The 45,619-nt window shown below is 43.9% G+C and carries 29 protein-coding genes and 1 CRISPR repeat array; of the genes, 17 read left to right on the top strand and 12 right to left on the bottom strand.

All coding sequences use genetic code 11. The annotated features are described in order from the left end of the window. Nucleotides 1–168 precede the first annotated feature (168 nt). Nucleotides 169–441: a type II toxin-antitoxin system YafQ family toxin gene (locus HJG39_RS16900; protein WP_268411059.1), complete on the bottom strand. Its 273-nt coding sequence runs from the start codon at nt 439–441 to the stop codon at nt 169–171. Next, nucleotides 441–713, bottom strand: coding sequence for a type II toxin-antitoxin system RelB/DinJ family antitoxin (locus HJG39_RS16895; RefSeq protein ID WP_268411055.1), 273 nt, complete (start codon nt 711–713; stop codon nt 441–443). The genes HJG39_RS16900 and HJG39_RS16895 overlap by 1 nt, the downstream gene beginning before the upstream one ends. A gap of 350 nt (nt 714–1,063) precedes the next feature. Between HJG39_RS16895 and HJG39_RS16890 the strand changes: the two genes are divergently transcribed. Continuing rightward, the gene (locus tag HJG39_RS16890; protein ID WP_268411053.1) at nt 1,064–1,786 is read left to right on the top strand and encodes a sterol desaturase family protein; all 723 of its coding nucleotides are present in this window, start codon (nt 1,064–1,066) and stop codon (nt 1,784–1,786) included. A 214-nt stretch (nt 1,787–2,000) separates the two neighbouring features. On the opposite strand, the gene HJG39_RS16885 is transcribed toward HJG39_RS16890, so the two are convergent. Then, nucleotides 2,001–2,144, bottom strand: a complete 144-nt coding sequence (locus HJG39_RS16885) for a hypothetical protein (RefSeq protein ID WP_268411049.1) — start codon at nt 2,142–2,144, stop codon at nt 2,001–2,003. 205 nt (nt 2,145–2,349) lie between these two features. On the opposite strand from HJG39_RS16885, the gene HJG39_RS16880 reads away from it, so the two are divergent. The 4 genes from HJG39_RS16880 to HJG39_RS16865 all read left to right on the top strand — a co-directional run bounded on the left by HJG39_RS16880 (nt 2,350) and on the right by HJG39_RS16865 (nt 4,728). Further along, nucleotides 2,350–2,745 carry a GNAT family N-acetyltransferase gene (locus HJG39_RS16880; protein ID WP_268411046.1) on the top strand — a complete coding sequence of 132 codons (396 nt, stop codon included), beginning with the start codon at nt 2,350–2,352 and terminating at the stop codon, nt 2,743–2,745. Nucleotides 2,746–2,889: 144 nt separating this feature from the next. Then, nucleotides 2,890–3,528, top strand: a complete 639-nt coding sequence (locus tag HJG39_RS16875; protein WP_268411045.1) for a LysE family translocator — start codon at nt 2,890–2,892, stop codon at nt 3,526–3,528. Between the two features lie 109 nt (nt 3,529–3,637). Continuing rightward, the gene (locus HJG39_RS16870) at nt 3,638–4,087 is read left to right on the top strand and encodes a GNAT family N-acetyltransferase (protein ID WP_268411044.1); all 450 of its coding nucleotides are present in this window, start codon (nt 3,638–3,640) and stop codon (nt 4,085–4,087) included. A gap of 395 nt (nt 4,088–4,482) precedes the next feature. Next, nucleotides 4,483–4,728 carry a hypothetical protein gene (locus HJG39_RS16865; protein ID WP_268411041.1) on the top strand — a complete coding sequence of 82 codons (246 nt, stop codon included), beginning with the start codon at nt 4,483–4,485 and terminating at the stop codon, nt 4,726–4,728. Between the two features lie 93 nt (nt 4,729–4,821). On the opposite strand, the gene HJG39_RS16860 is transcribed toward HJG39_RS16865, so the two are convergent. Next, nucleotides 4,822–5,709 (bottom strand): LysR family transcriptional regulator, encoded by an 888-nt coding sequence (locus tag HJG39_RS16860; RefSeq protein ID WP_268411039.1) that lies wholly within the window; start codon nt 5,707–5,709, stop codon nt 4,822–4,824. A gap of 177 nt (nt 5,710–5,886) precedes the next feature. On the opposite strand from HJG39_RS16860, the gene HJG39_RS16855 reads away from it, so the two are divergent. Beyond that, nucleotides 5,887–7,014: an L-dopachrome tautomerase-related protein gene (locus HJG39_RS16855; protein ID WP_268411037.1), complete on the top strand. Its 1,128-nt coding sequence runs from the start codon at nt 5,887–5,889 to the stop codon at nt 7,012–7,014. Nucleotides 7,015–7,063: 49 nt separating this feature from the next. Here HJG39_RS16855 and HJG39_RS16850 read toward each other — a convergent pair whose 3' ends face one another. Next, complete coding sequence (locus tag HJG39_RS16850; protein ID WP_268411034.1) at nt 7,064–8,011, bottom strand: GlxA family transcriptional regulator; 948 nt, start codon at nt 8,009–8,011, stop codon at nt 7,064–7,066. A gap of 105 nt (nt 8,012–8,116) precedes the next feature. On the opposite strand from HJG39_RS16850, the gene HJG39_RS16845 reads away from it, so the two are divergent. The 3 genes from HJG39_RS16845 to HJG39_RS16835 all read left to right on the top strand — a co-directional run bounded on the left by HJG39_RS16845 (nt 8,117) and on the right by HJG39_RS16835 (nt 13,614). Continuing rightward, the gene (locus HJG39_RS16845; RefSeq protein ID WP_268411031.1) at nt 8,117–8,506 is read left to right on the top strand and encodes a rhodanese-like domain-containing protein; all 390 of its coding nucleotides are present in this window, start codon (nt 8,117–8,119) and stop codon (nt 8,504–8,506) included. Nucleotides 8,507–8,645: 139 nt separating this feature from the next. Continuing rightward, a complete protein-coding gene (locus tag HJG39_RS16840) occupies nt 8,646–9,356 on the top strand; it encodes an ion transporter (RefSeq protein ID WP_268411030.1) in 711 nt (236 codons plus the stop codon). Between the two features lie 316 nt (nt 9,357–9,672). Further along, the gene (locus tag HJG39_RS16835; RefSeq protein WP_268411027.1) at nt 9,673–13,614 is read left to right on the top strand and encodes a glycosyl hydrolase; all 3,942 of its coding nucleotides are present in this window, start codon (nt 9,673–9,675) and stop codon (nt 13,612–13,614) included. A gap of 128 nt (nt 13,615–13,742) precedes the next feature. Here HJG39_RS16835 and HJG39_RS16830 read toward each other — a convergent pair whose 3' ends face one another. From HJG39_RS16830 to HJG39_RS16820, 3 genes are all read right to left on the bottom strand, one after another. Then, a complete protein-coding gene (locus HJG39_RS16830) occupies nt 13,743–14,189 on the bottom strand; it encodes a DUF6436 domain-containing protein (RefSeq protein WP_268411024.1) in 447 nt (148 codons plus the stop codon). A 64-nt stretch (nt 14,190–14,253) separates the two neighbouring features. Further along, on the bottom strand, nt 14,254–15,735 hold the full coding sequence (locus HJG39_RS16825; RefSeq protein ID WP_268411022.1) for a methyl-accepting chemotaxis protein: 1,482 nt from the start codon (nt 15,733–15,735) through the stop codon (nt 14,254–14,256). A 139-nt stretch (nt 15,736–15,874) separates the two neighbouring features. Beyond that, nucleotides 15,875–16,801, bottom strand: coding sequence for a carbon-nitrogen hydrolase family protein (locus HJG39_RS16820; RefSeq protein WP_268411019.1), 927 nt, complete (start codon nt 16,799–16,801; stop codon nt 15,875–15,877). 379 nt (nt 16,802–17,180) lie between these two features. Here HJG39_RS16820 and HJG39_RS16815 point away from each other — a divergent pair, with 379 nt between their 5' ends. From HJG39_RS16815 to HJG39_RS16800, 4 genes are all read left to right on the top strand, one after another. Beyond that, nucleotides 17,181–18,635: an NAD-dependent succinate-semialdehyde dehydrogenase gene (locus tag HJG39_RS16815; RefSeq protein ID WP_268411016.1), complete on the top strand. Its 1,455-nt coding sequence runs from the start codon at nt 17,181–17,183 to the stop codon at nt 18,633–18,635. Between the two features lie 29 nt (nt 18,636–18,664). After that, entirely contained in the window at nt 18,665–19,615 is a 951-nt protein-coding gene (locus HJG39_RS16810; RefSeq protein WP_268411013.1) for an ABC transporter substrate-binding protein, read from the top strand. Nucleotides 19,616–19,771: 156 nt separating this feature from the next. Next, a complete protein-coding gene (locus HJG39_RS16805) occupies nt 19,772–21,997 on the top strand; it encodes a hybrid sensor histidine kinase/response regulator (RefSeq protein ID WP_268411010.1) in 2,226 nt (741 codons plus the stop codon). Between the two features lie 64 nt (nt 21,998–22,061). Beyond that, nucleotides 22,062–24,605, top strand: a complete 2,544-nt coding sequence (locus tag HJG39_RS16800) for a PilZ domain-containing protein (RefSeq protein WP_268411007.1) — start codon at nt 22,062–22,064, stop codon at nt 24,603–24,605. 232 nt (nt 24,606–24,837) lie between these two features. Here the strand turns inward: HJG39_RS16800 and HJG39_RS16795 are convergent, their stop codons facing one another. From HJG39_RS16795 to HJG39_RS16785, 3 genes are all read right to left on the bottom strand, one after another. After that, nucleotides 24,838–28,161 carry a PKD domain-containing protein gene (locus tag HJG39_RS16795; protein WP_268411003.1) on the bottom strand — a complete coding sequence of 1,108 codons (3,324 nt, stop codon included), beginning with the start codon at nt 28,159–28,161 and terminating at the stop codon, nt 24,838–24,840. A gap of 396 nt (nt 28,162–28,557) precedes the next feature. Beyond that, nucleotides 28,558–29,691, bottom strand: coding sequence for an OmpA family protein (locus HJG39_RS16790; protein WP_268411000.1), 1,134 nt, complete (start codon nt 29,689–29,691; stop codon nt 28,558–28,560). Between the two features lie 299 nt (nt 29,692–29,990). Then, nucleotides 29,991–31,823 carry a M2 family metallopeptidase gene (locus tag HJG39_RS16785; protein ID WP_268410997.1) on the bottom strand — a complete coding sequence of 611 codons (1,833 nt, stop codon included), beginning with the start codon at nt 31,821–31,823 and terminating at the stop codon, nt 29,991–29,993. Nucleotides 31,824–32,067: 244 nt separating this feature from the next. Between HJG39_RS16785 and HJG39_RS16780 the strand changes: the two genes are divergently transcribed. Then, complete coding sequence (locus tag HJG39_RS16780; protein WP_268410995.1) at nt 32,068–32,811, top strand: TetR/AcrR family transcriptional regulator; 744 nt, start codon at nt 32,068–32,070, stop codon at nt 32,809–32,811. 12 nt (nt 32,812–32,823) lie between these two features. Here the strand turns inward: HJG39_RS16780 and HJG39_RS16775 are convergent, their stop codons facing one another. Then, nucleotides 32,824–33,090: a GrxA family glutaredoxin gene (locus tag HJG39_RS16775; RefSeq protein ID WP_268410992.1), complete on the bottom strand. Its 267-nt coding sequence runs from the start codon at nt 33,088–33,090 to the stop codon at nt 32,824–32,826. Between the two features lie 239 nt (nt 33,091–33,329). Here HJG39_RS16775 and nagZ point away from each other — a divergent pair, with 239 nt between their 5' ends. From nagZ to HJG39_RS16760, 3 genes are all read left to right on the top strand, one after another. After that, nucleotides 33,330–34,355 (top strand): beta-N-acetylhexosaminidase, encoded by a 1,026-nt coding sequence (nagZ, locus tag HJG39_RS16770; RefSeq protein WP_268410989.1) that lies wholly within the window; start codon nt 33,330–33,332, stop codon nt 34,353–34,355. Then, nucleotides 34,345–35,778: an SLC13 family permease gene (locus HJG39_RS16765; protein WP_268410988.1), complete on the top strand. Its 1,434-nt coding sequence runs from the start codon at nt 34,345–34,347 to the stop codon at nt 35,776–35,778. The genes nagZ and HJG39_RS16765 overlap by 11 nt, the downstream gene beginning before the upstream one ends. Before the next feature lie 652 nt (nt 35,779–36,430). After that, nucleotides 36,431–43,582: a non-ribosomal peptide synthetase gene (locus HJG39_RS16760; protein ID WP_268410985.1), complete on the top strand. Its 7,152-nt coding sequence runs from the start codon at nt 36,431–36,433 to the stop codon at nt 43,580–43,582. A 280-nt stretch (nt 43,583–43,862) separates the two neighbouring features. Further along, nucleotides 43,863–45,454: direct repeats of the CRISPR family, unit length 31 nt; unit sequence GTCGCTCCTTCACGGGAGCGTGGATTGAAAC. Nucleotides 45,455–45,619 lie beyond the last annotated feature (165 nt).

Raw genomic sequence — 45,619 nt, 5'->3', positions numbered from 1 at the left:
AAGCTTAAGTTGCTGCTTAAGCCTGGGTCTCACTTTACCGAAATCGGATGTTTAGGTGGGATTAATTATCCATACAAGTTACTTAAAAGGACGCAAAACGCTTGGCTTGTGCTCCTTCGTAGCTAATTTTAGCCAAGCATTTATACGTCCATTAGTAAGGCGTTAATGCTAGCGGAAAAGTTCGCTATGAGTTCCAATTCTGGCGAGTTTTAATGAATTCGTATCAGCTCTATAAATCAGCACTAAATCTGGTTTTACGTGGCAGTCACGATAGCCTTGCCAGTTTCCCGATAAGGCATGGTCAACATACTTTTCAGACAGGATTTCACCAAGCTGTAACTGCTTAATCACATGCCCAACTTCGATTACGTCAGGTATTGGCAGCTTTGCAATCTTCTTAAAATCCTTTTTAAACTGTGTTGCATATTCAAGAGTTAGCACTATTTTAAGCTACCAATATCTAGGTCGTTAAAAAGCTCTTCAACAGTTGCAGCTTTACTTCCTTTTCCTTCCTCAAGCTCGTCAATTGCACTTGCTGTCAAAGTATTTGGTGTTTTCGCTTTAAGTTCAAAAGGTATTCCACCATAATTAATCACGGCTTTTGCAAATAGCTTCAAGGCTTGCGAGGTGCTTAGGCCCATGTCTTCACAAACATTCGTAAACGCTAACTTTGTGTCATGGTCTATGCGCGTACTGAGCATTTCAGTTTTCATAAGTCATACCTTTGCATAACAATGTAATACATAGTAAAACAGACTGTATCAAAGTGCATATAACAGGTCAATGCAGCCGACCGCTGACGCGCTGTTTCGTTCAGCGTTATGTGACTAGGAAATTGAATGCACTGGCGCGGCTCCGTGATGTTCTTCACAATACGCGACCTCATGAAATGCTTTGTGCGTATCCAGTCCGATAAAAAACATGCTATGTTTATTCATGCTAACCTCCAAATGATTTAGTCCTAAGCAAACTAATTATGGCAATGGCTTTCAGCTAACCCACGAAAGTGCGGCGGCTAGCATTTCACTGGGAGTCATTGTGTCTATATCAAAAGGAACTTTGAATGTTACTCATAATTTTAGCGATCTTTGCCTTCTGCTTTATTTTGGAGCGTATCTTTGCCGGATGGGAATTGCCAAAGGTTAAAACGTGGCCTGTTCGTGTACTGATAATTAACGGTGTACAACTTGGAGTCGTTCTATTAGCTGGTGTTACTTGGGAAGTTTGGCTCTCGTCTTGGTCAGTCTTTAGGTTGTCAGACTATATATCGCCGGTAATTGGTGGCTGTATCGCTTACTTTATCGCAACGTTCGTCTTTTACTGGTGGCACCGGTGGCGCCATGAATACGATTTTTTATGGGTTGGTTTCCATCAGATACATCACAGTCCCCAAAGATTGGAGGTAATAACTTCATTTTATAAACACCCTGGTGAAATGATAGTTAATTCAATAATAGGTAGTCTCCTCGTTTATACGTTACTAGGCTTGTCCCTTGAAGCGGGAGCGATTTATACTTTTTGCACTGCAATTGGTGAATTTTTCTATCACACAAATGTAAAAACACCACGATGGGTTGGATATATTTTCCAGCGGCCGGAGATGCATAGAATTCATCACCAGTTTAATCGGCATAAAAATAATTACGGGGACATTGTGTGGTGGGACATGCTTTTTGGGACCTATGAAAATCCAAAAGATTGGGAACATACCTGCGGTTTTATGCCAGAAAAAGAAGAGCGCCTACTAGACATGCTGGCTTATAAAGATGTTCATAAAAAGATATAACAAATTTGTCTGGTTGATGTACGAACCCACGCAGCTTTTGCGTATTGCGATGTTCTCCACTTTACCACAAAATCCACCGGCTTGGTTTTGCTCCGTTTTACAATGTGGTGACAAAATTATGCCCATTGGTAAGGCGTTGATGTGACTCCCTTTGTCAACCCTGAACGAGTGTTTCCCTGACACTCTTTCAGCCCATAATCAGCTTTCAATTTATTCAAAGCAAATGAGCTAACGCACCGGATGAGGCAGTAATGTCGTCGGTTTTCATGCTGGTATGAGTTCGTTTTTCGGTTTCTACCCCGTTTCCACGAACGGTTTTATAAAGGCTTAAATAATCCAATAGGTAGAGTTTTTTCAAGAATGAAACAATTACCCCTATTCTTACTAAAGAAGGCCCAATAACTTTATCTATGCCAAAAGCTACTATTACAAACCAGATAGAAATCCATGCTACAGTAATGGCTGTAAAGAAGCTGAAAGTGAATCACATAAAAAGTCAAGTAAGAGGGGCATCGTAAGCTGCGTCCCATATTTGAAGCGTTAGCAGTTTTTGGAGATTGAGTTTGTATCAAGTAGTTGAAAAAATAGTTTCTGTTGATGATTTCCTTCGATTAAGAGAAGTTTCAGGTTTAACTCCTCGCCCTCATGATGCGGCCAAACGAGCATTACCCAATAGCCTTTTTGGTGTTCAAATTGTCATTGATAACCATACTGTAGGTATGGGACGTGTCGTCGGTGATGGTGCACTAAATTTCGAAATTGTAGATGTTGCTGTAGAGCCAACCTATCAAGGAAGAGGATTTGGCCGAATGATAATGCAGAGTATTATGGATTACCTTGATCGTGAAGCTCCAAAGGGAGCATATATAACTTTAATGGCTGATGTACCAGAGTTATACGAAAAATTTGGGTTTGAATTAAGCAGACCTGAAAGCGAAGGTATGTATATAGTCAAATAAACTGCTGCTACAAGTCAATTATGTTATGGACGAAAAACGCTTGGCTTGCGCTCCTTTGTCGCTAATTTTAGCCACGCTTTTATACGCTCATTAGTCAGGTGTTAACCGTAAGTTGCACACTAATTATTATCGAAGGAGAATTAAGTGGATATAAATAACATCATAACTTTTATAGCGGTAGCGACGTTGTTGGTTATTTCACCAGGCCCTAACGGTTTTCTTATCGCTAAAACAGTCCCATTGTCTGGTCAAAAATCGGGCTTTGCGAATATTTGGGGGGTCGTTGCTGCATTTTACGTGCATGGCACATTGTCCATCTTTGGCATCTCTGTGCTTTTGGTTCAATCTGCTCAAGCTTTCTTTGTTTTTAAAATGCTAGGTGCAGCTTATTTAATCTGGATTGGCATGAAAGCACTTATTGGTGCCTTCAAAGTTACCAATACAGAATTACCCGATTCAGTTCCGAAAAATATTAAACCTGTTTCAATGCGAGCCGCTTTTTCGCAGGGGTTTTTAACAAATGTACTCAATCCCAAAGTATCGATGTTCTATTTGGCCGCGTTTCCACAATTTATCTCCGTGAATGAGAGCGCTATAAATGCATATGCGTTGGTTACAGTACATTCTATGGTGAACTTTATTTGGTTTTCCATGATGGTATTTATGTTGTCGCGTATCAAAAATGCTACAAACAACGTGCGCTTTAAAAGGTGGTTAAATTACACAACTGGTATTGTGTTTATCGGGTTTGGTTCTAAATTAGCGTTAATGAAGAATGGATAAAGGGTAAATTAAGTTTTCTAGCGTGGCGGTACCTCAAAGATTATGCCGATACGTAACTGCCGCTTAGCTTAGCGTAAGGCATCCACTGCATCATCAAAGGAAGTCGTCGTTGAAAATTAACTTACGAGATATCACTAAAGATAACTGGGTCGATATGATTGACCTTGAAATAACAAAAGAACAAGAAAAGTTTGTTGCTCTCCCTGCCGAAGCCATCGCGGCGTCTAAGTTTTATGATTATTATGTTAACCGAGGCGTTTATCTTGGTGACAAACCAATCGGCTTTATTCAATATTATCCCAATTATGACGATGGAAAACCTAATGAAATATTCATCGACCAATTGTTGATTGATACAAGCTTGCAAGGTAAGGGATATGGCTCTGAAGCAGTGAAACTTGTGCTTGAAGAAATCAAGCAATTGGATGGCTTTAACTCAGTGTCTATCTGTTACGTTGAAGGGCATGACATCATGAAAAAGTTCTTTGAAAAATTCAGTTTTCAAGTTGTCGAGCAAGATGAATTCGATGAAACAATCATGGAGTTGCACTATGCCTAAGTGCAATCTTCAAACGGAAAAATACAGTTGGCCATTTTTTACGGCTGTTAATACATAGGGATAGAATAGGAAAGCTTCGCGTGAGCAACGCCTCGTTCGTTAATCAGAGTTGATATATCTTCCCGAATAAACAGGCTTCCGAGCCAATAATGTACCGTAGCGATTTAGTAAACATTGGACACTAAACTATTCCCTTTCTCGCTTTATGCGGTTTTATCTTGCTATGCTCGTGCTCACCATGAATAATTAAGTCCGTTTGGTTATATCAAGGCCAACGATTTTAATTAAGGACATATGGGTCTCCACAATTTTGAAAATTCGCACTTCGCTCTGGCACATTGATGTTGAGTTAAGTGGGGAGTCCATATCATTCGTTAAATGATAGGAAAGAAATTATGAAACTAAGAAAGATTCATCGTTTAGTTGCAATAACCCTCTCACCCTTTCTGCTTTTACTGGCCATTACAGGTTGTCTCTTATTTTTCCGTAAACTTGGCATCTATGAAAAAGAGATAAAAGAGATCTTGGTTGGCGTTCATACATGGGAGATTGTAATGCCGTATATTGGGTTAATTCTCGGCGCCGGCTTTTTATTCATTGTAGTTAGCGGCATTATATTATTCTTCAATCCTAGAGCATAAAAACATAGCTTAACAAGCTACCAAATGTTGTCGGCTTAAAGCGTGCTGAAGCTTCGCTGCTGGGGTACTCAGTGCGCTAAATGGATATTTATTTTATTTCTGGAATAAGATTACTTCTTTGCAAAAACGATAAAACAAATCGGCTTTTTGCGATGGTAATCGGCTATTCGGGCGAATGCACCACAGCGGTGATTCGTTATCAACTAAGCGATTAGGGAGAATTTCAACTAACTCGCCCTTTTGAATACAGGCGTGAACCGCTAATTGTGATCGCATACCAATTCCCAACCCTTGCTTGATGGCGGCCGATAAGCATTCGGCATTCGATAACAACATACTTTGACTGTGATTTAAGGTGACGCGTTGGTGTTGTTCATCTAAACAGTGCCATTGTTTTAGCCAAGGCAAGCAAACGCTGCGATGATGTTTGAGTTCATCAATGGTTTGTGGCTCGCCAAATTCGGCTAAATAGGCGGGAGAAGCGCACAATATACGTTTATCGTCGATGATTTTTCTGGCAAGCAACCGCGAGTCCGGTAACTTACCCACTCGAATCGCCAAATCGATGCCTTCATCGGAAATATCGCGTTGGTGGCCGGTGGCAATAAATTCGAGTTGGAGCTTGGGATGCTGCGCTTGAAATGAAGCTAAGTTTGGCAGGATAAATAAGTTAAGGACCCAAGGTGGAATGGTGATGCGTAACTTGCCTTGTAAGCTATGAGGATGAGGGGAGAGTGAATCATTAAGATCGGTGATAGCGTCTAAAATTGGTAGGAGCTTTTCATAAAAGGTTTGCCCTTCTGGTGTTAAACGGACGCCTTTGTTGCTTCTGAAAAACAATGAAGTACCGGTAATTTTTTCAAGCTTAGTAATACGATGACTTAAGGTCGCAGTGGGGATGTCTAGTTGTTTGGCTGCCGCAATGATGCCACCTGTTTCGATAACTGCAACGAAACTGGTTAAATCGTTAACATGATACATGTTTATTCATTTCCTCCTGTTTGTGTTTCAGGTTTAACTCACTCAGCAAAGAGTTAAGAATTTTGAAACAGATTTTATTCGTATTCGAAAAAATGAAATGTCGTGTATGAGTTTATTTGATTGTTTAGTCAGTTGGCAAAATCTATTCTCTGTTTTTTGTAAATGAAGTCGATCATCATGAAATCAATACGTTTGATACTAGTCGCGTTGTTGGCGTGTTCTTCACTAAGTTGTTCTTTGCTAAGTAATACAGCCCAAGCCGCGTTAACCAAGGTAGCTGAGTTGCCCGCACACACGCCACCGGGCAATATAGCCATTGCTCCCAATGGACGCATTTTCTTAAGTGTTCATGGCTTTTATGGGCCCAAAACCAAAATTGTTGAATTGTTGCCCGATGGTAAAACCGTGGCCTATCCAAATGCTGAATGGGCAAGTGCGCCTGTGTTGTCTGAAGAAGGAGTCCTCACACAAGAAGGCTTAAATGGTGTGCTTGGCCTAAATGTGGATCACAATGGTATCCTTTGGATGCTAGATGGCGCATCTACTGAGCCTGCGCCGGGAATTAACGCGCGTTTAGTGGCGTGGAATACGCAAAAAGAAGCGCTGCACCGTGTTATTTACTTAGGTTTTCCCATTACCCGCAAAGAAAGTTTTGTAAACGATTTAGCTATCGATACCAAACATGATGCCATTTACATTACCGATGTTGCTTCACCTGATACCGCTGCGCTTATTGTGGTCGATCTAAAAACAGGGTTAGCGCGCAGAGTATTGCACGGTAGCCAATATACACGTCCTGAAAACATCGATATGAACATTAATCATCGCGTGATTACCTTAGGAGGTAAGCCGGCTCGCATTGGTGTGAACCCTATCAGCATCGATAATAAAAATGAGTGGGTGTATTTTGGTGCCATGAATGGTGAGTCTATCTATCGCGTCAAAACCACCGATTTGCTGAACACGTCTTTAAGTCAAAGTTCGCTGGAATCAAAAGTGCAGCGTTATGGCAATAAACCTATTTCCGATGGTATCACGGTCGATAATGCTGGGAATGTATATGTGACTTCCATTACCGATGGCAGCATTGGCGTGGTGAAACCCAGTGGTGAATATCAAACTTTGTACCAAGATGAGGGAATTAGCTGGCCAGACGGTTTTGCGGTAGGTCCTAACAACCAAATTTACTTTACGGTGAACGAGTTGCATTTATCGCCAGTATTAAACAATGGCAAAAATGCCACAAAAGGGAAGTTTGCCGTGTACAAATTCGATGCGTTGGCTCCAGCTAGCACAGGCCGTTAACGCTTATTTAACCTGTGCTCAGCTTTTTCAAATTCTTAAAGGCGTTAGTTTAACTCGCGCCTTTTTTGTGGAAGTTGTCACGATACGTTTTTGGCGAAATGCCGTAATGCTTTCGAAAATGGTGACGCATCACATCACCATGTTGAAACCCTGCGTGTTCAGCAATGTTATCAATGCTTAAGTCGGATGATTCTAAAAGGCTTTTGGCTGCGTCTAATTGTTGGTGACTGAGCCACGATTTGGGCGTGATGTTGAAATTGGCTTTGAATTTTCGGTCGAAATTACGGCGTGACATATTCGCTTTCTGCGCGATTTGGTCAATGTTAATGCCCTCATGCAAGTGCGCTTTCGCCCAATCTAAAGCAGAAGCAAATACGCTGTTAGGTTGAGCGACAGGGGTTTCTGCAAATTGCGATTGCGCGCCTTTGCGATGCGCTGAAAGCACCAATCTTCTGGCCACGCGGTTTGCGGTGTCGTGACTGTGATCTTGACGAATAATTTCAAGACTCAAGTCGATAGCCGCAGAGCTTCCGGCAGAGCAGCCAATAACGCCATCAAACACATAAAGCACATCTTCTCGATAAGTAATGTGAGCGAATTGCGCCTGAAACGTGTCGGCATATCGCCAGTGCGTGGTCGCTTCCCGTCCGTGCAATAACCCCAGTTTCGCCAGTAAAAACGCCCCAGAACAATAAGAAATAATACGCTTTTGTTGCTGAAAAAAATCGGTGATGGCGCTTCGGATATTGTCGGGGATGGAGCGGTTGTCGGTAAACCAGCTTGGCACGATCAGTAAATCAAATTCGCTAAGATCATCAATGGCATGCACGGTTAGGCTTGTACCTACATTGGTCGCAACCTGATCGTAACCAAATGCCACAAGCTGGCAGGAGTACCAATGTTCAAATTCTGGGCGAGGTAGGGCAAAAAGCTCCATCGCGCAAGCAGCTTCAAACAAACTCATATTCGGGTAAGCAAGCACAGCAATATTTGTCATATTGGCTAAAATTTAATGAATGTTGTCTTTTAAGCCAATTCTACAAAAAAACAAAACAATTCATACTGCAATCTACATCAATTATTTTCTTGATTGGAGATTTAAATGGGTTCAGTTGTTACTCGTATTCCTGCGGCTGAGAGCCAACGTGCACTTGCACATTTTCAAGCCTTGTTGGAGTTTGAAACCGATTGTTGGGATGTGCATTTTGCCTTAACAAATGGGCGTCAAGACTTTGTTTTAATAGATGTTCGTGCGCAATCCTGTTTTGAGGCGGGTCATATTGAAGGCGCTATCAATATTCCTCACAAAAATATTGATGAAGTTCGATTAGCAGACATCGAAAAATCCCAATTGATTGTGGTGTATTGCGCTGGACCTCATTGTAATGCAACAGAAAAAGCGGCCATACGCTTGGCAACATTGGGGCGTCCGGTGAAAAAAATGATTGGCGGCGTAACCGGCTGGCTCGATGAAGGCTTTACGTTAGTTTAAAGTGAGTTTCAGCATCATTGCTTAAATTGTACCTAAATTGTATCTAAATTGGGTAGGTAAAATCGGGCTATACTAAACTGAAATATAGCCCAATTATTGTAAGAATCTTAAGGTAAATAAATTGACGTTAAGACAAAAGGTGAGACACATCGTCGATGATGTGAATAATCCATTAGGTCGTGGTTTCTCTCTTATTATTCAACTGCTCATTTTAATTTCATTACTTGCATTTTCCCTAGACACATTGCCTGATCTTACCGACGCGCAACGCGACATTTTAATGTATATCGAAGTAGTGTCCGTAGTGGTATTTACCATTGAATATATCGCTCGAATATATGCAGTTGAACAACGTTTAAAATACATATTTAGCTTTTATGGCATCGTTGATTTATTGGCAATCCTGCCATTTTATTTAGCTTCGGGATTGGATTTAACATCTGCAAGGGCGTTGCGCTTTGTGCGTTTGTTTCGCATCCTCAAATTACTGCGTTATAACAAAGCGCTTGATCGTTTTCATCGCGCACTCAGCATCGCTAAAGAAGAAATCATATTGTTTGTTTTTATTGCCACCATCCTTTTGTATTTATCTTCGGTGGGTATTTATTACTTTGAGAATGAAGCTCAGCCCGAGCACTTTAAATCCATTTTTCATAGTTTATGGTGGTCTGTTACTACGTTAACAACCGTAGGATATGGCGACATGTATCCGATTACCGCAGGCGGTAAGCTATTTACTTTCATCGTGTTAATGATTGGCCTTGGTGTGGTTGCTATTCCTGCTGGTTTGATTGCGTCAGCGCTATCTAAAGTTCGAGATGAAGAGGATAAAGGTAGGCTTAATCGTTGAAGCAAAATAAAGAACGTTTCGATGTGCTGAACAACGCACCTTCTGATGAGGGATGAAAAGTGAGTCCATTTGTTTATTGTTAAAATAATGTAATTTATTTGTTGAGTTGTTACGCTTTTTGGGTATAACATTTCTCAAGGCTTATTTAGGCCTATTTTTTAATACTGAAATGAAAGCGCTTTCATATGTGCAGGTAGCACTGCGTTGGACCTCGTGAATCCAGCGAAACCAGAGGAATAGTCGCCATTTCAACGGTGGTTTCACGTTTGCCACCGATTGACGGCAAAATTAACATGAATTTAACGAGGAGCAGGATATGCTATTAAGAACAGCAACCCTCGCCACCACGATATTATGCAGTCAAATTGGTCATGCCGCTGTAATTGGTTATGGTCAAGGGTCGATTTCCGACACTATTAATCCCGCCAGCCATAAATGTGTGGTTGATCACGGGAACTGGATTTTTAACGCCGGCGTTGTACGGCCCGCTATTGCAGGTTGTAACGGCGGTGTCCCCGTGGGGCAAGCTGAAGCGATTGTCCCACAATTAGTTTCTCCCGCATCTGAACAAGTAACAGCCGCACACCGCTGGTGGGGGTCGATCGCTTATTTTGGGGAGATGAAAACCAACAACCCTGACGATGCAGGTCATATCACTTCGGACCCATTCACCTTACGAGTGACTGAAAAAGGCGTGCGTATGATGAGCATTCCGGGAGGCTTACAAGCTATAGACAGTATCAACGTTGGCTTGTTAACACCGGATCCTTTCGCGGAAGTATTTGACGGTATTGCTGTTGGCAATAGCGCGTTTAGTAATATGGAAGCGGCGATGAAAGATCACAGCGATGGTTCTGTGACGGTGCAATGGAGTCATCAAGGTCAAGCGGTAATGGAAGCCACCTTTGTGCATGGCTCGCCGTATGCTTACTTCACAACCCACCAAGGCAATTTAGTCATTCGTAGCAAAGCGGGTACTGAAGGCGGTGAAAAAGGTGTTTTCTATCAGCAAGATAACACGTTAGGTATGTGGACAGACGTTGCCGGTAATCGCGGTAGCTTTTTGATTGTGGGTGATGGCCCAACATCATTTTCTGGCGTCGATAGCCAAGCGGTTCAAGTTAACAATAGCAGTAACCGTTTAACCGTTGCTTTATTACCTATTGGCGATGAAACTCCGTCAGGGCAGATGATTCAAGACTTTAAGCAATATGCCTTGAATAAAGTTGATAAGGTTAACATCAACTACAGTGTAAACCGCGCTAACAACAACGTAACGGTAACGCATGAGTATGTGAATGCGGCGGGTCAGCCAGTGAATAGCTTGGTCGGAATGATGCCAATGCACTGGAAAAACTCGTCACAGCCGGTTAGCCAGTATCAAACCCGCAGTGCGCGTGGGATGATCAAATACGCGGCGACTAACGGGTTTAGTTACGACATTCCGTACCTTGGTGTGTTGCCATTCTTCCCGAAAGATTTAGGCGATGTTGATCCGGGCACGTTACAAAACTTGGTGAATGAGTTTATTGCCCTTGGTGAAGACAATTGGGATTCGGGTTATTCCGATACCTATTGGGCACCTAAAACGTATGCAAAAGTGGCTGAAGTTCAGGCCATTGCACGAGACTATGGTTTAACCGCACAAGCCGACCAATTGCTTAACTTCCTTAAAGCGGAACTCGCGGATTGGTTTACCGCCAATAACAACGGCACATTAGACGCGAGCAAATACTTCTATTACGACCAACAATGGAATACTTTGCTTGGCTTTGATGAGTCCTTTGGTGCACAGCAGCAGCTTAACGATCACCACTTCCATTATGGCTACTTCGTGCGTGTTGCCGCTGAAATCTGCCGCGTTGATGCCAATTGGTGTTCAGATTCTCAGTACGGTCCGATGGTGGAATTATTGATCCGCGATTATGCTGCCGGACGTGACGACCCCATGTTCCCGTACCTACGTCATTTCGACCCCGCTAACGGTTTCTCGTGGGCATCGGGTCATGCGAACTTCGTGCGTGGTAACAATAACGAATCGACTTCAGAAGCTGCAAACGCATACGGCGCAATGGTGCTTTACGGCATGATCACCAATAATCAAGACTTGGTTGATCGTGGTATGTACTTGCATGCATCTACCATGGAAAGTTTCTGGCAGTATTGGAACAACATCGACCGTCATTTAGGCCAACCGGCGGATCATGACAACTTCCCATCGAGCTTCACGCGTCCAACCACTTCTATTATTTGGGGCGATGGACACGTTTTCTCTACGTGGTTCAGTGGTGCATATGCACACATTTTAGGTATTCAAGGCTTGCCGCTTAATCCATTGGTTATGCATTTAGGTTTGTATCCTGATTACTTAAAAGATTATGTCGCGCTTGGCTTGAGTGAGTCATCTAATGGCAGACCTTCGGGGCTACCAGCCGATCAGTGGCGTGATATTTGGTGGAACATTTGGGCGTTGACCGATGCCGATGCCGCCATAGCCGATCACCAAAGCATGAACTTTAACTACACACCGGAAACTGGTGACAGTAAAGCGCATACGTATCATTGGATACACACCATGCGGGGCCTTGGTCATATCGCTAACGGAAAGGGTAACTTAACCGCAAACGACCCGATGGCGTTAATATTTAACAAAAACGGCGGGAAAACCTACATTGCTTATAACTACGGAAGCAGCGTAAAACGCGTTGAGTTTTCCGATGGCATGGCAATGAATGTTGCTCCGGGATCATTTGGTATTAAGCGCCCGGGAGATAACCCTGACTCGCCAAATTCGGATCAACAAGCGCCTTCACAACCCGGCAATGTATCGGTTGGTAATGTGACGCAATCTTCAGCACAGCTAAATTGGTCTGCTGCTTCCGATAACGTTGGTGTAGCCGGTTATCGCGTAAGCTTTGCACAAGGCTCTGGCTCGTCAAGTGTTTCAGGCACATCTGCAAACCTAACGGGATTAACAGCCGGTACGAACTACCAAGTATTAGTGCGTGCATTTGATGCGGCAGGTAATGAATCGAGCGCAGCACAAGTGCAATTCACAACACCTGCATCAAACGATAATCAAGCACCAAGCGTACCGCAAAACCTCACACTGGTGAATCAAGATGGTGGCAATGTGAGCCTAAGTTGGCAGGCCAGTAGCGACAACGTTGCCGTCAGCAGCTATCGCTTATACCAAAACGGCTCCGTGGTGTCTCAAGGTGCAGCGTTATCCGCACAAATTAACGGTTTAGCACCGGGATCATATGCCTTTAACGTGAGTGCAGTGGACTCATCGGGTAACGAGTCAGCGACCAGCAACACCGTGAATGTAGTTGTCGATAACAATGCTAGTAGCAGTCAATTCACTTTTGAAGGCAGCTTGCCCAATGGTTTAATTAATGGTCAACCGGTTACTTACCAAGCGACCGCTAGCTTCAATGCGGCAACGTCAATGGTAACAATTGAGTTTGTTTCTAATACCTTGCTCGATACCGTTTGGGCATTCGATCCGGGCTTTAACGACTTAACTCAGCTTTCTGGTACGCATTTTAGTGTCGATATTCCCGGCTACAGTGCAGGGCAAACCATTAATTGGTACTTTGTTGCCAGAACCGGTGAACAACAGGCTGATAACGTAACAGCGCAACATAGCTGGACCATTGGTGCAAGCAGCGCTGATTCTGTTGCGCCTTCCACACCTGCTGGTTTGTCGATTAGCGCGCAAAACGGCGGTGACGTCACACTACAGTGGAATAACAGCAGCGATAACGTTGGTGTAACAGGCTACAAACTCTACAGCAATGGTGCTTTCGTATTGCAGACAGGGGCGACGAGTGCAAGTGTAACGGGCCTAGCAGATGGTTCATATAACTTCACCGTGTCGGCAATTGATGCGGCAGGTAATGAGTCAGCACAAAGTAGCGCAGTGAATGTTAGCGTTAGCTCAGCATCGACTTTCGATTACCAAGGCAATTTGCCAAATGGCTTAATTGATGGTCAACGTCTTAGCTACAGTGTTACCGGTAGCTTTAATGCTGGAACGGGCGTTGCGACTTTCGTATTTGAGTCTGCTCAGGCTTTAGATGAAGTGTGGTTCTACAACCCCGGTTTTAACAACATGACTAAAGAATCGTCTACACGATTCTCGGTTCAAGTTTCGGGTGCACAAGCCGGACAAACCATCCAGTGGTATTTTGTTGCTCGTAAGAGTGGGCAACAAGCCGATAACGTTACAGCACAACATCAGTGGACGTTATAACGTTTTCCATTAGGTAAATGTAAGTAAAAGAGCGATGCGAATTGTGTTTTCCCGCATTGCTCTTTTTATTCCTTTTTTTCTTTTTTCTTTTTTCTTCCTACCTTTCCTGTTTATTTTTTCTCTGCTTTTTAAACCTGGCAATAACAGCCTTGTGCTTCATGCATGATATTCGCTCCAATTAGATGATCTTGGCTGGGAATGAACTTCTCAACAATACCTTCATTGGGACTGCAATATAAACCGGTAGAGTAGGGGCCTAAATAGCTTAATTGGGCATTTTTATTAAACACTGCCACAGCCGGAATAGAAGGAATAAAGGCTTTCAGCGCCAGCAATTGGTTAAGTGAAACTTGCACATTATTGTAGGATTGTGCGCTTGCTCGTTGCTTGACTGAGTTAATATGACGCTGGGCAATTTGAGCACAAACACAATGCGCCTGAGTGAAATGCACAACCGTATTATGCACATCAATACCATGCCGTATAAGTGTATCTCGTAAGCGGTTGTCGAATGTCATGTCAGCCATATTTGAAGCTAATTCGCTATGAGGGTCGAAAGGCGATATTTTTGACATCGCGAAATACAACACCGCCGCGAGCAGCGACGATGTCCAAACCAAAAGAAGAGAGGTTGTTGCACTAAACTTCAAAGCGAGCCAGTTCTTGATTCAATTTTTCAAGACTTCGGTGTAACTCTGTAAAATGCTCACTTACAGAAACCGTATAGCCTTGCAGCTTATGTGAACTCTGGGTGAGATTGTGGGTTGAATCGGTAATATTGGATGACACCTTCGCTTGTTCATCGACCGCGCTGGAAACCAAAGACATATTCTCAGACACGCTTTCAATGCTCATTACCACGCTATCTATAATGCCGCAGGCTTTGTTTGACGAAACCGCCGTCGTTTCAGCTCGTTCTAAACATCCATGCATTTGCTCGACTGACTTGCCCGCATCAGTAATCAAAGAGGCTGTAATGCCACTAATTTGCTCGGCGTTATCCCGAGTACGCATAGCAAGTTGGCGCACTTCGTCGGCAACCACTGCAAAACCTCGTCCATGCTCCCCTGCTCGTGCGGACTCAATTGCGGCATTCAATGCTAATAAATTGGTTTGATCAGAAATACCCTTGATGGCGGTCATCACTTCTTCAATTTGATTGCATTTTTGAGCAAGCTCTTCAATAGTGTTTGATGCAGAGGAAAGCTCTGAGCGCAATTCAGCCATATCTTTGCTGGAATCTTGAATGATGGTTTTTGCCTCATCCGTATGTTTGAAGGCATCGCTGGCTAATGAGTCGACTTTCAAGGAGCTATTAGCGACATCGTTATTAGCCTGATTCATATCTTCCGTTGCTTGCACAATAAGGCTAATCATATCGCTGCTTTCAGTCGTAGATTGGTTCACATTATGGGTCATACTCGATACACCCGAGGAAAGATTAAATACTTCTTCTCCTACCGATTTTGCGTGCACAATAAACTCTGAGAAAGAGCCAATCAGGGTGTTGAAATGTTGTAATTCTGGGTTGTTTCTATCCATTTCAACGTTTAATTTGAAATGCCCATCGTTTTGCAGAATCTGCTTAATACAGTGAGAAACCTGCATGTTTGCCATGGTTTCGTTAAAACTGCTTTGAGCAAAGTAAATGAGCACAGCCCCTTCGATAATCGCGAAAAGTGCATGAATCACTAATAAGTAAAAAGCCAAGTTATCGGATTCGAAAATATAAGTTGGCATGCCTTGCACTTGCAAAATGAAGAACAGAATATGATGCACCGCGACAACGGCAACGCTCGACAAAATGACACGCCAATCCCGATAAAAACTCAAAAACGCCAGCATCACGAATACTTCAAAGTGCATTTCGGTCATGCCGTAGGTTTGTTGGATATGCAACGCGGTAAAAATTTGAGTGGCGATACCGACAGTGTGACGAGTGGCAGCCGCATAGGGTTGCTTAAATATGAGGTACAACGGCAGTGCAATAGTTGCCATTCCAATTAAAATCGCCTCAGTCCATGTTTCGGTAAAAAAGGCGATAAAAAAACTTAACACTAATTGCCCCAAAAGAGCGCCGACGAAAATTTTGTTGGCGCTGCCAATCCAAGGGTAAATCATAATACTTTGCTTCCTTAAAACTGCTTAAAACCGCAATACACGGGTGACGTCTATTTTGTGTTGCTACAAAGTTTATAAAGGCTTAACGCCTCGCCAGATACTTGACTTTGTAGCGTTTTCTGGCGCGTGAAAGTCGTTCTTAGGGCTCTTTCTTCTGTGACAATGGGCGCTTTTCCGATTCATCAACGTGCAGTTGAAATACATCGGGGCGGGCATAATGACCCGAAACATCGAAGTCATAGCGAGCCTTAACAATGTCGTCTAAATCAATTTCTGCGCAAATCAGCCCTTCTTCGCCATAAAGTGGCCCTGCAAGCACTTCACCCATTGGCGAAACAATAACACTGCCTCCGCGAATCAATGGTTTATCTTGAGGCCAATCGGCTTCAAGCCCTAAGTTTTGTGGGGCTTCTAAAAATTGACAAGCGCTGATAAGGAACATACGTCCTTCATAAGCGATATGTCGCATCGAGGCTTGCCAAATATCCCTATCATCAACAGTGGATATACACCAAGTATTCACGCCTTTTGCATACATTGTGGTGCGTAGTAGCGGCATGTAATTTTCCCAGCAAATCGCGCTACCCAGTTTTAGGGTTTTAGTGGCAACAACGGGAAGTGTCGAACCATCGCCTTGCGCCCATATTAAACGCTCACTTGCCGTTGGCATCAGCTTGCGGTGAATATTGGTTAATTCACCTTCAGGAGAAATAAACACGGTGGCGCAATATAAAGATGAATGACGACGCTCAATAATTCCGATAACGAATTGCGTGTGTGTACGTTTTGCTAGCTGACACATTTGTTTCAATTCTGGGCCATCTAAATCAACGGCTTGTTCCCAATAAGCTAGGAAGTCTTCTCTTCCTGAATCGGTTCGAAAGCCTACTTTGGTGCCGAAGTCCTGACCTTTAGGATAACCGCCAAGTAATGCTTCGGGCATGACAATTACCTCGCAGTTGGCATCGGCAATGTGTTGTTCATAGGAAAGAATTTTACTGACAGTTGCTTGTTTTGATGCAATGGCGCTGCCAATTTGCAATGCGCCTACCTTGGTTTTGGTCATGAGATTATCCATTGTTGTATAAATGACTAGGTTAAAGACTGAAAAGAGAGCATTGTCTAGACCTCGTTAGCATCAAAGTCATTACACCTTGTCGGCAGAACTTAAGCTTTGCTGGCATTTAACACTGATTAGTCTAATCGACTTTAGAGGGACTTTGACTTGATTTGTATCAAATTTGGAAATACCGCTCAATATCAGCGCCAAAGGTGTTGCAAATGGTCAATTTTTTTCATTATTGATAATGGCTTATGTGCCCGCATATTGGGTAAGTTAGTGAAGCGTTTTAAGTATAACGCCTCAGTTATTGCAATAACTTAACTTCAAGGCAATATTTTTTAGGCGGAATATTCAATAAATAAAACCTCAAAGGAGCTATTTCATGCAACAAATTCAGAGTGCGGGATTACTCAAAAGTGCATCATTTATTGATGGACAATGGTGTGAATCTGAGAACCAATTCGATGTGGTTAATCCATTTGATAATCATCTACTTTGTCGCGTTGCGGATGCTGGGCAAAAAGAAGCTGAATCAGCGGTAATCGCCGCCAAAAAAGCACTGAAAGAGTGGGCGGCGAAATCTGCAGCTGAGCGAGCTGAAATATTACGTAATTGGTTTGATTTAATTCAAGATAATCAATCCTTACTTGGCCGCTTGTTAACACTTGAGCAAGGTAAACCTTTGGCTGAAGCTGAGGGAGAAGTGGGGTATGGCGCTGGATTTATTGAATGGTTTGCAGAAGAAGGTAAACGCGTTTATGGCGACACGATACCCGGCCCAGCACAAGACAAACGCATTGTCGTGATTAAACAACCTGTTGGGGTTGTAGCCGCTATTACTCCGTGGAATTTTCCTAATGCCATGATTGCCCGAAAAGCAGCGGCGGCTTTGGCGGCGGGGTGTACTTTTGTAGTTAAACCAGCGGCAGAAACACCACTATCCGCGCTGGCATTAGCTGAATTGGCGCAACGCGCGGGCATTCCCGCAGGCGTTTTTAATGTGGTGGTTGGTAAAGACTCTTCGTCTATTGGGCGCGTATTTACACAGCATCCTGATGTTGCAAAATTCACGTTTACCGGTTCAACGCAAGTAGGCAAGATGTTGGCAGAACAGTGTGCCGCTGACTTAAAGCGGGTATCACTGGAGCTTGGAGGCAATGCACCTTTCATCGTATTTGAAGATGCCGATATTGATGCGGCAGTAGAAGGTGCGATTCAATGCAAATATCGCAATGCGGGCCAAACGTGTGTGTGTGCCAATCGTCTATTAGTCCAAAGCAGTATCAAAGATGTGTTCGAAGAAAAATACATTGCCGCAGTACAAGCATTAAAAGCGGGAAATGGATTGGAAGAGGGGGTCGATCTTGGGCCGCTCATCAGTCAAAAAGCGCTTGAAAAGGTTGATGAGCTGGTACAAAGCGCGCGTCAGGAAGGAGCGACCGTGCGTTTAGGCGGTGAAAAACAAGGCAGTAGCCAATTTTATCCTGCAACCGTTATTTCTGATGTCGATACCAAAATGAAAATTGCTCAGAGTGAAATTTTTGGGCCTGTTTCACCGATCATTAGTTTTACTTCCGAGCAAGACGCCATTCGCATCGCGAATGACACTGAATATGGATTGGCTGCCTACTTCTATGCACGAGATATTGGACGAGTGTGGCGAGTGGCCGAACAGTTGGCGTATGGCATGGTAGGAATTAACGAAGGGATCGTGTCTAACGTTGCTGCGCCGTTTGGAGGCGTTAAGCATTCAGGTTATGGGCGAGAAGGCTCGAAGTATGGCTTAGATGATTATCTCGACATTAAATATTTGTGTTTTAGCGGCCTAAATACGTAGTTTTCTACCGAACAATATAAGGGGAATAAATGACACAAGCGTTCAGAATCATGATATTAGCCGTTATGTTGGTGACGCTTTTGGGTTGTTCCCCGAGCAATAAGCTTGAACGTATTGTGATCGCGACCACACCTTGGTTGGGGTATTACCCTCTGTATTATGCGGATGAAATTCAATTAGATGAGCAACTAGGGATTGATCTGGAAATCATCGAGAATTTATCAACCAATGACTTTCGACGCTCTATCGTTAAAAGTTACATCGATGGATTTGCGAGTTCGATTCAAGGCGTGAGTCAGATAAACCAGATATTAACCACACCGTTAGACCTTGTTTTATTCACCAATTTTTCCAGTGGCGGGGACGTTATCATTGCCCGTAAAAGTATTACTGCTTTGTCTGAGTTGGAAGGGAAACGGGTTGGGTTTCGTCGCAACGAAATTAGTCATTTTGTCGCGCTTAATGCACTTAAATTAGAAGATTTGACCGAAGACGATATTCACCACATAGAAGCGAATCCGTTAGATGCGGTAGAAATGTTTGAACGGCGAGAAATAGACGCTTTTGTTACTTATCCACCTATATCAATTTCTTTGCTAAAAGACCCCGATTTACATGTGATTTTTACCAGCAAATCCTTGCCGATACCGGTACTTGACTGCATCGTATTTAAAGGTGATAGAAGCGAAAGTAAACAACAAAAATTAATTCAGTTGTGGGATGCCGCAATTAAGAAAATACGTTCCCAACCTAACGCCTATTTGCAGTTTCTTTCTTCCCAGTTAGGGACAACGATGCCAGAAGCTAAGAAAAATTTGGAGGGAATTACCCTATTAACTTTGGATGAGCAAAAAGGGCTGTTTTCGTCGCCCGAACAAATTAAAGAAATACTGCTTCGAGCCTGCGAAGTTAGTGGGACGAAAGCGAGTCTTTGTATTCGAGATTTGCACTTCATCCGGTTTGGAGGCCTACAACTTTAAACTTGACACTTTTTACTTTGTATAAATATCGCTCAATTATTTTCTCGCTTATTCGACTTTTATCTAAGTTTCAACGAGTTAAATTTGCGTTATGGTTGGGTTATCTTTTTCAGTGAAATTACTTTTGCTACCGTCAAACGATAAGAGAGTGTGAGCATGAAGTGGTCTATATCCACTAAATTTTTGATTCCAATGGGAGTCGTGTTTGTCGCATTTTTCTTCGCTCAATATTACCTAATCAATTCCTCTACCCAACAAATTCTTCTTGATAAAGCGCAAAGTCGAGCGCTAGACATGGCTGATGCAGCGGTTTTGGCGCTAGAAGCCGACTTAAAAGACAGCAATTTTGTACGGGTTGCTTCTAGTCTAGCGACTTCCGAAGATGTGGATTTTGTGATTTTTATCGACAAGCGAAAGGAACAAATTATTGCGTCCAGTAGCTTTAAATATCGCAAGAAGATAGAAGAGCTCCCTAGCGATCTGAAACGTCGAGTGCAATATGCCATGAATATAACTCAGTGGCAGTTTTTGCATTTGGGGAACAATGACTTTTGGTTTAGTTACAATATCCGCACCATTCCGGTAGGGGAAAACCGTATTCACACCTATCTGATGCTAACGAAGTGGAGCGGTGACTCCGTTAATCGCGCTATAGAGGAAGCGCGCTACATCCATTTTACCTATTTAGCGCTGGGCTGTTTTGGTATGGCGGTGTTGGGCTATATGCTGTTTCGACACGTTACCTTAAAACCATTGGATCGGCTCATTAACAGCATTCGTAAGCGACAAGCGGGGATGCCTTATGAGAATTTACCCATTAGCAGTCGAGATGAGTTTGAGGAGTTATCCACCTCGTTATGTCAAATGGCTGAGATTGAACGAGAAAGTATTGAAAGCATCGTTCGTTCCAAGAAAAAAGCAGAGGACATAGCGGCCTTAAAGTCAGCCTTTTTGGCAAATATGAGCCATGAAATTCGCACACCCATTAATGGCATTCTTGGGTTGGTTCAGGTTGCCCAAGAGTCTCGTAATCCAGACAAAAATCAACAATATTTGCAGAAGATATTCTTATCTGGACAAACACTCATTGGCATTATCAACGATATTCTCGACTTTTCTAAGTTGGCGGCGGGGAAGGTATCCATCGAAAATATTGAATTTTGCCCCGATCAACTAATTGAGCAAGTGTTTGAACTTTGTCAGAACAATGCTGATAAGAAAGATATTAAACTGGTGACGCGGCTTGCCCCAGATTTACCCCTTACACTTTGTTCCGATCCGCTTCGTTTACACCAAATCTTGCTAAACCTAGTGAATAATGCCGTGAAGTTTACTGAAAATGGCGTTGTTAGCATCAATATGGAAACAGAATTTAGGGACGAGAAGCTGTGGTTGTTAGTTAAAGTTGTCGACACTGGTATCGGTATTCCCGAAGAAAAGTGTGCGCAATTGTTTGAAGAATTTGTTCAGGTTGATGGCTCCACCACACGTAAATACGGTGGGACCGGATTAGGGTTGACCATTAGCAAAAACCTTGTTGGATTGATGGGGGGCGAAATTGGTGTTCGCTCGGAAGTCGGGCGAGGAAGCAGCTTTCATTTCGAAGTTCCTGTTGAAGTGGCGACGGAAATGCAGTTGCAAAAGAAATTAAAAGAAGTGCTTGCCCTTATTCGCGTTGAAAGTGATTTGCTGGATACCAGTAGTTTATCGAACCCAATGGTATCGCTGGTGAAACGGCTAGAAGCCTTTGGTAGAGGCGAAAGGCGCGTTTGCTTGTGCTCAATGCCACAGTATTTGTCTTATGGAACTGGCAATGACGCTTTCACCGTGATTCTTGGGGCAGATGATTGGACAGATAAACCGCTTGAGGGCGATGTTCACCCGTTGTACAGCCAAGTAAACCGCGAAAGCTTAATTAATCTGCTCTATAAAAATATTGTGGATACAGGAGAGGTTGAAGAACGTAACGAAAATGCGTTGCTGCCGCAAGAGGGAGAAACACAGCATGGCGTCTACAAAATTTTGTTGGTGGAAGATAACGACATAAATGCGGAAGTCATAATTGGTATGCTCGCCGGAAATCAACTAGAGATCCATCATGTTGAAAATGGTGCAGAAGCGGTTGCTTTTTTACGAGAGTCGAGCGTTGATCTTATTCTTATGGATGTGCAAATGCCGATTATGGATGGTTACTTAGCTTCCAAAACCATTCGAGAGGAGCTAAGCTTATTAACACCTATAATTGGTTTAAGCGCCAATGTGCTGCCAGAGGAAATCGAAAAGGCAAAAGCACATGGGATGGACGATTACCTTTCTAAACCGGTTATTAAAAAATCGTTATACAATAAAATTCAGCAATGGTTATCACATCGCTCTATTTAAGGTTGATTAAGTTACCGATTATTGGTCTTATTAACGGCTTTCAAAAACACGGGCTCTAAATTCCATGACGGTAAGTATCGACCTTATCTTCAAAGGCACACAACGTGACCTTTCTCCTCAAGCGAAGCAGCTCATTTTGGAGCAGGCTAAAAGCCTGACTTCTACTGATAATGAGCTGGTGCTCAAAATGGAAGTGAGGCGATTAATGTCAGCGTGTAATCGGGTCATCGATTTGCGAGGAAAGGTCGACGGGAAATGTGAAATTTATGATGTTGGCGGTGTCCGGCATTGTTTAGACGAAATCGCAAAAGAAATCTTCGATCAAAAGTTTAAGCTTTATGGTGGCTACACCATGGGCGTGTACGAAGCGGTACAACAAACTGAAAATAGCTACCGAGTACGATACCAAAAAGACATTGCGGAAGTGCTGCAAAGTGGCAATAAAATCCTCACGCGTGAAGGAAAAGCGGCGACGGTTACGGAATCTAAAATTGAAATCCATTACCCCGTGCCAGCGTATTGCTTTTCTGGGATTGAACGACGTCAATACGAACGCAAACAACTGGCTACTCCATTAGACGTTGTGACCGAATCTCATATGTACTTTGAGGCGCAAACCATTGATATTTCCTTGCAAGGGTTAAAAATCAAAACGCAAAACGATGTCGCGCTGTCACTGGGTGATAAAGTGGCGATTCAATTTACAGGGTTGGCTTCTGACTATGATGTCAATGATGTTAATGGAGAGTGGTATCGTATTGTTCATTTAAATCACGACGAAAACGAACGATTTATTGGCTTAAAGCGTGTCGATATGGAGCAGGGAGGAAAAGTTTCTTCGTTTTTCAATCAATTATTATCTGAACTTCAACCCGTCAAACACATCAACGTTAATCACACTTTATTCTCCCTGTATACCAAATCGTTTGAGCAATATTTTGTAAACAGTACGCAAACCATACCCGTTTTTGTGGAGTTGGTGGGCGAAACATTCGTACCGCGCTATGTGTTGTATAACGAGACCAACGCCAAAGCATTACATTATTGGAGCAAGGGAGGAGGCGAGCTTAACTTAAGTGGTGTTTTGTCTGAAGAGCGCTTAGTGAAAGGGGCATATTTTAATGTTGGGGCGCAGTATATCTATGTGTTTTACACCTTGAAAAATGCTGAACCAACCTACTACGTTGCTACTCAAGATGAGTTAAAAGCCAATCCTTTATTGCGCGATTCTTTCCTTGCCTTTGGCGCCCGACAGGTGAGTTGGCGTGTGTTTAAGTTAGAAGTGCTGCCGTTAAACAAGGCGTTATGTTACCGGCCTTGCACAACGCCAGACGCTCAAGATAATGCTGACTCAGTGATGCCAATACATAGTGAGGCGGTTGAGTGTATTTCTGATTTGGATTACGTAGCCTTACTGACCGATGTAACAGAAACGACAGCAACGCTTGATTACCATCAATACAAAGTGACACCAAAAGTCTTTAATGAGGTGAAGCGTTATCGCTGCCAACTTGATGATGTTCCTGCGTGTAAGGTGTTGCGCTTAGATGACCTTACCGGTAGCAAAAAGCTGACGAAAAATCCTTTTCCGTTACGCACAAAGGTTGAAATTGACGTTAATCAATCCGCGCAAGATAAGCTCCCAGATAAGGTTGATCGTATTCGTATAGAGGGGGTGTGTGACGATGCCTTACCTACGTTACTGAAAGTTGGATTTAAAGAGCCGACGCCATTGAGTGAAGGGCAGGTTGTTTTGGTCGATTTGCCGGAATTGAATGAGAAAACCACAAAATATAATTTATTGGCAATGCCTTATGATGTGGTCAAGATAGAAGGTGGTGGTCGCTTTCTTACATTGAAATCGCATCGTAAAAAGGGCTTGAGTGTACATCCGGCAGAGGCGTTCATAACACAATACAGCCGCTTTATTGCGGAAAAAGTGAGCGCTCAACGCAATGCTAAGTTGCCACCGGATTTGGGCGAGGCGCTAAAAAATATGTTTGTGAATGTGCAACGTAATTACGCAGCATATTTCAAACGGACTGGCAATTATCGTTTGCCAGCGGCAATAACGCGCCCACAACATGAAGGTGATTACCAAGCTATTTTCACTCACAATATCGCTGAAAACTTACATGCTTGTATGCGCAGTGTTTCTGCAATTTTTTCTGATAACGCTTACGATAGCCACTTTCTGATTACGCTGTTAAAAAAGCTTCCGGCTAAACCTAACGAAGCATTTCCCGGGTTTCGACCTTGTCAAAGTCATGAGTTGTTAATCGCGTATCAACCTCACTTGGACGACAATAACTTACGTTTAGTGACGCGTTTTGCGCATGAGTTCAGTACATTCGAAAATAAACGAACGTTTGTACAAAATGCGGTGGCTCATGGACGCTTTTTGGCATTATTTGTTACTGCCTCTCAGGCCCAGAATTTGAATTGGGAGCCGTTGCGAACCGAGCGGGGGTTTGCGCGTAAAAGTGCATCCGAAGCCTTTTCCCAGTTTGAAAGTGAGCTTCAACGTATTGTTGGCGTGGTTGAATTGGTTGATATTACCGAAGAAGTGCTAAGACGTTTAAATGTGGAAGTGTATACATCCTACTGAGTTTTAAATTGCTCTATAACCAGTTTTAGAGCGTTAATAGCGGTTTTGTGGTGGGATGTAAAAATAAAAAGCCGGTGTTTTTGTTGGATTTGAAAAAGCGGCTGTTTAATTAAACAACCGCTTTTTTGCTATCAAATCGCGTTAATTCAAACTTTGCCTAACAACTTAATGGTTGTGTTTGAAATAGCACTCGAATACGCAACATATTGAAAAATACGCTATTGAAAATGGATTAATTAATCAAATTTTCAGCGGCATCTTTGGCTAACTCAAGTTGGCTTTTTGATGCATTTTCATCAAGTAAAATAGCTTCAATAGCTGTCATTGCTTGTGCAAAAGACAGGTCTTTTACGCCATCATTATCGAAGTCAACAAGGTCCTGCAACTTAATGGCTCCATAGGCCATATTGAGCCACGCAACTAATGTATGCTGAACCGCGCGTTCACGCAAAGAGGCTTTCTTCAAGTCAATATATTGAGTCGCATCTTCAAGGTTATCCAAGATTAATGTTTCATCAAAGATGTCGGAAACAACCTTGATAATACTGAGCAAGTGTTGCAACTCTTCATCTTCTACTTTTTTACTGCCATTTCCTTTGCCGTTCCCTTTTGGCGCAAACTGTTGCTTCCAGAAGCCCAACCCTCTTAAGTCGCCATAAGCACCGCTGCCTAGTACGTAAATAATGCGTTGATCGGAACCCACTGCACCAAATGAATCTGTAACGGTAAGGGTTGCGGTATAAGTGCCATAGTTTAAGTAGCTATAAGGAGGCATCAAGTCTTCAAAGCGCATATCGCCATTGCCCATACTCCATTTTATATTGTGGGTATCGTTGGTATCAGGGTCGGTAAAGCTGCCATCAAAATTCGCATCTTCATTTGGGGAAACAAAAATGTCGGGACCCGCATCCACAATGGGAGGAGAGTTCACGAAGAAGTGTTCACAGTTAATGAAGGTTAAATTACCAACGGAGTCTAGGGCTTCGATATCGACGGTATGGATTCCCCCTGCCGACGAAACGGTTACACAGTACTCGCCAACATAAGCGCCGTTTCCAAGTGCTTGTCCACTGACTTCGGTTTGTACGCCATTGGGTTGGGTGACGATAAAGACTAATGATTCAACTGCGGTAGTGGGATCTGTTGCCAATACATTTAATTGAACGCATTGTCCTCTATCTGCAACGGGGAATCCGTCTACAATGGTTGGGGCAATAATAGGGTTTTCAGGGATCACAATTTCTGGGATGTCGTTATCCAAGATAAAGCTTGCGGGTTGCCCTGTTGTTGCGTCGATTGGGAATACGCTTGCGACGTTTCCAACTGCATCGGTGGCAATAATTTCCATTTGAATGCTCCCGGAAGGCGTTGAAATTGAGGGCGTATATTCCCACTCCCAAACACCAGACGCATTTTGCATGGCGTTGACTTCAACCACGCTTCCATCAGGCAAAGTAAAACGACAAACAACGCCAATGACGCCAGAACTATCGGAAATACCTACACGGAATTGACCCGTTGTACCACCTTTGAGTACGGGAATATCGATAGTGATTGGGCCCACATTGGGAGGCTCAGAATCTCTGGTTTTTAATGTGTATAGATTCACTTCATTTGGCAACAAAGTGACCACGGCGGAGTATCTCACTTTACCATCGGCAAGAATGCTTCGTTGACTTGAAAGTTCGGTGGAAAAGTTTTCTTCAATGAAACACACACCAGCACGGGCCGCGCACTTTTCTAGGTCTTGTTCCGGTGTAAGGGTAAATGAAATGACAGTTGTACCGCCATCTTCACCCGCCGTTACCGTTGCGGTTCCATCAGAGGAATACAAGGTTTGAACCACAATCCCTGTATCGGTTTCGCCGTTGCCAACAGTAAATACAGTGCCCGTTGTTGGGTCGGTTGCTGAATTGACGCCTGCTCCACCAATATCTGGGTCAAAACCAAGTTGATACGGTGTTCTTTGGCCGGGGTCAATGTTGGCCCTGAATTCAACAGTGCCATCGGGTAATACCATTACGGTAGTCTCGATGGGACCATTTTCACCATAGATTAAGCAGTTGTTTCCAACGCCACATAACGATTGGGCTTGCTCGGGTGTGAGTCGGAAAACAAGTTCTCCGTCGTCGTCATTGCTTACGTTGACTAATGGACGACCTGCTTCAGTGCCGGTTGCGAGCTCAGCCATTTCCCCTTCAAAGCTAATGCCAACACCGGTGATTGGTTCAATGGTGTTACTGCTGCTGATACCTGTAAATAGGAGTAGAGCATCGTTTGGCGCCCGGTTTCCGATTTGGTCTTGCGCGCTGAAATCGACGCGAATAACGGGTTCTGCGGTATTTTTGTCGAGCGACAAAGCGTACTCAGTTGAGAAAGGTTCGCTGTATAAGGTGTCAATTTGTGAAGCGTCTAGTAGGGATTTATCGTCAAAGTTTGATACGGCAATATCAAGTATTGTTGGTTCACTCATGGCAATAGCGCCATCAATAGAGAAGGTTTCCGCATCGAAATTGACGCTTCTTGCAAGGTAACTTGGGGCAACTGTATCGGTAACTTTGACATTGATGGTGTCGGGTTCACTCGGTTCGCCGTTTATGCTGGCAACTAGCTCAAACACCAAGTCATGCTCCATGTCCGTTACTTCTGGCGCAATAAAAGTAGGTTTAGCCGTAGTGGCACCAATGAGGGTCACTGGCGTGCCAGACACCTGACGCCATGCGTAGGTGACTTCATTCGGCCCGCTGCCTGTGCCATCTAATTCAACTTCCTCGCTCCCCTCAACTTGGATATCATCACCAGCGTTTGCAAAAACGTTGTTGATGGTGTAGCCGCCATATGTCACGCCGCCTTGAGAGTAGTTATAAAACGCAATGCTGCCTGTTTCAAATTCGCCGTCTATGTCTATTTCTAAGTTATTGTTTACATAAACTTTCAGGTTAGATTCTGTGTACTGGAATCGAAACGCGTAAGTGCGTTTTCTGGCCCATCCTGTGCGCCCTAAATTTTTCGCTCGCACTAGCTGAATAACGCCATTATTTAGGTCGGTACAGCTCGTATTATAATTTTGATGCGCCCAATACTCCCTAAGTTGGGGAATGCCAATGACTCTTGATAAAGCTAAACCTCGAAGTCCGACACCCGATGGCAGGCATCCTCCAGATAAACGTTGATCGGAACGCTTCCAATCCAACAGGAGGAAGTCGGCGTTAGGGTTGGTTAAATCTCCTTTTTTGTAACCGATGGCAAAACCAATGAAATCATCATCGGAAGATGAGTTAACACGGATGGTTCCGGTGATATCCGCACCTCTTATCGGGAAGTCGCTGTAAAACACGCTAGGATTCGTGTTGCTTGTTTGTGTTACGAATGTTCCGGTGTTATTCAAACTCCAGCTGGAACGCGTATTAATATAGTTTTCAACTTGCCACTGACGTAAATCAATAGGAACGGGGGTGAAACCGGTTGCAAAAGCAGTCGAACTGGAAACAACGACTGCGGTTAATACTATTCCAGAAGCTATTAATGCCACTGGTTTACGTTTTTTATATCTCACATTTATATCCATTCAATAAAAAATCAAAATGGATGGTTATATTATAAACCTTGTCGGTCAAGTGTGATGAAAGTTTAGCGGTATATGGAACTATCCAGTGAGAGAAATAATAGGTTAAAATAATTCACTAAAATAGTGTTATTCCAAAAAAATATAAAAGTAAATTTTGATTTTTAACAAAAGGTTAATATCGTTTCCCTTTAGAAAGGGGGTTTTTAGAAAAAACTCAATAATTGAGTTCTGAATGCGCTATATCGAACTTACTTTTACGATATTAGCGATTTAAATCTCGATTTTCAAAAGGGTATGAGCGTTGGAGGTAAAGCGGGGAGCGCGGAGGAGACACAGCCGTAAAAAACGGCTGTGTGAATATAAGTGAAATTATTCAATGTTGGGTTATCTGTGTACTTTCACTTTTTTAGTGGCGACTAAAGAAGCAGAAATGCGTCTGTTTTTAGCATGTGCTGCCGCAGTATTCGCTTTATCTAACAGTCGCGTTTCGCCGTAGCCTACGGCTTGTAGTCTTGCTGCGGAAATACCATAATCACTAATCAATAATTGGCGAACCGCATTAGCACGCCTTTCTGATAAACCTTGGTTATAGCTGGCATCCCCCGGTGCCGATGTATGTCCTTCGATTTCCGCATGAAGGTCTGGATAACGCTTCATAAAATCAGCAAAGCGCACAATGTCTTCATGGCGCGGATTTCTTATTTCGCTGGAATCATTGGCAAACAACACCGCCATGTTCACACTTTCTTGGGACTCAGTGAACATGCTGCAACCTTTGCTATCTACTTTGTCTGTCATTGGCGTGTTAGGGCACTCATCATGCGCGTCTAAGATACCGTCTTTGTCGGAATCGGCCTGCGCATTGTTTGGCGTATCGGCTTGAAGCGCGCAACCTCTTGCATCAACGGCTTGGCCTCTTGGTGTGTTAGGACACGCATCTTTTGAATTCGGCACACCGTCGTTATCGGAATCTGCTGGTGTACTCGCTCCATACGATGAACCACCAAATAGGTAGGCAACACCAAGCTTCGCACTGTAGTCTTTATGGCTTTGCCCAAAGTCGTGATAAGCCGCAAGCTCGGTAATGATTCGCCACTTATCGTTTAATGCCCAGTGATGACCCACGCCTAAATTGGCTAAACCGTAGCGTCTGTCTAGCTTTTCTTCTTTTAAGCCTGCAAAGAGGTAAGTGTTGCTCTGCCAAGGGAAATACAACGCATCAAAACCAATGCGCGTACCATCGATTTGCGCTTGGCCCGGAAAAGAATCGAGGTTGATTCGAGCAACTTCAATGCGTCCTCCCCAAGATTCAGAAAAACGTGTGCCTAATTCAAGGCCAGCACCTAAACCGCTTTCGTCATCGACGGGAAAATTGAATTTATCTTTGTCTGCATCGTAGTACTCTGCAAAACCGCCAAACCATACTTGATCTTCATTGGCTGTTACACTGGTTACTGACATTGATAACCCTGTGCCTAAAGCAAAGGCCGTAGCCAATGCTAGTGTTTTCTTCTTCATGTGTTCACCTTAAAAACAGGTCTCGTTTGTGTGTGTGTGACATGTATACAACGCATAGCGTTTATGTGCTTAATTTCAATCGTTTCAATAAGATGATAGTCGATGAATAAATAGTGCTCCATTTTATCCTCTATAGAAGAGGGATAAAAGGTTTGCTTGTTAAGCGAAGGAAATGGGCATAAAAAAAGCGGTGAATGTTTCATTAGTCACCGCTTCTTGTTATGAAATTAGGCTAAGTACAATAAGCTTAAGTGCTTATTTGGGCTTTTTGCACTTGCTAACTGAGATGATTTTTGTGCTTACCAACCGCACTGACGGTCTTGGTTTTGCTCATCTAACCATGCTTTTAATGGAGCGAAGTAGTCCAAAATGGCGGTCGCATCCATCTGTTGCGTACCAGTTAGCACTTCAAGCGCCTCTTGCCACGGCTTGCTAGCTCCCATCATTAACATGTTGTTTAGCGCTTCACCCGCCTCTTTGCTACCGGCAATTGAACAACGGTGAACCGGGCCTTCATCGCCTGCAATTTTACAAAGCTCACGGTGGAACTGGAACTGTAAAATGTGTGCTAGGAAGTAACGAGTATAAGGTGTATTACCCGGAATATGGTATTTCGCACCCGGGTCAAAAGCATCAGCAGGGCGTTCCACAGGGGCTTTAACACCTTGATATTGCTCGCGAAGTTCCCACCAGTATTGGTTGTAATCCTCAGGTTTTACTTTGCCTGAGAATACGGCCCAGCGCCATTTATCAACTAATAAGCCAAAGGGGACGAATGCGATTTTATCCATTGCGGTACGTAAAAGCATACCAATATCGTTAGAGGCATCAGGAATTTCCTCTATCAAACCAATGCGTTTTAGGTATTTAGGGGTAACTGATAATGCGATAGTGTCGCCAATCGCTTCATGAAACCCGTCGTTTGCGGAGCCTTGGAAGAACATTGGTTGTTTGTTGTATGCGCGTTGATAGAAGTTGTGGCCTAGCTCATGGTGAATAACCGCAAATTCTTCGCCCGTTTTTTGGATACACATTTTAATGCGTAGGTCGTCAACAGAATCCAAGTTCCAAGCTGAAGCGTGACAAACTACATCGCGGTCCGCAGGTTGAGTGAACTGTGAACGCTCCCAGAAGGTCTCAGGAAGCGGCTCAAATCCTAGGCTGGTGAAGAAGGCTTCAGCGCCTTTTACCATTTTAATTTCATCGTAGCCTTTTTCTTCAAGCGCTTTGGTCACATCAACCACTTGCATTTCTTGTTCTGGTTTTGCGACATCGTAAATGTTGGACCAAGTTTGTGCCCACATGTTACCTAGTAAATGTGCAGGGATAGGCTCGTCCTGCGCGACAATGTCTGTGCCATAAGTTTCGCCCAATTTAGCACGAACGTGGCAGTGCAATGCATCATAGAAAGGCTTAACTTGGCCCCATAAACGATCCAGCTCTTGCTCGAAATCGTCGGCTGGCATGTCGTAGCCACCGCGCCATAATTCGCTGATGTCTTTAAAGCCGAGTTCTTGTGCGCCTTGATTAGCAATTTCGGCTTGCTCAACATATAAATCTTTCATTGGTGGTGACACTTCTCGCCAACCTTTCCAAGCTTCAAGCAATAAATCCGCATCGCGCTCATTTGCCATCATATTGGCCATGTCTGTTAGGCCCCAGCAGGTGCCATCTTCACGGCAGTAACGACCAGAACCATACATGCCTTCCATTTGGGTGCCGATTTGCGCTAAACGCTCAGACTTTTCGGCATCTGAAGGCGCAGGCAAGGTGAGTGAATAACGTAAACCATCTAGCATGCGGCGGGAAGCTGCATCTAACTCTACGTTATTAAATTTCGCTGATTCTTTGGCAATTTCAGTGGCTCTGCTGGAAAGCTTTTCGCCTAAATAAGCCGCAACCGCTGCGGTATCTTGATTAATATAAGTTTGGTAAGCCCATGCTGCCTGTGATGCAGGGTGTTGTAGTTTCGTTAATTCTTTCTGTGATGCGTCTAAGAAGGCTTTGGCTTCTGCCGCAGTGGGTTGAGCAGTGACCTTGCTTGTTGTTTTGTTGCTGTCGTCTGTGCAACCGGCGGTGCCAAGAGCGGCCGCAATCATTAGCGCTAAGCTGGAGGCTTTAGCTGTTCTCATAATTATTATCCCGATGATTGGTTGTTTATTTTTGACGGACTGTTGAAGCCGCCCGTTAATTTGAGCTTGTTTTGCTAGTTTGTGAGTGTTGCCTCACTTCGGGTAGCAAAACATCCCGGTAGGGGAAAAGCGGTTAAAGACGGGAGTATAAACATAAAAAGAACCCGAAACATAGTCTACATAACGCAACCCAATGTTATTTATCTCGTAAGAATGCGCGTGACAGGGTTGCACTTTGTTATTCATGTCGATACAGTCAAAACATTGTTATTCAATGTCGCTTGGGCCTGTGACCACTAAAGATAAAATTCTCGACACCGCTGAACTTCTTTTCTCTGATCTTGGATTTGATAACACTTCTTTGCGTTCTATTACGAGTAAAGCCGATGTAAATCTCGCTTCTGTAAATTACCATTTTGGCTCAAAAAAAGAGTTAATTCAGGCGGTTATGGAACGTTATTTAAGTGTGCTGATGCCCGCAATAGATGAAAAGCTCACACAGTTAACCAGCGGTGAAAAACAAGTAAAATTGACCACCTTGTTCGAAGCAATGGTGGAGCCCATCTTAAAGTTAGATTCCGTTAGGCCCAATGGGGCAAGAACCTTCATGCAGTTGTTTGCTAAAGCCTATTATGAATCACAAGGGCATATGAAGCGGTTCGTAAACGAACGTTATGGCGCGGTGCTTAAACGCTTTAATGCTGTGCTTGTAACAACGGTTCCTCATTTACCCCTTCGAGAGATATTCTGGCGTTGGCATTTTGCATTGGGGTCGTGTGTTTTCACTATGGGGTCGAGTAAAGCTCTCACGGATATGGCTGAGGCCGACTATAAACAGCGTATGGCGGTTGCGGAGTTAATTCGAGGCGTTATTCACTTTATTGCCGCAGGGTTTGCTGCGCCAAGTGTGGAAGACGATGCTACGAATCGCCAGCCTGCTGAAGATATGGCAAGAAGTACGCTATGCCCAGAGAGAGACATAGCGTAATTTGCGCGCTTACTATTCGCTATACAAGCCTAAGTTCGCTTTGGCGTGCGCTTCAAATTCGGTAAAGCCGCCAATATGTTCCTGATCTAAGAAAATTTGAGGTACGGTTTCAACTGGTTTACCTACCGTTTTTTCTAAATCTGCTTTGCTGATGCCTTCCTGATTAATATCAATATATCGATACTTAAAATCATCTCTATCATTATGAAGTTTGTCTGCAACTTCCTTAGCACGTACACAGTAAGGGCAGCCTTCACGTCCAAAAATAACAGCGTACATAAGTTTGTCTCCTGAAGTGGGGGGATACGATCTTGGAGATTCGCGGGTTTATGGTCAAATAGAAATAATTGATAGTAGCTATAGAAAAAATCGAACCCTTATCAATAAAAATACGATAGTGGCTGATTAACGAATCACAAAATAGGCAGGAATTCGTAAAGATTAGGTTAACCATTGGATTCTAAAAAGGATTCTTTTATATTGACCGCTATTCATTCATTTATCTGAAAAAGTCCTACATGTCGCCAATAATGCTCGATCTAGCCGGTTATGAATTATCCCCGGAAGAAAAAGAAATCCTTGCTCATCCTCTTGTTGGAGGCGTAATTTTCTTTACAAGAAATTATCATGATCCACAGCAAGTTGCGGCCTTAGCAACCGCCATTAGGCAACATGCTCATCAACAAGTATTAATCGCCGTTGATCATGAAGGAGGCAGGGTGCAGCGCTTCCGAGATGGTTTTAGCGCGATTCCGGCAATGGGAAGTATTCGGGAAAAATACCCGCACAATATAGAGCAAGCTTGCCAAGCCGCGACCACATTCGGTTGGTTAATGGCATCAGAAGTTCAAGCTTGCAACATCGACATTAGTTTTGCACCTGTACTCGACATACGCGGCATTTCCGATGTGATTGGCGATAGAGGATTCAGTCATGAGCCTGATGAGCTAGTCACCTTGGCGAGTGCCTTCATTCGAGGAATGCATCAAGCGGGAATGAAGTCCACAGGTAAGCATTTTCCCGGACATGGCTCGGTTAAAGAAGACTCTCACGTTGCGATGCCTGTGGATGATCGAGATAAATCATCTATTTTTGCTTTAGACATGGCCATATTTGAGCACATTCACAAACAACAACTTTTGGATGCGGTAATGCCCGCACACGTGATTTATCCCGATGTAGATGCTTTGCCAGCAGGGTTTTCTCGAGTTTGGATTCAGCAGGTGCTTAGGCAGCAGTTGAATTTCGATGGAGTGGTTTTTTCAGATGATCTTTCCATGCAGGGGGCAACACAAATAGGAGGATTTACAGAAAGAGCCGCAGCAGCACTTGAAGCCGGGTGTGATATGGCGTTGGTATGTAATAACCCTAAGGGAGCAGTCGAAATTCTCGATAATCTGTCGCAAGATTATATTAACGAGGCATCGCAGACACGTTTGCAACGGCTGTGCAAATCCTATCAACAAATGTCGTTCGGTGAATTGAAAACGCAAGCAAGGTGGAATGAAGCCCAGCATCAATTAGAGGCATTTTATGCAGGATAAAGAACATTCATTAGATCAAAACGCTCAAGAAGAACATGGAGCGACTTCCAAGCTGAACCCATTGACCAGCTTCATTATAATAGGCGTTGCCTTGCTTGCATCAGCTGCATTAAGTTTCTTTATTATTCAAGCTGGTTACGATAGCAAAATTGGCTGGACTGCTGGCATAACTTTATTTACGGCAGTGCTTTGGGTCACAGAAGCCTTGCCTATCCCTGTTGCCTCATTGATTCCTTTTTTCGCTTTTCCCTTCGCTGGCGTGCTTAGCCACAAAGAAGCTGCGTCTTCGCTAGGCAGTCATGTGATTTTATTGTTGATGGGGGGCTTCATGCTTTCCAAAGGCTTAGAAAAGTCGGGAGTTCATCGTCGTTTTGCCCTGTACATGATAAAAATTACAGGGGGGCGCAGCGCCACTCGCTTGGTACTTGCGTTTATGCTCACTTCAGCGCTGCTAAGTATGTGGATCTCAAATACCGCTACTACACTCATGCTTATGCCCATTGCGTTAGCTATTTTGCAACCGGATACCGACAAACGTGTCACCGTTGCGCTTTTGCTTGGCATTGCTTTCGCTGCGAATATCGGAGGCGTTGGGACGCCAATTGGCACGCCGCCTAATATTATCTTTATGAGTGTGTATCAAGAGCACACAGGTAATGAAATCGCCTTCTTAGATTGGATGAAAACCGGTGTACCAATCGTTTTCCTATCTATTCCCATTATGGCCTTTTGGTTAACCAGAGGGCTCGGACAAATAGGGCGTTTCCAGTTGCCCTCGGTTGATGCTTGGCAAACTCAAGAAAAGCGAGTGCTGTGGGTATTTGCTGTTGTGGCAATTGCTTGGATGACTCGACCCTTTTGGACACAAGCGCTGCAACTTACTACCGTTGGAGACAGTACCATTGCCTTAGCTGGTGTGGTTGCGATGTTTTTAGTGCGTTCAGGCAAAGGGGACGAGCGTTTATTGGATTGGCGAACCGCGAATGATATTCCTTGGGGTATGCTGTTACTTTTTGCGGGGGGAATTTGTGTTGCCAAGGCATTTACTGCGTCAGGATTGAGCCAAGAAATCGGGCACTTTTTAGCCGGGTTAAATGCGCTTCCGCTGTTTTTATTAATTTTTACGCTTTGTGTTTTTGTGACTTTCTTAACCGAAATTACATCGAACACTGCAACGGCAACATTATTGATGCCGATACTCGCTCTTACGGGCACCTCAATGGGTGTTGAACCTGCGTTGTTAATGATTCCTGCGGCAATTAGTGCAAGTTGTGCTTTTATGTTGCCTGTAGCAACAGCGCCAAATGCCATTGTTTATGCCACCAATAAGTTTACGATCCGAACCATGGCAAAAGAAGGCGTGGTATTAAATATTTTTATTGCCTGTATCGTCTCAGGCGTAGCGTATATTAGCTTGGGTTAAATTTATTCATCCTTCCTAAGCCCTCTATTCTTACGGGGGCTTTTTGTTCAAAAAAATAACCATTTATGTAATTGATTACATCCCTTTACATTCGTGTAGAATACTAAAAATAAATTCAAGTCGTAATTTATCTATTTTCATAAGCATTATTTTTCACAATACCTATAAAGTTGCAATTTTTATTCACTCAATAAAATTACCTTTATGGTGTATTGAATACCATTTTATGAATTTTGTTATTAACGATTTGTGAAATAAAATTCCAATTTAATCGCTTGTTAACCATTGATAAATAAAGAAAAAGTGAAAAAAAAGAAAAATAATTCACTTTTATCTTGTTGGTTCTTTCTGTGTTTATAATTTACCTAATGGTAATAAAATGGCCTTGTTGACCTTTAGGTTGGTTTTACGCATCATCCGCTGGGAAAATAAAGAATGTTGTTCGCAATAATAAGAAAAGTGTTCTGGATCTATACGTTTACTTTTTATTTACTTGCAGTTAATTGAGCGGGTTTTTTGCTGAAAATCTTTCACCTTTATTTACAGGTGTTTAAATTTTCCATTCTATTTTCACCCAAATTAACGACTTCTTAGCCAGCTCATAAGTAGAAAAGTATTGCGGTTGTGTTTCAGCTAATTGGAGCAGACTGATATGTCAAAACAAAACGAAATTTCGCCTACGATTCCATTGAATAAGCGCCAGCTTGGTTTGTGGTTAGTGCAACAAAAGTACCCGGAAAATGCAAACTACAACGTCAGTACCGCATTTCGAATAAACAGTAAGCTGACAACCGAAACAATAGCGCATTTGGTTATCCAGTTTTTCAATTTACATCCCGCATTTAGAACACATGTGTACGTCGATAATGGTGTGCCGATGCAAAAAGTCTTGCCTGAATGGAAGGGCAAAGTGAATGTTTATCAGAAAGACTTAGGCATGAGTGTGGATGAACAAATGGAAGCGTTAGCAAGGATACCCTTTGATTTTAATGCTGGCTTTTTATCCCGTATTAACTTAATTGAGGTCGAGCCGAACATCGTTATTATTCACTTGTTGTTTCACCATATGGTTGTTGATGGGACAACAAGCCGGATTATTGCAGAAGGCTTAAATAAGCAATTTTTGTCGCACTTTTCCAGTGGGGAAGCCGCACCGGAAAGTTACTCAGCAGAACGTTATTTTGATGCCATTCAACAACATGATGAATTGAACGATACGGCTTTAGCTTATTGGGATGCGCAACTAGATGGAATTAGCCTAAATGTAGATTTAGGCGCGGAGGTTTTGCATCAGGATGATATTGGTACATCTCAAGACGCCGACTTTAATCTTCGGCACACGTTAAGTTATGACTTTGTTTTTGATGCGGAATTGAGTGCTAAAATTCGTCAATACAGCAAAAGCAATCGGAGCACACCGTTTTGTTTTGTTAGCGCAATTTACGGCGTCATGCTGAATCGTTGTTTTCGTGCTAATGACTTCTGTATCGGTTATGTGCGCGATGTTCGCTCAAAGTCAGACGCTCAAATCCCCGGGTATTTTGTCGAAAATGTGCCGCTCGCGTTTAGCTTTAATGATGATGTTTCCGGCAGTCATATGTTGCGCTCATTGCGAGCCGATTTATTAAACCATCGTAATGTCGGCAATGTTTCGGCATCGGCGTTAATCGAATACCTTCGGGAAAAGAATGCGTCTCATGGCGGTGAGTTGAATGTCACCATCGGACAGACAATATTCAGTAGTTATCGGTTTGGCGACGATCAAAAACATAATCATATCGATGTGACGCCTTTAGCAACGCGTGTCGGGATCCTCGACACAGATCTCACATTAATGATGGATACCACACAAGAAGCCATTCGTCTGAGATTGAATTGCGATGCGTCATTGTTTAATGATTTTTCAATGAAAGCGATGGAACAAACATTGCGGCAGCTAGCAAGCCAAATGCTGGAACATGGAGACATGCCGGTTCAATCATGGGAATTACTGGCTAAACAGCCGTTGCAAGAATTGCAACAAGGCTTGGGTTATCACTCCAGAGGCATCGGCAACGATAAAACCTTTTATGACATTTTCCAGCGACGAGTCGATTCCTTAAGCGATCACCTCGCCATTATTGATAGTGAACGCCAGTATTCCTATGCCCAAGTGTCGAAATTGGTGAATGTGGTGGCAAACCAGTTGCGTCGGGAAGGAGTCAAGTCTGGTGATAATGTTGCGCTTTGTTTGGAGCGGGGCATTGCCATGATGGTGTCGGTTTTAGCGATCCATAAAGCTGGAGCCGCTTACGTCCCACTTGATCCCTCTTTTCCAATGGAGCGATTACAGTCGATTTTGCAGGATAGCAAAGTGCAAGTGGTGGTGGCCAACAAAAGCATGCTTCCTCAGTTTCATGCCTTAGGTGCGCCGGAATTATCGTTGATGAGTGCGGAATCCTTGTTGGCTTGTGATGATGTTTCGATGCAAACAACGCTTCCCGCCACGCCGTGTGGACCGGTTGCTATGATTCTGTACACCTCAGGCTCAACCGGTAAACCAAAAGGCGTGGAGGTGAAACACCAAGGGTTAATCAATTCCTTATGCGATTTTCATCATGAATGCCCAATGTCACCCGGCGATCGTATCTTATTCAAAGAGAACTACATCTTTGATGCCAGTGTGTGGGGACTTTTCTCTTGGTTTGTTGGAAAAGGAGCGGCGGTAGTGCTCCCCAGTGGTCAAGAGCGTAATATCGAATACGTAACTGACTTTATTGAACAGTCACATGTTACCCATTTGTTTCTGACACCTTCCATGCTGACTGCGACCATTGATTATTTTGCAAATAAGCCGCACTCGCGCATGTTTCCCACGGTGAAGCATTTGTATATTGGTGCCGAGAAATTCCCTCGGACCACCTTGGAAAAAATCAAACAGCTACAAATAGCGCATTTAAATATTCTGAACCTGTATGGGCCAACAGAGGCAAGCATTTATTGCACTTCTTATCCTGTATTGAATTGGCAACAACGTAGCCTCAATGTGCCGATAGGCAAGGCCATCGCTAACATGCGCTTATATGTTGTTGATGAGAATATGAAACTATTGCCGCCGGGGTTTGCTGGGGAACTTTGCGTGTCGGGGCGGGGACTGGCCCAAGGCTATCGCAATATGCCAGAAAAAAGTGCCGAAATGTTTTTGGACAACCCATTTATGCCAGATTTACCGGAAGAAGAATTCGGGCGTTTATACCGCACTGGGGATTTGGTAAGAATGCTCGAAGATGGCAATTTGGAGTATCTTGGACGGATTGATACCCAAGTTAAAATTCGCGGTTTACGCATTGAATTAGGAGAAATAGAGGAACGTTTGCGAACGCATCCAGCAGTAAGTGAAGTGGTAGCGGTTGTTAAACAAACCCAAGTAGGACCTGCAATCGCGGCTTATGTAACAACCAAAAAAGAGGTTAGTTTGCCAGAGCCTCAAATTTTGAAAGATCATTTGTCCCAGTTTCTTCCGGGATACATGGTGCCGCAGTATTTTCAATTCTTGGATACTATTCCCACAACGGCGTCAGGAAAGCTTGATAGAAAACATTTAGAAAACATGGCGTTGTCGATAGAAGACGACACCGCTCCACAAGATATTGAACAAGCCATCGCGCAAAAAGCGAGCATAACCGAGTTAGAAAATCGCTTGTTGGTTATCTGGCAAGAGGCTCTACAGCGAAAAGATATTGGCAAGCACGATAGCTTTTTCGACTTAGGTGGGCACTCTTTGTTGATAACCGTTGTCACCCAAAAAATTCAGGAAGAACTTGGGCTGAGCGTGTCGGTAACGGAGTTTTTTAGATTTCCCAATATTCGTGATTTGAGCCGCTTTTTATCGTCTTCTCATGATGTGTCGCATCTGGTTACTCACTCAGAACATGCCGCTCCAGCGCTGCAAGAAAACGAACCTATCGCCGTTATCGGAATGGCTTGCCGCTTTCCGGGGGCAGAGAATGTGGAACAGTTTTGGGAAAACTTATGTCAAGGCGTGGAAGGGATCCGTGAATTTACTGACGATGAGTTAGCACGAGGGCCAGAGCCTTATGCACTGTACTCTCAACCCAATTACGTTAAACGTAAAGGGGTGATCAACAATCCCACGCATTTTGATGCAGGCTTTTTCGGTTACAGCCCCAAAGAAGCTATGATTATCGATCCTCAGCAGCGCTTGTTCCTAGAAGAAGCCTATCATGCCTTGGAAGATGGCGGATACAGCGACATCAGTCGGCCCCAAAATGTGGGTGTTTACGGTGGAGCAGGGTACAACCTATACAACCAAAACTTAAGTGACTATGCACGGCAAGGTCGAGGTGTTTCTGGCTATCAAATCATGATGGGCAATGCCACAGACTTCCTTTGTACACGAGTTGCTTACAAATTAAATCTATCCGGTCCTGCAATTACAACACAGACCGCCTGTTCGACATCGCTTGTCGCCGTAGAAAGAGCATGTGCCGATTTACGCGCGGGACGTTGTGAAATGGCATTAGCAGGTGGAGTATCCTTGATAAGCGGCATCGAAGATAGCGGTTACACTTATCAAGAAGGTATGATTATGTCTCCTGACGGGCATTGTCGTACCTTTGATGCCAAAGCCAAAGGAACCGTACCCGGACAAGGGGTCGGAGTGGTGTTACTTAAACCGTTATCAAAGGCTGTTGCCGATGGTGATGTTATTCGTGCCGTGATTGCAGGTGCAGCCGTAAATAACGATGCCAATGCGAAAATAGGTTACACAGCGCCCGGGGTGGAGGGACAAAAATCAGTCATTCGTATGGCGCAGAAAAACGCCGGAGTCGATCCCTCTGAAATCAGCTACATCGAAGCTCATGGCACGGCAACACCAATGGGCGACCCAATTGAATTAGCGGCCTTATCGCTAGCCTTTAAAGAAAGCGAACATCCAATAGACGTGAGTAGTTGCGCCATTGGTTCTGTGAAAACCAACTTAGGACATTGCGACACTGCCGCAGGGGTCGCAGGTTTAATTAAAACCGTATTGTGTTTGGAGCACAAAACCCTTGTGCCGAGCCTACATTATGAGTCGCCGAATCGAGAGATTGATTTTACAAGTAGCCCTTTTAGTGTGAACACCGAAACTCGGGCGTGGAAACCAAAATCCACTTCTGATGGAGAGGTAGGGCAATCGTTAAAAGCGGGTGTTAGCGCTTTTGGTATTGGTGGAACAAACGCACATGTGGTGTTAGAGCAAGCACCCTTGCCAGACACAGAATTGCCACAGGTGCCAGCTTCCGCAAAAACAGTATTATTACCGGTTTCAGGTGCGTGTCCTGAGTCGTTAAAAGGCAATATGGCGCGTCTGAAATCTTTCTTACGCGGGAAAGATGCAGGGGAACTCCCAGCCATTGCCGCGACCTTGCAAACGGCGCGCTTTGCCCATGCTTTTAGAGCCTATACCACAGTCGATTTAGCGCAGTGGGAAGAAGGTGCAATCGCGGAATATTCATTGACGTTTTACCCGAAAAAAATCAATTCTCAACAAAAACGTCAACCCGTGTTTGTGTTCAGTGGGGCGCTAAGTTCAGATGCTTTATACGCCTATTTGTCACTGTATCGAGTATTGCCTGCTTATCGGCTAGTGATCGATAACCTCGCAAAAGAGATTGTTATTCCGTGGGAAAACAACATTGAGCGTCTAGCAAATTTTAGTAAAGATGACTTTAACCAACAAGTGATCAGTCCCGAGCAAGCGCAGCTATTAATCATCATTCTAGAAGTTGGGCTCGCTCACTTTTATAACGAATTAGGCGTGAATTGCGAGGCGGCGATTGGAACTGGGTTCGGGCAGTTTGCAGCGATTTGTTATGCAGGTTCGGCCAATATCAATGAAATCATTGAACATATTCTTTATTTACAAGCCGATTGCATTCAGCAAATCACCATCTCTTCTCCTAAACTACCGCTCGGGCTAGCCACCGGGAACCATTGGCTCCCTGCCAAAGCGGCGGCAACGGATTTAACGCTGTGCGCTTTAGATTTGAATAGTGTCTATGACATTCAATCTAATGAAGATGCAGTATTGTCGGAGGTTGACGCTCCGTTATACATGGGAACCGTGAAGCAAAAAAACGCGCAGGAGGCTACGCCATATTTTGCCCTTGAAGAAACCCATAGCGCTGCCCAAATGCTACCTGAGTTGCAACTCATGTTGGCAAGCTTGTGGGCTCAAGGGCATCAAATCGACTGGAAAAAACTCTATCAAGAAGCGTGCTTACGTAAAGTTAGCTTGTTTGGCTATGAGTTTGATTCCCATGAATTTTATGTTGTTAAACCTGTTGAAGTATCGGCTGCCCAAGAACACGCTGGAGTGTCTAACAAGAGCGATGAAACCAACTCAAGTGACAAAGAAGAAAAAGGCTTTGACATTAATAACTTTGACCCCGAACAAGTGAAGTGGGCGCTTTCGGGGATTTGGCAAAAATGTTTTGATAGCAAACCCGAAAATCTGGACGATAGTTTCTTCGAATTGGGAGGCGAATCCATCATGGGTATGGGGTTGATTGATGACTTAAACGAATATTTTGATTTGTCTTTATCTTCCAACATCATTTATGAAGTACCCACATTAAACGCACTCACCGAATACGTGCTCGGGCTGTTAGTTCAAAAGCGTGACGAAGCCCACTCTGTTTCAGCAAAAATCTCAAGGTTGTGGCGAGAGCATCTTGAAGTGTCCGGTACCGATAAACAAGATGATTTCTTCGCGCTAGGCGGCGATTCCATCATGGCGCTTGGATTAGTGGATGACATTAATCAAACGTTTTCCACCAATATTACCAGCAATAGCCTATACGACACGCCCACACTAGGGCAGCTTATTGAGAGCGTAGAAGCATCGGTGCAGCCGGACCCTAACGAGCATGTATTGCATCAGCAAAAAGGACAATGCAACGCAGTTTCCAATTTGGCAAAGACAAACTCGCTTCAAGATACTCAATCTTCAGCGCATAGCGCATTGGTATTATTGCAATCGGGCTCTAACGATAAATTACCCCCAATATTCCTTGTTCATGCTGCGGGCGGTGGTTTAATTCAGTTTTCCCATATCATCAAAAGGTTGGGTGAAAGCTATACCGTGTATGGGTTTGAGTCGCCAACGCCACTAACGCAAAGAAGTATTGAAGCGTTGGCTGATACTTATATAGATGCGCTGTTATCAGCCTTCCCGGATGAGACTTCATTCGTGTTAGGAGGGCATTCATTTGGTCCTGTTGTTGCGCTAGAAATGGCGCATCAACTGCGAGCAGAGGGGTATCGCATTATTGATATGTTGTTAATTGATCCTCCGGGGCCAGGTAAAATGCCTAAACGAGCGGAAACCTACGATGATATTTTACTGCATTTGAATGATGGCACTGTGGCGCTAGATGTTTCGGAAATGGCAGCAATGTCGTTGCCGGAAAAGGTGGCTTATTTTAAAGCACAATGTGATAAACAGTTTGGTTTAAGCCTATGGCGCAAGCGCTTTACCATGATCACTGCGAAGTATATTGAGAATTTTAAGGCGCAGTTAGACATGATGTTTGATTACGAGTTTAAGCCGTTAGCGTGTTCTGCAATTTACTTTGAGGCCACGCAGGTTATGCCATTACTGCATGAAGGGATGCACGATGCATGGCGTGAATTGATTCTTGGGGACTTGGTTGTGAAGCCTATTTCTGGAAATCATATTACGATGATTGACGAGCCGGGCGCGGGACAAATCGCGGATGGTATTGTTGAGCGTTTTCAGCAGCGGGGGGAGGTGTAGTTGCTGTAAGCTGTGGTAGCGGGTACATTGGTGCTCGCTACCTTTTATCATCCCCGAAAAGTACGCTTTGCCTTGCTCCAATCCTTCCAAATATTTTGAGAACAGCGCTAACCCTTGGTTCACATGAAAACCCTAGGGGTCTAGCGCATACTAAATTCATATTAAAAACAGTAAGTTATATTTTTTGATTAAATTTTGAACGCCGAAAAAGTGCGTAAAATTCGAGGTTAGCGCAAAATGCCATTTCGCCCCTTGCCAGTTCTGGTTTGCAGAAGGGGCAGTCGCTCCTTCACGGGAGCGTGGATTGAAACATGGTATCCATGCCCGTCATCATCTTCACCGCCAGTCGCTCCTTCACGGGAGCGTGGATTGAAACAACTTTCCAGGATGGATTGCCAATTGATATATCAGGTCGCTCCTTCACGGGAGCGTGGATTGAAACAATTTCAACGACTGCGGTGTATTGATACACCGCGTCGCTCCTTCACGGGAGCGTGGATTGAAACATGACGTTTGAATGAGGGCGTAATTCGTCCGTTTGTCGCTCCTTCACGGGAGCGTGGATTGAAACTATTGCGTCATGGCGAGCCGTCCCGACCGGAAACGTCGCTCCTTCACGGGAGCGTGGATTGAAACGAAAGAAAAACCCCATAAAAAACAATGGGGTTTTGTCGCTCCTTCACGGGAGCGTGGATTGAAACTTGAATCATTAAGCACCTGATAAAAATGTAAGTTGTCGCTCCTTCACGGGAGCGTGGATTGAAACCAATTTTTTTAGATTTTTTTGCAAGCTCATACAAAGTCGCTCCTTCACGGGAGCGTGGATTGAAACCAGATACTCTTTTTAATTGACTCGAACATCCTTTGTCGCTCCTTCACGGGAGCGTGGATTGAAACATCATTGATTGGGGGTGTACGTTTGATCCGCGAAAGTCGCTCCTTCACGGGAGCGTGGATTGAAACAAGACCATCAATAATCTGGCCTGTATCTTGATGCGTCGCTCCTTCACGGGAGCGTGGATTGAAACATCAAATATTCATGGGTCCGTGAACAGGTTGACAAGTCGCTCCTTCACGGGAGCGTGGATTGAAACTATCGTATACTTAACAATGTTATCGTTGCCATTAGTCGCTCCTTCACGGGAGCGTGGATTGAAACTAACAGCTTTTTCTAAGGCTGACATATTTGGCAAGTCGCTCCTTCACGGGAGCGTGGATTGAAACCCTGACTTTAAAATCGTTGGCGAGACTGTAACCAAGTCGCTCCTTCACGGGAGCGTGGATTGAAACAGAATAATCAACATTAGCTAAAAGCATCTGGGCTGTCGCTCCTTCACGGGAGCGTGGATTGAAACGACCGTCTTACCTTTGGCGTAGCCTGTACGATTGTCGCTCCTTCACGGGAGCGTGGATTGAAACTATCCTTGGCACAATGGCATCAATTGGGCGTAAGGTCGCTCCTTCACGGGAGCGTGGATTGAAACGTCGACTCCAAAGGCATTAATTACTGCCGCAAAGTCGCTCCTTCACGGGAGCGTGGATTGAAACGACGAAAGACTGGGAAGCCGAGCTATTTAATTACGTCGCTCCTTCACGGGAGCGTGGATTGAAACTGCGAGACACCTAACGGCAGCACCGGCACCCATAAGGTCGCTCCTTCACGGGAGCGTGGATTGAAACTCGCCCCTGACACTAAATTTTTATCAAGTCGGTTGTCGCTCCTTCACGGGAGCGTGGATTGAAACAAATCCGACTTTACCCTGCGTATATCCGGCGGGGTCGCTCCTTCACGGGAGCGTGGATTGAAACCCCGATTTGGTATCTATCAGCCAATTGCAGCAGTCGCTCCTTCACGGGAGCGTGGATTTATCACTAGAAGCGATGAGTGATATGCCCTTTTAAAACGCTCCGAGACAGGATGTCGAGGTGCAGCGGTCATGGATGACGCAAAGCGTGTTTAAAAAGGGTATTCACTTAGCGCAGAAGCACCACTTAGCGCAGAAGCACCACTTAGCGCAGAAGCACCACTTAGCGCAG

It is taken from the genome of Alteromonas sp. a30, from assembly GCF_026788005.1.
Classification (GTDB): Bacteria; Pseudomonadota; Gammaproteobacteria; order Enterobacterales; family Alteromonadaceae; genus Paraneptunicella.
This window is presented reverse-complemented; position numbering and strand designations above follow the sequence as displayed.

Bases quoted from the DNA above. Each gene is read 5' to 3' on its own strand.
- HJG39_RS16895 (WP_268411055.1), bottom strand. From the start codon at position 713: ATGAAAACTGAAATGCTCAGTACGCGCATAGACCATGACACAAAGTTA.
- HJG39_RS16890 (WP_268411053.1), top strand. From the start codon at position 1,064: ATGTTACTCATAATTTTAGCGATCTTTGCCTTCTGCTTTATTTTGGAG.
- HJG39_RS16865 (WP_268411041.1), top strand. From the start codon at position 4,483: ATGAAACTAAGAAAGATTCATCGTTTAGTTGCAATAACCCTCTCACCC.
- HJG39_RS16860 (WP_268411039.1), bottom strand. From the start codon at position 5,709: ATGTATCATGTTAACGATTTAACCAGTTTCGTTGCAGTTATCGAAACA.
- HJG39_RS16855 (WP_268411037.1), top strand. From the start codon at position 5,887: ATGAAATCAATACGTTTGATACTAGTCGCGTTGTTGGCGTGTTCTTCA.
- HJG39_RS16850 (WP_268411034.1), bottom strand. From the start codon at position 8,011: ATGACAAATATTGCTGTGCTTGCTTACCCGAATATGAGTTTGTTTGAA.
- HJG39_RS16845 (WP_268411031.1), top strand. From the start codon at position 8,117: ATGGGTTCAGTTGTTACTCGTATTCCTGCGGCTGAGAGCCAACGTGCA.
- HJG39_RS16835 (WP_268411027.1), top strand. From the start codon at position 9,673: ATGCTATTAAGAACAGCAACCCTCGCCACCACGATATTATGCAGTCAA.
- HJG39_RS16830 (WP_268411024.1), bottom strand. From the start codon at position 14,189: ATGTCAAAAATATCGCCTTTCGACCCTCATAGCGAATTAGCTTCAAAT.
- HJG39_RS16825 (WP_268411022.1), bottom strand. From the start codon at position 15,735: ATGATTTACCCTTGGATTGGCAGCGCCAACAAAATTTTCGTCGGCGCT.
- HJG39_RS16820 (WP_268411019.1), bottom strand. From the start codon at position 16,801: ATGACCAAAACCAAGGTAGGCGCATTGCAAATTGGCAGCGCCATTGCA.
- HJG39_RS16815 (WP_268411016.1), top strand. From the start codon at position 17,181: ATGCAACAAATTCAGAGTGCGGGATTACTCAAAAGTGCATCATTTATT.
- HJG39_RS16810 (WP_268411013.1), top strand. From the start codon at position 18,665: ATGACACAAGCGTTCAGAATCATGATATTAGCCGTTATGTTGGTGACG.
- HJG39_RS16805 (WP_268411010.1), top strand. From the start codon at position 19,772: ATGAAGTGGTCTATATCCACTAAATTTTTGATTCCAATGGGAGTCGTG.
- HJG39_RS16800 (WP_268411007.1), top strand. From the start codon at position 22,062: ATGACGGTAAGTATCGACCTTATCTTCAAAGGCACACAACGTGACCTT.
- HJG39_RS16790 (WP_268411000.1), bottom strand. From the start codon at position 29,691: ATGAAGAAGAAAACACTAGCATTGGCTACGGCCTTTGCTTTAGGCACA.
- HJG39_RS16785 (WP_268410997.1), bottom strand. From the start codon at position 31,823: ATGAGAACAGCTAAAGCCTCCAGCTTAGCGCTAATGATTGCGGCCGCT.
- HJG39_RS16780 (WP_268410995.1), top strand. From the start codon at position 32,068: ATGTCGATACAGTCAAAACATTGTTATTCAATGTCGCTTGGGCCTGTG.
- HJG39_RS16775 (WP_268410992.1), bottom strand. From the start codon at position 33,090: ATGTACGCTGTTATTTTTGGACGTGAAGGCTGCCCTTACTGTGTACGT.
- nagZ (WP_268410989.1), top strand. From the start codon at position 33,330: ATGTCGCCAATAATGCTCGATCTAGCCGGTTATGAATTATCCCCGGAA.
- HJG39_RS16765 (WP_268410988.1), top strand. From the start codon at position 34,345: ATGCAGGATAAAGAACATTCATTAGATCAAAACGCTCAAGAAGAACAT.
- HJG39_RS16760 (WP_268410985.1), top strand. From the start codon at position 36,431: ATGTCAAAACAAAACGAAATTTCGCCTACGATTCCATTGAATAAGCGC.